The sequence below is a fragment of the Myxococcus sp. AM011 genome, assembly GCF_013372595.1.
GTDB classification, from domain to species: domain Bacteria; phylum Myxococcota; class Myxococcia; order Myxococcales; family Myxococcaceae; genus Myxococcus; species Myxococcus eversor.
The window spans coordinates 1-57,671 of record NZ_JABXEM010000019.1; the positions used below are offsets into that span (position 1 = coordinate 1).

Below are 57,671 nucleotides of genomic sequence, written 5' to 3' on the forward strand. Positions count from 1 at the left end.
GTGACGGCGCCGCCAACCTGGACGAACTGCTGCGAGGCACCCTGCCCGCCGACCCCACCAGCACGCCCGGGACTCCGGTGGGCTGCGGCGGCGCGGGCTCCAATCCGGGCTACGACGTGTGTGGCCACGACGCGCGCTTCACCTACCGCCGCGTGCTGCTGGATTTCTGTGGCCAGTCGCCCACGTACGCGCAGCTCCAGGAGTTCACCGCGCTGAGCTCGGACGCACGGCTCGCGCGGTTGGACTCGGAGCTGGACCGCTGCACGCGGAGCGAGTTCTGGCGCGGCAAGGACGGGCAGCTCTGGAAGCTGGCGCACCCGAAAATCCGGCCCGTGGGCTCCGTGAAGGCGGGCGAGAACGCCGGGCCCATTCCGCTCGCGGACTATGACGACGACTACGCCCTCTATTCCTACGCGCAGTTGGACGAGCACGACGCGCGGGAGGTGATGACGGCCCGCTACTACGTGCGACGCGAGACGAACCCCACGCGCTACACGCAGGTGGCGTCACTGCCTTCCCAGTCCGTCGTCGAGTCGCGCCGCGCGGGCAACCTCACCTCCGCGTGGAGCCTGGTCACCTTCGTGATGTTCACCGCGCTGCCACGCAACGCCGCGGCGCAGAGCTACCGCGCGTACCTGGGGCTGGATATCGCCCTCCAGGAAGGCCTTCACAGCGTGCCGGGCGAGCCCCGGGACTACGACGCCAAGGGCGTGCGCGAGCCCGCGTGCGCGGCCTGCCACGCGACGTTGGACCCGCTGAGCTATCCCTTCCGCAACTACCAGGGCATCGCGGGCGCCACCTCCGCCACCTACGTGCCGAACCGCCTGGAGCGCTTCTTCTCCGACGTCTCGCCCACCATCACCCAGACGCCGGAGGCGGGCTACCTCTTCGGCCAGCCGGTGAAGGACCTCCAGGAATGGGCCCGCGTCGGCGCTGACAGTGACGCCTTCGCGGTGGCCGCCGTCACCGACTACTGGAAGCTCCTGGTGGGGCACCCGCCGACGGCGGAGGAGAACGCGGAGTTCGTCGCGCTCTGGCAACGCTTCAAGGGCGAGCACCGCTACAGCGTGCAGCGCCTGCTCCATGACCTGATTCGCACGGAGGCGTACGGTGCGCCCTGACCTCGCTCGCACGTGGCTGCTGCTGCCCGGACTCCTCGCCCTCGCCGCCTGCTCGGAGCAGCCCATTGCCCGGGTGGTGGACCCGCCCCCCGTCAACGGCCAGGCCGACGCCGGCACTCCCACTCCGGATGGAGGCGTGGCGCGCTCCTCGCGCAACAACCTCCGCCGGAAGGGCCCGGAGCGGCTGAACACCGACTTCGCGGCGGCGCTCTCGCTGCCCCCCGAGCAGGTGTGCAACGAGCTGGGGCAGTACTCCTGCGCGAACAAGATTCACACCGTGACGCTGGGCGGAGTGGAGCCCTATGGCAGCGGGCTGTACGAGCCGCTGCCCGCGTCCGGAGTGACGTCCCCCATCGCCGTGGACCGGCTGGCCCTGGCCGCGTGCGCGCGCCGCGCCTCGATGGATATCGCCACGCCGACCACCGCCGTCATCTTCGCCGGCGTCGCGCTGGACGCGAGTGGCCGGCTGGCGAGCCGCGAGGGCCCGGAGGTCCGGGCCGCCATCACCACGCTCTACCAGCGAGGCCTGCTGCGCGAGCCCACCGGGGCGGAGACGACGGCGCTCGTCCAGCTCGCCACCGACGTCGAGTCCTCGGGCAGTCCCCAGCCGGGTCGCGACTGGATGACCGCGGCCTGCTTCGTCGTCCTCTCCTCCGCCGAGTCCGTCTTCTTCTGAGGAATCCCCATGTCGCTCCGCAAGGATGGCCGGCTCTCGCGCCGGGAGTTGATGAAGGCGTTGTCGATGTACGCGGCGGGCTCCGCCGTGCTCGGCCCCCTGCTGTCGGGTTGTCGGGAGGGACTCGACACACCCGCAGCCCTCGAGGAGCGCCGCGGCGTGCGCCAGTCTCGCCTGGACGGCAAGCCGCGCTTCCTCATCGTCGTGGGCGCCACGGGCGGCGCGTCCATCATCGACAGCATGCTCGCGGTGCGCGCGTCGGAGGCCGGGGCGCAGGCGGACAAGCTCAACACCTTCCCGGATGCGCAGGTGCTCGGCGTGGACGGCTCGCCGTTCCGAGCGGTGAAGGTGAGCAGCCCCCGGCTGGGCAGCATCCCCGTGCCGGTGAACACGGACCAGCTCCCCTTCGTGCGCAAGCACAAGGACTCCATGCTGGTCGCCACCACCGTGGGCACGTCGGTGAACCACGCCATCGCCCAGAAGCGCAGCCTCACGGGCAACGCCGCGTGGCGCGGGCGCACGCTCCAGGAATGCGTCGCCCTCCAGTACGGCGCGGACTTCCCCATCCCCAACGTCAACATGGGTGTGAGCGGTTACGCCGAGCGCGGCACGGATGCCTCCCTCCCCGCGCACTGCTACGGCGAGGTGGTGACGGACCCCTCGTTCTGGCCGCTGGGGCTCGACGGAAGCAAGGGCCTCAAGGACCTGCCGGACCGCGACGTGCTCGCGCGGGCTCGCCAGACGCGTGACACGCTCGACGCCCGCTCCGTCTTCGGACAGACGTTCGAGAACGCGCCCGCGCTGATGCGCTGGAACGAGCAACGCGGCGTGGGCCAGCCCGCGCTGGAGGCTCGGGACCTCATCGGCCGCCTCAACCTGCTGCCGAACCTGCCCCCGCGAATCCCCCTGAACGAGTACGGCCTCTCCAACTCCCCCGACGCCGTGCGCGTGCGCGCCGCCTTCCCGAACTACTTCACGGACCCGGTGGAGGGGCAGGCGGCGCTGGCCTTCCTCCTGCTCAAGTACCGGGTGTCGGTGACGGTGACGCTCGGCCCGTCCTTCAACGTCGTGGTGGGGGGCGAGGACGGCATCGCGAACCCGCCGCTCGCCTTCGACATCAGCCACAACGACCACCGCTCCGGACAGGCCTTCATGTGGGCGCGCGTCCTGGGTGTCGTGGACAAGCTCATCGACCTGCTCAAGTCGGAGCCCTTCGACGAGGCCACGGGTGAGAGCTTGTGGGACCGCTCGCTCGTCTATGTGGCGACGGACTTCGGGCGCACGCGCAACCGGACCGCGGGGGCCACGGCGTTCGGCTCCGGCCATGACCTCAACAACGGCGTCCTGCTGCTGTCGCCCCGCCTCCACGGCAACACGGTGCTGGGCGGTGTCGACCCGCTCACCACGCTCACCTACGGCTTCGATGCACGCACTGGCGCTCCGCAGCCCGGCAAGGTGACGTCCAACGAGCCCGACATCTTCTCCGGCGTCCTGACCGCCATGGGCGTGGACACCTCGGGCAGCGGCCTGCCCGATGCGAGCGCCTTCGTGCGGTCCTGAGCAGGAGCATGCCCCTCCAGGCTCCTGGCATGGATTCTTCTCATCCCTAAATCCAGTCCCCCGGAACGAGCCAGGTGCCTTCCGGTGGGCGGTTTCAGACTGAAGAGGAGTCCGCATGCGTCAGCGTCTGGGGAGTTTCGGAAAGGGGTGTGAAGCCCTCGCCGTGGTGGTGCTCCTCGCCGGATGCGGCTCGCCACCCGAAGACACCCCTCCTGACACCGACACGAGCCAGCGCCCCTCTCCCGGCAGTGTGTCGGCGGTCCTGGTGGCGAATCGGACCACGTTCGTCGCGAGCGAAGACGTGACGGTCTCCGTCACCCTCACCAACACGTCCACCCGGCCGGTGCGTCTGCTCCAGTGGAAGACGCCTGGCACGGGCTACAAGGAAGACCGCCTCCGCGTGACGCGCGACGGGCAGCCCGCCGGGTACATCGGCGCGCACTACAAGCGCCCCGCACCGACGCAAGAGGACCTGGTCACGCTCGCCCCCGGCGAGAGCCTGACGGGGGACGTCACCGTCTCCGAGGACTACGACCTCACCACCACGGGCACCTATACCTTCCGCTATCTGCTGGACCCACGGCGGGATGGCGAGCTGGCGGGCTTCGCGTCCAACTCCGTGAGCCTGTTCATCGAGGGGCGCAAGAGCCGCCGCGAGGAGGAGGCACCACGGCGCAAGACCTTCGCGAGCGCACTCACCTTCGAGGGTTGCTCCCAGGAGCAGCAACACGCGGTCTCCGACGCGGTGAGGAATGGCCAGGACCAGGCGAGCGCCGCCCACGCCTATCTGGGCACGCACAAGACGCCCGCGCTCTCCACGCGCTACCTGACGCTCTTCGGCCTCTATTCGCCGGCGAACTGGAACAAGGCGACGGACCACTTCCTCGCAATCAGGGACGCATTCCAGACACGGGCCATCACGGTGGACTGCGCCTGTGACAGCTCCGCGTACGCCTACGTGTACAAGAACCAGCCGTACACGATTCATGTCTGCAGGGCGTTCTGGCCGGCGCCCGCGACGGGGCAGGATTCCAAGGCCGGCACCCTGCTCCATGAGATGAGCCACTTCACCGCCGTCGCGGACACGCATGACCACGCCTACGGGCGGGTCAACGCACTGGCCATGGCGCTCACCCAGCCGCTGCTCGCGCTCACCAACGCGGACACGCTCGAGTACTTCGCGGAGAACCAGCCCTACCTCCCGTGAGCAGGGCGGGCCTCGGTTGTCGTCTCCGTGAGCAGGCGGGAGAGGAGCGCGAAGCCAGGGGCCTCCAGGGGCACGCGTCCTCGGAGCGCGGCGAACAGGGACCAGCCGTGGTTCGAGAGCAGGACGACGCCCGCGTCCACGGAGGGAGCGAGGCCGAGGAAGCCGACGTAGCCGCCCATCACCGACGAGCACCACGCCACGGTGTGTCCACGAAGCTGGGAGATGGACCAGCCGAGCCCCATGCGCGCGGGGCCGCCCTCGGTGCGAGGACTCCACGTCGACTTCAAGGGACGTGAGAGGGATTCGTCGGCGCGGCCGAGGCTCGCGTCGAGGAAGCGCAGCAGGTCTGGCACCGTGGAGTGGAGGGCGCCCGCTCCAGGAAGCGCGGGGAAGGTCCAGGCGGGAACGGGCCGGCCGCGCGCGGTGTGTCCCGCGAGGAGGCGCGGGGCCAATTCGTCCGTCACGCGTGCCGAGGTGTCGCTGAGCTTCAGGGGCGTGAAGAGTCCATCTCGAAGCGCGTGTCCGTAGTTGAGCCCGGCGCGACGGGAGAGCGCATGGCCCAGGACGCCCATGCCGAGCAGGGACTCGGAGACGGGACGCGGTGGTGGGAGTTGGGGGTGGTACGTGCGGAGGAAGTCACCGAAGAGGTTGGCGGAATAGTGGCCGAACGGGTCTTCGGGATTGCGAGGGCCCGCATCCAGATTGGGCGGCAGGTGGGGCATGCCGGAGGTGTGCGTGGCGAGCTGCTCCAGGGTGATTCGGCCCGCGTCCGCATCGGGGAGGAGCGCGCGGGGAATCACCTCTGAGAGCGGCATGTCGAGCCGTGCCTTGCCTTGCTCCACCAGGAGGCCGAGCAGGGCGCCGGTGAAGACATGGGTGAGTCCACCCAGGGAGAACAAGGCGTTTTCGGGAGGCGGTGCGCCCTTCCCCCTGAAGACCTGGACGTGATGCTCGCCGCGTGAAGTCAGGCCCGCGCAGAGCGAAGCCGAGCGATAGCTCCGCACATAGCGGCGGGTCTCATCCTGGAGCAGCGTGGCGAGGGGCGGAGTGGAGCTCACGGCGTACCCTCTACACCATGGTGGACACGGGCCGCGCGAGGGTTGTCACTTCCGGGTTGCCTGGACGCTCCGACGCCTCCAGGGTCCGCGTCCGAGGAGGAAGCACACATGCCGGCTGGACTTGCAGCGGATGGGACGTATGCGGCGGGAGCCCGTCGCACCTTCGACATGACGGCCGAAGAGGCGTGGCGGAACTGGGCGGACGCGAGGGGCCTGGGGCGATGGCTCTCACCCGCGAAGGCGACGCTCAATGAGGGAGACCTGACCACGCTCAACGACGGCACGGACGTCGTCGTGATTCGCGCGAGGCCCCCGACGCTGCTTCGCATCCGACTGAATCGCCTCGAGTGGACACGCCCGAGGACCGCGCAGCTCCGCGTCCTCCCGGCGGCGCGAGGAGTCACTGTCGCCCTTCACGCGGAGGCACTCCCCGACGCGACGACTCGCGCGGACTACATCCAGCGCTGGACGAAGGCGCTGACCAGCGGAGCCACGGCTCCCGCGAAGAAGGCCACCTCCGCGAAGGCGAAGAACACGTCCCCGCGGAAGGTCGCGGCGAAGAAGACCTCCACGGCGAAGACCGCTGCGAAGAAGGCCACGACGGCGAAGAAGTCCTCCACCCGGAAGCCACCGGTGAAGCGGCCCTCTGCACGAAAGAAGTCCGCCACGCGATAGCGCCGGACCTCCAGTCCGACGCACCCCTGGAGCCGGTGGTGACACCTACTCCTTGACGAAGCGCTCACCCTCCAGCCGGAACAGCGCGCCGACAGGTGCATCCCTTCAGGCCCCGGTCAGACGGCAATCCTCCCACCGCCACGGCCCACAGGCCGTTGTACTTCACCACGCCAAGCCCCCCACCATGCTCGAGCGCCCGACGGGTCCGCTCCGTGTGAGGCACCCGCGTCTTCAACACCTCCGCATGTGCCTCGAAGCCCCGCTCCTTCGCGAACGCCGCGAACTGGGTCATCGCGTCCTGCGGGTCCGTGCGGTCAAAGAGGAAGCGCGAATCGAACTCGCGGTCATACGCCTTGCCCGCCGCCTCCGCGTCACGTCCGACGAGCCGCAGGTCCCACTGCTCCGGGTCCTTCTTGCGCGGCGACGTGGGCGCCTCATCGTGACGCCAGTACCGCCCCAGCCCGGGGTCGAGGATGACGAGGATGCCTTCAGGCAGGTCGACTTCTCCCAGGTCGACAGCAGCGGATGCGGAGGTGCGGGGGGCCATGGACAAACCCTACCGGATTCACGCTCACCGTCGGGCCGCCAGCTCAGCGACTTCCCGCTTGGGCCGGAACGGCGCGAACAGCTCCACCACCGTCCAGTCCACGAACGCGCGGAGCTTGGCGCTCATGTGCCGGTTCCGCGGATAGACGATGTAGAGGGGGAACGGCGCCCCCTGCCACTCCGCCAGGACTTGAACCAGCGCCCCGCTGTCGAGATGCGGCCGGGCCACGAAGGCGGGAAGCTGCGACAAGCCCAGCCCCGCCAGCACCGCCGACAAGTGCGCGGTGCTCTCGTTGACGGCCACGCTGGAGCGTCCCATCACATCGATGCGCTCTCCCTCCCGAGGCAGGAAGGACAGCGGAATGAGCCGCCCCGTCCTCGTGGAGAAATAGCTCACGATATCGTGGCCCTCCTGGAGGTCCGTGGGGTGCATTGGCGTGCCCTTGCGCTTCAGATACCCGGGCGTGGCCCCGGGCTCGCGGCGATTATTACTCGACTGGAAACAGTCCTGTCCCGAGCACAAGGAAGAATCTCGAAGGCAGGGTGGCCCTCATCACCGGCGGCTCACGCGGTCTGGGCGCGGCCATCGCCCGGGCCCTGGCGGATGAAGGCGCCTCCATCGCCATCAGCTACGCCTCCTCCGAAGCGAAGGCCCTGGCCCTCGTCGAGGAGCTGAAGGCGCGCGGAGTCCGCGCCGAGGCCCTGAAGGCCGACCCTCAACAGGTGGAGGCCCTGGTCAACGAGGTCGCCCGGCGCTTCGGCCGCCTGGACGTACTCGTCAACAACGCGGGCATCTTCCACACCGGCGTCGTCGGAGACCCGTCCACGGATATCGAGGCGCTCGACCGCCAGTTCTCCGTCAACGTCCACGGCGTCGTCGCCGCCGTCCGCTCCGCGGTGCCGCTCTTGCGCGAAGGCGGACGCAGCATCTCCATCGGCTCCGGCGTCGCCAGCCACGCGCCCTTCGCGGGACTGGGTGACTACGCCGCCACCAAGGCCGCCATCGCCGCGTACACCCCGGGCTGGGCTCGCGACCTGGGCCCGCGTGGCATCACCGTCAACCTCATCCAGCCCGGCCCCATCGACACCGACATGAACCTGGCCACGGGCGCCAGCGCCCCGGTGCGGATGGAGGGCACCGCGCTCGGACGCTACGGACAGCCCGAGGAGATTGCTGCCGCCGTCGCCTTCCTCGCCAGCCCCGGCGCCTCCTTCGTCACCGGCGCCACCCTGGATGTGGACGGCGGCTTCAACGCCTGAGCCCGCGAGGACTTATGCTCCGTGAGTACATTTGCAACAAAGTGGCACGCCAATCCCTTGCAAAAACAAGGGATTGAAGATTTCCCTTAACACCATGATCAACCCATCCAATCCTGGGAGCCCCTCCTCGAAAGGACTCCCATGCATTGGAACTCCCGCCCCCTCCTCGCCGCGGTGCTGTCCTTGCTGGCCCTGCCTGCCTGGGCGCAGGTGACGAACGTCGCGCTCGGAAAGGCATCCTCGGCGTCCTCGGTGCACGCCAACGGCTATCCCACACAGTATGGACACGCGAAGGCGTTCAACGGCATCCTCACCGGCGATGACCGGTGGGCCTCCGCCGCGGCGCCCGGAGCGACGACTCCCGAGTGGCTGGAGGTGGACCTGCAGGAGGTCCATCGCATCGACAGCCTCACGCTGCACTCCGGTCGCGACACCTCCGTGGGACAGCAGATGCTCGACTTCGACATCCAGCATCGGCTCGCCGCCACGGACAGCTTCCAGACCATTGCCGGCACCTCCATCACCAACAACACCCTTCCCACCTGGACGCTGACGCTCGCCCAGCCCGTGCAGACGCGCTACGTGCGCCTGCAGTGCAAGCGCGCGTCGACCGACGGCCTGTGCCGGGTGCGAGAGCTGGAGGTGCGGGGTGTCAGCCTCGCCAACCAGCCACCCACCGCGTTCGCGGGCCACGACAATGCCGTCGTCCTGCCCACCCACTCAATCCAGCTCACGGGCACGGCGAGTGACCCGGACGGCACCATCACCAGCATCCTCTGGCAGCAGGCCTTCGGCCCCACGCCGGCCACGCTGACGGGAGCGACGACGCGGACCTTGAGCGTCAGCGGCCTGACGGCGGGCACGTACATCTTCCGCCTCACCGTCACCGACAACAACGGCGCCACCGCGTCGGACACCGTGAGCGTCACGGCGCATCCGAGCACCGCGCCAGTGGACCCGCGCGCGGGCAAGATTCACGTCTGGCCTCGCGGCGGCCGCTACGACACCGCCGTCTTCCTCCCGATTGAGTACGGCGCGCTTCCAGGGAAGAAGTATCCCCTGGTCGTCTCGCTGCACGGCCGGGGCGGCAGCACCCTCAGCGCGGACCACACCCAGGTGCTCGGCAACCCGGAGGGCTTCATCCGCCAGCTCATCCCCGGCAAGCCCCTGGTCAACTCCTACCCCGCCGTCGTCATCGCGCCCCACGCCCCCAACATCGGCGCGCCGTATGACAGCTACTGGCACGTGGACCTCACCCACACCCTGGTGCAGCAGGCCATCAGCCTCTACAACATCGACCCGGACCGCGTGACGATGACGGGCCTGTCCTGGGGCGGCGCGGCGGTGAATGACCAGTTCGTGAAGTACCGGAGCACCTACGCGGGCGGCATGCCGCTGGCCTACACCACGCCCAGCCCCAACCCCATCTGCCTCCTGGAGGACTTCCCCCTCTGGGCCGCGGGCAACTCGGGCGACGGGGTGTTCAACGCCTGGCGGTGGACCAACCCCACCAACGGCCTGGTGATGCAGGTCCAGGCGTGCCCCGGCTACACCGGCGAGCTCCAAGTCACGGTGATGCCTGGAAGCGCGCACAGCGGCTGGGATGAGTTCTGGAGCCGGCCCGACGCCCAGACCTGGCTCGTGAGCCAGGTGCGCCAGACGCCCTGATGTCGTCGGCTGTCACACGACGAAGCGGGCCTCCGACGTGTCATCTCTCCGTGTTAGTCTTTGCGTCTCCCATCACGAAAGGCTGGTCATCATGAAGCTGTGGCTCGCAATCTCCCTGAGTGCGGCGGTGAGTCTGGGCGTGGTGATTCCCCCCGTGGCCCTGGCGCGCTCCACGGCGCCGGAGCCGGAGGTCGCGGACTATGACGGCCCCTGCTTCCTGGAGCTCGTCTGCGACAACGGCTCGGTGCTGCGCTGCAACGGGAGCTGGGAGTGCAACTACCAGTCGGACTCCCCCGGCAGCCCGGGCTGGATTCGCTGCGACGGCGCCGGCCAGGGCTGTGGCGGCACGGACTGGTAGGCAATGACACCTCCAGGTGTCCCCGGACGAAGCCCGCTCCGGGGACACCTGGCTTCAACGCCTACTGACGCAGGACGCGCTTGAGCTTGAAGGGCGAGGGGCTCTCGCTCATCGTGTAATAGCTCGCGCCGCTCGGGTCGTACTCAATCGCCTCGCCCTGTCCTTCCACCGTGTCCGTCAGGGTGACGGGCGCCGCGGCGAAGGCCGTCTCGAAGGCCGCCCCTGGCGCCGCGCGGAACTCGTAGACAGCCTTGTACGTGCGCAGGATGAAGCGGTTGGAGCACGGGTGGATGCTCGCGGACGTGGTGTAGGACCAGTTCGGCTGGTCGGGCACCACGGGCAACTGGAGGTTGGACACGAAGATGAGCGTGGACTGGACGCCCGGCGCCGGCAGCGGATTGGGCATCTTGTAGACCTTGCTCAACCCCGTGCCGGACTTGGTGATGACGTAGATGTCGGCGGTGGCCGGGTGCACCATGATGGCCTCGGCGTCCTTGCCGCCATCCGGGTACACGAAGGGGAACTTCTCCGACGTCAAATCCCCGCTCGTCTGGCCCGCGCCGATGTTGGGCTCGGGGATGCGGTAGACGAAGAACGTGTTCGGGGGAATCGGCAGGCTCGCGCTCGAGCGGCCAATGTCTCCCATGTAGATGCAGGAGCCGGTGGGGCACGGCCCGGTGGCCACGTCCTCCCAGTCCTGCGGCGTCACGCCGGCCACCTTGAACGAGCCCAGCGTCGCCGCGTTGGTGGTGCTGATGGCGACGATGTCGTTGACGTCCTCGTTGTGGACGTAGATGGCGCCCGGGGTGACGCGGCTGGCGGCCAGGCCCGAGGGCTCGACGATGAGCGGCGCCGACACGTTGCCCATCAGCGTCCACGCCGGAGCGAAGGTGTCACCCACGGTGCACGTGGGCGCGTCCGCGGCCCGGAGCGCCACCGCCTGCGCGGTGTTGGTGTTGGGCAGCGTCGACACGCCGTTGAACGCGGGCTGCGCGCCCGCCGCCCCCAGCTCCTTCCACGCCATGTCGAAGAGGATGCCCCGGTCCGACGACTGCAAGCACGCCTCGAAGGCCTCGGTGAACCCCGTGGGAGGCGTCAGCGGATTGGTGGGGCACGTGGCTCCCGCCCACAGCTGCGTGCCGAACCACACCGCCAGCCCGTTGGCCGAAGTCGTGGTGATGGCCGGGCTGTCCATGGTGGCCAGGTTGCCGTTCTTCTGGCCGCTGTGCGCGTCGATGGGGTGGGTGGGATTCGCGCCGGAGAACGCGGAGATGCTGCCGGCGAGGTAGTAGGAGGCGTCGAAGGTGAACGCGTAGCTCGCCGGCTCCGAAGCCCCGGCGACCTTGTAGAAGACCCACGTCTTGATTTGGGACGCGCTCTGGTCCGAGCGAAGGAATGTCCAGCCCGCGGGCGGCGTCGCCACCGCCGCCACGTTGTTGCGATTGCTCAGGCGCGCCAGCAGCACGTCACCCGCGACGGTGCCCGCCGGCTTGTTGAGGGTCAGCGACGCGGCACCCTTGACCCACGCCGTCGTGCTCGCCCGGTGGCTCACCGTGGACACCGACTGCCGGGCCTCGCCCACCACCGCCGAGCCGCTCTCCGGGGACTCGGACTCCAGCGGCCCGCAGCCTCCCAGCGCCAGCAATGAGACGGATACAACCCAGCATGAAACACCCTGACTGAATACCTTCAATGTCATCCAAATCTCCTGATGAGCTGCTCGGCGAGGATGCTCGCCTTTGAGCCCGCTATCTCAGGAAATGGGAAAAGAAGGGAGAGACAGGCTGAGAAAAACAGACGGCTCAACACCGCGTGTCAGCCATTGCTGAAAATTCCATGACAACCACCCGAGCGGAGGTGCGTGATTCCGCCCGGGTGGTTCAAGGCACGCTACGGCGCGACGTCGAGGAGGCCCACGCCGCGCTGAGCCCACTCGGTGCCGGGCGCGGTGCGCAGGTCATCCACGGGCAGGGGCAGGTGTTCCCACTGCGCGGTGTTGGCCGGAGGGGGCTTGTTGGTGTTCTGCGCCTTCGCCCGGTAGAGCTGCCCGTCGTGCATCACCAGCGCCCCCGCCGCGTACGTCATGTCCGGTGAGTTGGGCGCCAGGGTCGCCTTGGCCGTCCAGCGCTCCAACTGGCGCGTCGCGGTGCCGGCGGGCAGGCCCGTGTTGACGAACGTGAGCGCGGTGACGGCGCCATTCACGTTGCCGGTGGCCGTCACCGAGCCCACCGTGCCGCCGCCGCCCGTCAGGCCGGAGATGAGCCTGCGGCCGCCCTCCCACCGGTTCTCCTTCAGGGTGATGGGCGAGGTAATCGTCCCCGCCTTGCTGAGCACGACGCCCGGGTCCGTGGCCGTCGGATAGACGCTCTGGTAGCCGAAGTCGAGCCCCCGGAAGGCGTTGCGCTCCCAGTTGAACTTCGCCCCCGCGCCCGAAGTGCCGCCGAACCAGATGCCCAGGGACAACGTGTCGGCGAAGTAGTTGTCGGTGAACTCGACGTTGAGCGGAAGGTCCCCGGCCTCCGCCTGCGCGAAGAAGTTGAGCAGCGCGCCCGCGCCGCCGAGGAAGACGTTGTGGTGGAAGCGGATGGTGCCGCCGCGCACCTGCGCCTGGGAGTTGTTGTCCTGGTACATGGAGAAGGCCGCTCGCCAGTCGATGGCGCCATACGCGAAGACGTTGTGGTGCACCTCCGTGCCGTCGCCCAGGTTCTGAATCTGGAGGGACTCGGTGCCCGTGCGCACCAGCCGGTTGTTGTAGACCTTCAGGTTGGAGCCCAGCGGAGTCGGCGCGCCCTGCGTGGAGCCGAAGTAGATGGCCTCGCTGGCGGTGTCGTGGATGTAGAGGTCGTGCAGCTTGATGTCGTTGATGGGCGACACCGTGCCGTCGCCGTTGGGGGAGCGGGTGATGCGCAGGCCCGCGAAGCCCGCGCGGGTGATTTCCAGGTACTCCAGCTCGAAGCTGTGCGCGCCACCGATGCCCAGCCCCATGTGGCCGCCATTCAGGAAGATGTCGTCACTGAGGATGCCGTAGCGCTCTCGCGACGTCGCATACGCGCCGCAGCGGTGGCCCGGGAAGTCCGCGTGGCCGGTGCCCGAGTCCGCGTCATACCGGCCGGTAAGCACCCAGTTGGAGCCCCCGCCCATGGACCAGATGTAGCCCTGGGTGCTGCCCGGGTTGGGCCGGATGACCACCTGGCCCCCCGTGTTGGTGATGACCAGCGGGCGGCTCGCGGGGCGGTTGGGCAGGTTGCCCAGGTTGATGAGCGTGTATCTCCCCGCGGGGATGTAGAGCCTGTCCAACGTGCTCCAGTTCGTGGACGGGAAGCGCGCCTGCACATCCGGGATGTACATCTCCCCGTTCGCGCTGGGCCCGGGCAGCGTGAGCGTGTTGCCGGGCGCGCCGAAGCGGCCGAAGGGCTCGCACGCGGCCAGGGCGCCACCGTCCGTGGGCCCCGTCCCGCCGTCGCCGCCCGCGTCCGTCTGGCTTTCGTCGGGACCCGCGCCCTCGGGTGAGTCACCCGAGCACGCCGAGGCGAAACAAGCGATGAGGCACAGGACGGAGAGACTCCGAATCATGGTGCGGCTCCCGAAGGGAAGGAGCCTTGAAGCCTAGCGTGATTTTCGCGAGGGCTCCGCGCGACTCGTGCGCGGAGCCTCGGGTCGTCTCTTGTCACACAGTGGCATCTTCAACGAAATAGCGGACTTGGCCTCAGGCCACCTTGCCCACCAGGATGGAGTACGGGCTGTGGGTGGGGATGATGCGGTCCAGCTTGAAGCCGCCCTCGGCGAACAGGGCGTCGTACTGCACTTGCGTGCGCTCGCGTCCGCCGGCGAGGGACAGCATGACCAGGTCCATCACCAGTGCGGGGTGCAGCTCCGGGCCCTCGGGCAGCATCATCTCCAGCACGAGCAACTCCGCGTGGGCCGGGGCCACCTGGCGAATCTGCCGGAGGATGGAGATGGCCTGCGGGTCCGCCCAGTCGTGGACGATGTTGCTGAGGATGTACGCGTCGGCGCGAGGCAGCGGCCCCACGAAGAAGTCTCCTCCCTGCTTCTTCATGCGCGGATGCTGAAGGGAGTTCTCCACGACATGCGGCTGGTCGAACAGCGTGCCCTGGGAGCGAGGCGTGGCGTCGAGCACCGCCGACAGGATGTGGCCCCGACCTCCGGCGATGTCGGCGATGTGCTCGTAGCGGTGGAACTCCATCGCCTGGAGCACCGCGTTGATGGCCATGTGCGACTTGCCTGTCATCGCCGCGTCGAAGACGCGCGCATCCTCCGGATGGGCCTGCAGGTACGGCCAGAGCCCCCCAGGTGTCACGGAATCGCAAGCCGTCTGGCCCGTCCGCGCGGACACGCCCAGCGCCCCGGCCGAACGCCAGTTGATGTCGTCCCCGAACATCATCACCAGCGACTTCAGCGACTGCGGGTGACCACTCTTCAGGTGCTCGGAGTAGTCGTTGTGGGCCCAGCCGCCCCCACGCCGCTCGAACACGCCATGCGCCGCCAAGAGCCGCATCATCCGGTGCAGCGAGTCGGCATGCGCTCCCGTGGCCCGCGCCAGCTCCTCGCTGCTCATGGGTGTATTGCCCAGGACATCCGCCACCCCCAACTGCGCGATGAGGTGCAGACAGCGGGGGGCGAAGTATCCGGTGCTGAGATTGAAGATGAACGCCGGGGCTGGAAGCTGTTGCATGCGCGCTCCTGGTCAGCAGGCTTGAATTGCCTGCAAAGTGAAATTCTACCTGGACCTGGGAACGAACCAGCCAGACCCCGCATACCGTCTTGCTTTCAAATGAACACAACTGCTGTACCCTCCCACCGTGCAAACCCTGACGCAGCTCGCCATGGCCTGACGGCATGGGTCGGCGACTTCGCCCTGGAGGGCATGACCCGGGAGGGCTGGGTAGTAAAGGACGACACCGCCAGCCCTGACGCGTGCGGCGCGACAGGGCTGGCGGCCTGGACGGTAGGGATTAGCGCGCGGCGCGCGTGCGCCCCTGGGTGGGCTGGGGCCTGGCCGGGCTGGACGCGACGGCCGCCGCCACGCCGAAGACGACGTCGTCGTTGTCGTCATAGAGGCCGAAGGTGCAGCTCGACGCGGGGCTGGAGGCTTCCACGAACTGCGCCCGGAGGGCGTGCCGACCCACGGTGCCGCCCACCGTGAAGGTGTGGCTGAACGTCCGTGCGCCGCGGCCCGTGCACGTCAGGCCGGAGGCAAGCGACGTCCACGTGGGGAAGCCGGACACGGTGGGGGCGTAGTACAGGTTCAGCCGGTCCGTGGCGTCGTAGCACCACACCGTCACGTCCACCTTGACCTGCTTGCCCGGGGTGATGGGTCCGCCGTCCACGCTCTTGAGGACGACGCGGTCGATGCTTTCGTCGAAGTGGTAGAAGCCGAAGGGGCCGTCCGGGCACCCTTCGAGCGTATTGGGCGTGTGGGGCTCCGCCGCCAGGAACTGGCTGCCCCGGCTGTTGACCAGCGTGCCGGTGTCACAGCCGCAGCCATTGCCGCAGACGGGGGTGCGCAGCGTCGCGTCATACGTGGCCAGTGCCGGGGACGTACAGGTGCCACCGCCCGTCTGCGTGGTGAAGTCGAAGCCGGTGCTGTAGTTGCCGGCGCCGCAGGCATCCACCGCGCGGGCCCGCCAGGAGTACCGGGTGTTGGCCGTCAGCGCGGAGGACACCGTCCACGCACTGCCGGGGAGCGCGTTGGCCGACCGCACCACGTTGGAGAAGCCCGCGTCCGTGGCCACCTGCACCTCGTACGCGGTGGCGCCCGTGACGTCGCTCCAGTCGAGCGCCGGGGCCAGCGCGACATTCGTCGCCCCATTCGCAGGAGTGGACAGCGTGGGAGCCGCCGCGGGCTGACAGGTGGTGTCCGCCGTGGTGAAGCGGAAGGCGGTGCTGTACGCGCTGGTGCCGCAGCCGCTCACCGCGCGCACGCGCCAGAAGTACGGTGTGCTGGCCGTCAGCGAGGGGGACACCGTCCACGTGCTGCTGGTGAGCGCCGTGGCCGAGCGAACCACGGTGCCGAACCCCGCGTCCGTGGCCACCTGCACCTCATAGGCGGTGGCGCCCGATACGTCCGCCCAGTCGAGCACGGGGGCCAGCGCGACATTCGCCGCGCCATCCGCGGGCGTGGAGAGCGTGGCGGTGCCCGGAGGCGTACAAGGGCCGCCGGCCGTCGCGCAGACACACGCGGCGGCGGGGCCGTAGCAGGCGGTGGAGCTGGCGGGGACGACGGAGTAGCAATACTGGCGCCCGTTGGCGACCTCGGCGTCCGTGTACGTGGTGCCGGAGACGGTGGCGACGCGCACCTTGCCGAAGTCACAGCCGGCATGGCCCTCCGTCTTCATCACCCAGTACTCGCCGGCGGACGGCACCGTGCTCCAGCTCAACGCCACCTGGCCGTCGCTGGGGCTGGCCGTCGCGGTGGGCGCCGTCTTCGGCCCCGCCACGCAGCCGGAGTTGGTGGGCGCGGGCGTGGAGCAGGCGATGCCGTGGCGGTTGAAGGCCGCGTGGATGGCCGTCATGTGAGGCGTGCCGTCATTCAGGTTGCCGTTGTCGTCATCCGCGGCCAGCCACTGCATGTAGCCATGGCTCGCGCCGCAGCCATCGGACGTCCCAGCCGAGCAGTTGCAGGCATGCCACGAGCCCACGTTGCCGCTGCCCTGGTAGAAGACCTTGTTGCCGATGATGAACGCCGTGTTGGAGTCGTAGTCGAACGGCGGCGCTTGCAAGTCGCGGGCGACCAGATCCCAAGCGGCCTGACGCACCGGCGCGGCGGCGCAGTGCACCTGCCGACCGCAGGGGCCGGAGCCGGAGGAGCAGCGCGAGCACACGAAGTTCCGCGGCGTGGCAGGCGTCTGGTTGACGTGCGCCAGGTAGTCCGCGTCGCGCACGCCGGAGCAACGCGCGTTGCACCACGTCCCGCCCGCCTGCGCCTCGTTCTGGTTGAAGCCCGTGCCGTCCGGCGTCCTGCCGCAGCCCAGGTCCGTGGTCGCGAAGAAGCCATAACCCACGCACGAGGCCTGGAGCCGGTAGATGGACGCGATGTCCGCGTAGGCCTCGCTGGAGTTGGAGAGCGCGCCGCCCGAGTCGAAGTCATCCATGCCGTGGCCCCACTCGTGGTCGAACACGGCGGCGATTTCGCCCGTGTTCCGGCACCCGCCGCCGCTGCGGTAGAAGTTGACGGTGGAGCCGTTCCAGAAGGCGTTGCACGTGCTGTTGATGTTGACGTTGGCGGTGAGCTGTCCTTTCAGCCACGTGTTTCCTGGCAGCCAGCCGCGCGCCAGCTCGGCGATGCGATTCAGCTCGTAGAAGGCCGAGCGCGAGGCCGGCGTGTTGCCCGCGCCGCCGCCGCCCGTGGCGCAGTCATGCTGACCGTTGGTGCCGCCCAGTTGGATGTTGCCAGTGGACGAACTGGTGCTCGGCGAGCCGCAGGCGTCACTGACTCGCACGTACTTGCCGGCCAGCGTCGTGGTGACGTTGCCTGAGCCATAATTGAAGACGCCGGCGCCGTCCGTGAAGTTGTCGGGCGCGGCCAGCCCCGTATTCGCCCAGGGCATGGGCGAGTCGACCTGCATCGTCCCGCACGTCGTGTTGGACGGGCAGATCTCCGTGTTGCTCAGCGGGTAGATGCCGCCCTTGATGGTGGCGTCCAGGTAGTGGTTGTCATCCTCCAGGGCAAGCACCTCGCCGGAGTGCGCGTCCACCGTCACCCTCCAGCGCTCCCCTTCCCCGGGGTTCTGGAAGCCATACGTCCACACGAGCTGGTGACGGTAGCCCTCGCCGAAGCCGGCGTCCGCGCGCGCCATCGGGGCGAACTCCAGCGTGGGCGCCTGCCACAACGCGCCCGGCGTCTCCAGGAGGCCGAAGCGCTCTCCACCCGCCGTCAGCGCCTGCTCGGGGCTCAGCGTGGGCCGCGCGGACGCGGTGACGTTGCTCCACGCCTCCGTGCCCAGCAGCACGAGGTTGCCGTGGTTGATGGTCGCCACGAGCTGGCCATGCCGAACGGGGATGCCGTCCACCTCCTGAGGCACCCGCACGTGCCAGAGCACGTCAGACACTCGCGTGACGAGGGGCTCACCCAACTGCGGCAGGTCCACGCCCAGCGCGGCCTGGTTGTCCTGGAGGAACTTGAAGAGGACGTCCGCGACGACGGCGGCGTCCACCTCCTCCGTGGAGCGGCCGAGCTGCTCCCGCAGCGTGGACAGGCTCACCGTGTTGCCCACGCCCGTCCCAGGGATGAGCGGAATGGCGCCCTGGATGGCGGTGGGCGAACCCGTGAGCGGGTCCAGGTACACGTGGAAGTCCCGCCCGTTGCGCGCGAAGAAGTCCTCCCAGACGCCCGGCCCCGCGCCCTTCAGCTTCGAGCGCGCCTCCTCCAGCGAGACATTGGAGACAGGCAGGTACAGCTCGGGCTTGAAGAACGCCTGGCTCGCCAACGAGCCAGGCTGTGAGGGCTGGAGTGCCCATGCCAGCGCGCTGCTACACAGCACGAGACAGGCTAGCCACTTCGACACAAGACGCATGCGGTCCTCCCGCGAGTCACGAATGACAGACACTCCCCCCGGGGAGCACCGCTCAATCGAGCCCGCGAGTCGTGACGAGGGACATCGCTACTTTCGGGAACTGTCGGGCCGGCCGGAACATCCCTTCCCACTCGGCGCAGGACAGCCCACGGATGAACAGTCCTCAGGACTTCCAGTCGGACGCCTCCAGATGGATGAGGAGTCATCCACCGCACTTGGAGTCGACGCTCCGCGACCTCGGGCGCGGTCCTGGCTCAGGCGGCGAAGAGCAGGCGCGAGGACTGCTTCACCCACGCGCGTCGCGTCTCCAGCGTCCTGAAGTCCAGGAGGATGAGCTGGTCGAACACGCGCGGCATCATCGACAGCAGCGACACGGAGGACCAGATTTGCGCGAGGGCCAGCCGGCGTCGGTCCTCCGTCAGGTGCTTTGTATCCGGCGCGAGCTTGCCCGACAGCGCCTCCAGGAACGCGTTGAGCTCCCGGATGGCCGCGCCGTCGTAGCGCTGGTGCACGAGCGCGTCATTCAGGTGCGCATGCGCGATGCGCGGGTAACGCCCCACGTTGCCGATGACGTCCTCCAGCAGCGTCTCGAACGCCTCGCGGATGCCCAGGCCCTCGGCGCGCAGCCGGTCGAAGTCAGCGAGCACGTGCCCGAAGGCCTGCTCCAGCGTGGCCTCGAGCGCCTGGGCAATCAGCCTCTCCTTGCTGCGGAAGTAGTAGCTGATGGCCGCGCTGTTCACCTGCGCCTCGCGGGCAATCTCCCGGATGCCCGTGGCGTCCAGGCCATCCCGTTCGAGGCAGATGATGGTCGCTCGGAGGATGCGCTCCCGGGCGTCCTGCTCCTTGGTTCCCATTCGCGCCCAACCCTTGAAGCAGTGGGACTCCGGGCCCCGGAGGTGACGCCGGAGATTGAGTCCATGACCAACCCTGGCCGCGACAGTAGCGCAGGCGGACTCGACGGCGCTCGCGGAAGAGCGGTTCCACGGCTCGGAGCCACGCGTCTATCTGAACATCGGCGAGGCGTTCTCAGCCGCTGGGTGCCGTGCCTCGTGGCGACGAGTGGAGGCCCAGCTCGACAGGCCCACCTCGTCACGGATTTCCCGGCAGGCGTCGACGACGTGGTCCAGGTCGTCCCGCGACAGCTCGCTGTGGACGGAGAGGCGCACGAGCGAGTGCTTCACCGGCGTCGCGGGGTCGCAGAACACGGAGCCGAAGATGCCTCGCGCCTCCAGCGCGTCCTTGAGGCGCAGGGTTTGAGCCTCCAGACCGGATTGCAGCGCGAGAATCTGGGCCGCGCCGCCATCCAGGTCATAGCCCAGCGCCTCCAGGTGCCCTCGGAGATACGCGGCATTCACATGCAGCCGTTGACGACGTGCGTCCGCGTCGCGGATGAGGTCCAGCGCCGCCAACAGCGCCGCGATGTCGTGGGGCAGCACGGCGGAGCTGAAGATGGCCGGGCCTGACTTCATCTCGAAGTAGCGCTCGAAGCCGCGCATGCAGGCGACGAAGCCGGCCCGTCCGACGAAGGCCTTGGACAGGCTCGCGGTCCGGAAGTGGACGTGCTCCAGCAGCCCCTGCCCCACCACCATCCCCGCGCCGCGGGGCCCGTGCGTGCCCAGCGAGTGGGACTCGTCCACCAGCAGCACGCACCCGCACCGCGAGGAGAGCTCCGCCACGTCCGCGAGCGGGCAGACAGAACCGTTCGTGCTGTAGACCGAGTCCACCGCGACGACACCAGGGCCGGTGCGAGCCAGGCGCCTTCGCAGGTCGTCGACGTCGTTGTGACGGAAGGGAATGGCGGTGGCCCCCGCGCTCTGGATTCCCCTCCAGAGAGACATGTGCGCCATCCGGTCGATGTAGACAGGCACCTGCTCGTCCGCCAGACACTCCAGCAGGCCCACGTTCGCACAGTAACCGGACTGACACAGGATGCCTGACTCCGCGCGAAGCAGCGCGGCGAGCCGCCGCTCCAACGTGTGTCGAGAATGCGCGCCCCGCTGGAACACGCTCGACATCATCACTCCCAGACCTTCCCGCCCGACGGCGTCCACGGCGGCCTGCGCGAGACTGGGGTGCCTTGCCAGGCAGAGGTAGTCATTGCCGTTGAGCAGGATGTCCCCCGGCCCGGGAGCGGGGCCGTCGAGGATGTGTCGCGGAGACTCCCAGCGCTGCATCCGCTTCTCGTGGTCCTGGAGCTTGCGGCGCAAGAAGCCGGGGACTGGAGCGCTGACCTCCTCCGTCACGCGCTGCTCTGGTGCGTGGTCTGTCATGGCACGAGGAAGGAGTGCTCACTCCCACGACGTGACGCCGGGAGAGCCCGTCCCCTCCAAGAGCATCGAGGCGAGGCCCCGCCCACCGGACCGGGCGCACGCCTCATGACCTTGACGAATATATGCACTGATGTGTATATGCACGAACATGCAGACCGACGTCTTCCAGGTGCTCGCCGACCCGACGCGCCGGCTCATCATCCAGACCCTTCGCGAGGGCGAGCAGCAGGTCAGTGATGTCGTCGAGAAGGCCGGAATCCACCAGTCCGGTGTCTCGCGGCATCTGCGCATCCTCTCCGAGTCGGGCTTCGTCTCGATGCGACCGGATGGGCAGCGTCGCCTCTACGCCTTGCGGCCAGAGCCCTTCCGCGAGCTCGACGGGTGGCTGACCCAGTACCGGCAATTGTGGGAGGCGCGACTCGAACGCTTCGAAGCCGCGCTGGAGAAGAAGAAACAACAGACTCGTCGAGTCAAGGAAAGAGGTACGCGGGAATGAGCCACGAGAACACGTCACGCGGTCACGCGAAGGTCGTCATCGAGCGCACGTACCGGGCGAGCATCCAGGACCTCTGGGAGCTCTGGACCACGAAGGAGGGCTTTGAGTCGTGGTGGGGGCCGCAGGGCTTCCGCGCCGAGGTCCAGGAGCTCGACGCTCGTGCTGGAGGGACGCTTCGGTACGAGATGATCGCCGACTCGCCGGAGATGATTGCGGCGATGAAGGCGGCGGGCCAGCCGACTTCGCACGCGACCCGCTCCAGCTTCACCGAGGTGGTGCCCCACTCGCGGCTCGTCATCACGAACGTCATCGACTTCATTCCGGGAGTCGCGACCTACGAGAGCAGGATTGCCGTGGGCTTCTTCCCGAACGGCGACCGCGTCCGGATGGTCGTCACCACGGACGCGATGCACAGCGAGGAGTTCACGAAGATGCAGACGGAAGGCTTCACGAGCCAGCTCACGAAGCTCGACCAGCGCTTCGCCTGAAGCGCCCGTCTCTCGGCTCGGACGAGGCCGTCGACGGAGCCGAGAGCAGCAGCGCCGCGCAGATGGCGCCGATCACCAGTTCGGCGACCATCGCCGCGACCAGCTCGGGCGCGGGCTCGCCGTCCAGGGCCAGGCTCAGGATTCGCGACACGCCATAGGACAGGTAGAGCGTCGTCGACACCACCAGCGAGGTGAAGGTCAGTCGAGTCCAGACCGCGCCGGCCATGATGACCAGTCCGCAGGCCAGCAATGCCCCGCCCGGCGCGCGCACCTCGCTCAACAGGCTGACCTGGCCGCCGAGGTCGATGCCGCTCCAGCCATGGAAGACCTTGGGGATGAACAGCAGGGGCGCGCCAATCAGGCTGCCGATGACGCCCGCGACCAGGAGCACCGTCTTCGTCCATCTGCTTTGCATTGCCGTCCTCGCTTGACACCGTGTCAATTGACTCGGCATTGATTATTCGCGACTTTACATAATGTCAAGTGAATCACCCGAGACGCGAACCCGCATCCTCGCGGCGGCGCTGCACCTGCTGGAGACCGGCCGGGGTCAGACGGTGCGGATGAGCGACATCGCGCGGAGGGCCGGGCTCAGCCGGCAGGCCGTCTATCTGCACTTCGGCACGCGGGCGGCCCTGTTGATTGCCACCACGCTCTATCTGGACGAGTTGAAGGACGTGCGCGCACGCCTTGTCCCCAGTCGCACGGCCCGCAGCGGTGTCGAGCGCCTGGACGCCTATGTCGGAGCCTGGGCGGACTACATCCCGGAGATACGAGGCGTGGCCAAGGCGCTGATGGCCATGAGCGACACCGACGAAGAGGCCGCCGAGGCCTGGCGCAAACGGATGGAGGACATGCGCGAAGGCTGCGCCGCCGCCATCGAGGCGCTCCGCGCCGATGGCACCCTTTCACCCGACTACACACCGGACGAGGCCACTGATTTGCTCTGGACGCTGCTGTCGGTGCGGAACTGGGAGCACCTGACCCTGGAGCGTGGATATGCGCAGCCGCGCTACAAGGACCTGCTGCTGCGCACCGCACGGCGACTCTTCGTCCGCGCTCCGCGTTCCGCCGCACGCTGAGCCGCCGAGTGCGAAGTCCCTGGACTTCCACGAACGACATTTCTGAATCACTGGGAGGGAAAGACCCGTCAAGAGAGGCCGTGAGGTGGGACGCGTCCTGACAGCCAGGCTCCCCGCCCGGTGGACCTCGAAGGGCGCCCTGGGGCCCTGCTTCCCCTGAGAGTGAGCACCCGCCCCTTCGGGGCTCTTCCCTCCCAGGCTCGCGGTGCTATCAAGCACCGCACCATGCCTGAGTCAGCGCCCGCCCCCCTGTTCGACACCGTGCCCGCGGAGATGGACTTCCCGGCCGAGGAGCGCCGCATCCTCGCCTTCTGGAAGGACCGCCGCATCTTCGAGCGCTCGCTCCAGGCACGCGAAGGCGCCAAGAGCTTCGTCTTCTACGAGGGCCCGCCCACCGCCAACGGCCTGCCCCACAACGGACACGTCCTCACCCGCGTCATCAAGGACCTGTTCCCCCGCTACCAGACCATGCGCGGCCACTACGTCCCCCGCAAGGCCGGCTGGGACACCCACGGCCTGCCCGTGGAGGTGGAGGTGGAGAAGGAGCTGCGCATCCACGGCAAGGCGGAAATCGAACGCTACGGCGTCGAGCCCTTCACCGAGCGCTGCATCGAATCCGTCTTTCGCTACACCGGTGAGTGGGAGCGCCTCACCGAGCGCATCGGCTTCTGGGTGGACCTCAACGAGGCCTACGTCACCTACCACCGCGGCTTCGTTGAGAGCGTGTGGTGGGCGCTCGCCGAACTGCACAAGAAGGGCCTGCTCTACCAGGGCCACAAGGTCGTGTGGTGGTGGCCCCAGGGCGGCACCGCGCTCAGCTCCGCCGAAGTGGGCCTGGGCTACAAGACGGTGGACGACCCGAGCGTCTACGTCACCTTCCCCCTGCGCGATGCGCCCGACACCTCGCTGCTCGTGTGGACGACCACCCCGTGGACGCTGCCGTCCAATATGTACGCGGCCGTCAACCCCGGCGTGGACTACGTCACCGTGGACGCCGGTGACCGCAAGCTCATCATCGCCGCCGCGCTGCACGAGGAGCTGGCCAAGAAGCTCAAGAAGGACCTGCCCGTCCTCTCCACCCAGAAGGGCAGCGCCCTGGTGGGCCAGCGCTACCTGCCGCCCTTCGACACGTACTTCGCCCGCGAAGGCGACACGCGGCTGAAGCTGCGCGACGGCGGCGACGACACCCGCGCCTGGCGCGTGCTGAGCGCGGACTTCGTCACGCTCAACACGGGCACCGGCATCGTCCACATCGCCCCCGCTTTCGGCGAGGACGACTACGACGCCTACCGCAAGGACCGCACGCGCTTCGTCCAGCCGGAGGCGATGGAGCTGTTCTGCGCCGTCAAGCCGGACGGCACCTTCTCCGAGGAAGTCCCGCTCGTCGCCGGCCGCTTCGTGAAGGACGCGGACAAGGACATCCAGCGCAACCTCAAGGAGCGCGGGCTCCTGCTCGTCACCGAGCAGTACAAGCACGAGTACCCCTTCTGCTGGCGCGCGGATGACGACCCGCTCATCCAGTACGCGCGCCCCGCCTGGTACATCCGCACCACCGCGGTGAAGGACCGCGCCATCGAAAACAACCGGGCCGTCAACTGGGTGCCCGAGCACATCAAGGAAGGCCGCTTCGGCGACTTCCTGGCCAACAACGTGGACTGGGCCCTGTCGCGCGAGCGCTACTGGGGCACCGCGCTGCCACTGTGGATTCACTCGGAGACGGGCGAGGTGGAGGCCGTGCCTTCACTCCAGGCCCTGCGTGACAAGCCCGGCAGCAACCTGGCGGCCGTGGAGGCCGAGCTCGCGGCGTTCCTCAAGGGCAAGCCCCACGAATCCAACGCGAAGCACCTCATCGTCCACAAGCCGTGGATTGACAAGGTGACGTACGAGAAGCCGGGCTCCCCGGGACGCTTCAACCGCGTGCCCGAAGTCGTCGACGTGTGGTTCGACTCCGGCTGCATGCCCTTCGCGCAGTGGGGCTTCCCACACGCCCCCGGCTCGCACGAGAAGTTCAACCGCGCCTTCCCCGCGGACTTCATCTCCGAGGCCATCGACCAGACGCGTGGCTGGTTCTACTCGCTGCTCATGGTGAGCACGCTCGTCTTCGACGAGGAGACGCAGGCCCGTCTGGGATTGACGCCCCAGCGCGAGTGGCCGCACCCGTACAAGAGCTGCATCGTGCTGGGCCACGTCTCCGACAAGGAGGGCCGCAAGGAGTCCAAGTCCAAGGGCAACTACACGCCGCCCGAAATCATCCTCGACGAAGTGCGCATGGACTTCGCCGTGCTGTCCGCCACGGAGGCGGGCGCGCCGGCCGAGGCGGGCGTGGCGCTCATCGCGCGTGAGGATTTGGAGGGCCTGGACCTGCAGGAAGGCGCCAGGGTGCAGTTGTTCCGTCCGGACCGGCCGGAGGTCTTTGTCACCGCGACGGTGAAGGCGCACAAGAAGCTCAAGCGCCGCGTGGTGTTGCTTTCGCCCGCGGAGCTCCAGACGCTCGGCGTGGCGCCGTCCGCGAAGGGCGCGGGCGTCATGCCGGTGGAGGTGCCTCGGCTGGCGCCGTCCGAGCGCGTGACGGTGAAGGACCCCGCCGCCAAGGCTCCCGGCGCGGATGCGTTCCGCTGGTTCTTCTACGCGGCGAGCCCCACCTGGTCCAACACGCGCCACTCGCTGGCGAACGTGCGGCTGTTGCAGAAGGACTTCCAGGTCAAGCTGCGCAACGTCTACTCGTTCTTCACCATCTACGCGAACATCGACGGCTTCAATCCCGCGCAGGGCAACCCGGACGCGAGCGAGGCCCCCTGGGAGGCCGTGCGCAAGAGCCAGGGCTGGCGCGAGGTGAAGGCCCGGCCGATGCTGGACCGCTGGATTCTGTCCGAGGTGCAGCTCGCGCTGCGCCACGTGGAGAAGGCGCTGGACACCTATCAGGTGTACGACGCGGCCCAGCGCATGGTCGCGCTGGTGGACGCGCTGTCCAACTGGTACCTGCGCCGCAGCCGTGAGCGCTTCTGGAAGCCCGGCTTCGAGCAGGACAAGCGCGACGCGTACTTCACCCTCTACGAGGCGCTCACCACCATCACCGCCCTGGCCGCGCCCTTCGTCCCGTTCTTCTCCGACGAGATGTGGGGCAACCTGGTGCGCAAGGCCTGGCCCCAGACGCAGCCGGAGAGCGTGCACCTGGCCTCCTTCCCGCGCGCGGACGCGAGCCTCATCGACGAGGAGCTGGCGGTGGACATGGCCGCCCTGCGCGAGCTGGTGTCCCCCGGACTCAAGGTGCGCACGGACAACAAGCTCAAGGTGCGCCAGCCCCTGGCCCGCGCGGACATCATCCTCGCACGCAAGGAGATGACGGACCGGCTGGCCGTCTACAAGGACCTGCTCGCCGAGGAGCTGAACGTCCACGAGGTGCGCTTCGTGGAGCCGGGCAGCCCGGACGCGGACGTGGTGCGCTTCCGCGTGCGCCCCAACCTGCGCGCGGTGGGAGGCCGGCTCGGCCCCAAGCTGGCGCCGGTGCGCAAGGCGTTCGACACCGGTGACGGCCGCGCGCTGCACCGGGAGCTGCTCCAGACGGGCCAGGTGGCCCTCCAGCTCGCGGGCGAGACGCTGGTGTTCTCCGGAGATGATTTGGAGACGCTGGTGGAGGCCAACCCGGGCTTCGCGGCGGCGGGCACGGGCGCCGGTGTGGTGGTTCTGCACACCGAGCTGACGGAGGCGCTCGTCGACGAGGGCCTCGTGCGCGAGCTGCTGGCGCGGGTGCAGGGTGCTCGCAAGGACATGGAGCTGGGCTACACGGACCGCATCCGCCTCTGGGTGGATGGTGACGCGCGGGTGAAGCGCGTCACGGAAGAGGGCCGGGAGCTGATTGCCCGGGAGACGCTGGCCACCTCCATCCACGTGGGTCCGGAGGGCCTCACGGGGCAGGAGGAAGAGGTCCAGCTCAATGGCCTGCCCGCGCGCCTGAGGGTGGAGCGCGCCTGAGGTCCCCAACTCCTGCTCATCCGCCCACCGGGTGAGCAGGCATTCTTTTCGAAACCTCGCGCGGCCCCTGTAGTGTGGACGTCTGGATTCAGCGCGAGGTTGAATGGATACCGCCCAGCAGCTCTTGCCTTGCGTGCCGGCCCTGCTGGCACGTCGCGGAGCGCGCCGTCCCGAGGCCCCCGAGTCGGAGTGCTTCGCCTCGGTGGTGCTGCTCGCGGATGTGTCTGGCTTTACCCCCCTGACGGAGCGGCTGGTCCAGCAGGGCTCCGCGGGCGCGGAGGAGCTGTCACGGCTGCTGGAGCGGCTCTTCACGCCCCTGGTGGAGGTCGTCACCGCGCATGGCGGGGACATCCTCCACTTCCCGGGGGACGCGCTGCTCGCGCTGTGGCCACTGAGGGAAGCGGAGACCTCGCTCACCCAGGCGGCACGTCGCGCGGTGGCGTGTGGCCTGGCGCTACAGCAGGCCATGCGCACGCCCTTCTTCCGGGAACACGCGCTGGCCCTCCGGGTGGCGCTGGGCGCTGGCGAGGTGCAGGCCGTCATGGCCGGCGGCATCCAGGGGCGCTGGCAGGCCCTGGTGCGCGGGGCGCCCTTCACGCAGCTCCGGGAGGTGGAGCACGTCACTTCGCCGGGGGAGGTGCGCGTGTCGGCGCCGCTCTGGCAGTTGCTGGGCGAGGAGGCGCAGGGGGACGTCTCACACTCGGGCATCGCCCGCATCCTGTCGCTGCGAGCCCCCGAACCCTGGCCCCTGCCCCCGGCCGCGCTCGGCGAGGACTCGGTGGCGGCGCTGCGGCCCTTCGTGTCGCGGGGGCTGCTGGCGGCGCTGGAGGTCCATGACCGGAAGTGGCTCGCCGAGCCGCGCCGGGTGACAGTCCTCTTCCTCCGTCTGGACGGACTTCCGGAGGGGGCCTCGGAGGCGCTGCTGCCCCGCCTGTCGGACGCGGTGCGCGCGCTCCAGGAGGCCGTCTACTCACAAGGAGGCAGCGTCAATCAGCTCCTGGTGGACGACAAGGGCCTGGTCCTCGTCGCGGGCTTCGGGCTGCCCACGTGCGCGCACGAGGACGACGCGGCGCGCGCGGTGAAGGCGGCCATCCAGGCGCGGGGCTCGCTCCAGGCGCAGGGGCTGAAGGCGTCCGTCGGCATCGCGACGGGACGGGTGTGCTGTGGCCTGCGAGGCGGTGTGGTCCGCTACGAATACGCGCTGATGGGCAGGACGGTGAACCTGGCCGCGCGGCTGATGCAGGAGGCTCGCGACGACATCCTCCTCGACGAGCCCACCGCCCAGGCCGTGGGCGAGCGGCTGTGGACGGAGCGGCTGCCTCCCGTGAAGGTGAAGGGAGTGGCGGAGCCCGTGCGTCGGTTCCGGCCGGGGAGCCTGGACGAAACGCGCGGCCACCGCGGGGTCCATCCCGTGGTGGGACGGCTGCGGGAGCGAGCCACCCTCGACTCCTTCCTGGAGAGCCCCACCCGAGGCACGGGCGGGGCCCTGCTCCTCGAAGGCGAGGCCGGCCAGGGCAAGTCGCGCCTGCTCACCTACGCGGTGGAGGGAGCGAAGGCGCGCGGGCTGCGCGTGTTGTCGGGGAGCGCGGACGCGGCGGAGAGCAACACCGTCTACTTCGCCTGGCGCACCCTCTTCTCCGCGTTGCTCGGACTGCCCGCGGGCGCCTCGCTCGAAGCGCGACGCACGGCGGTGAGGGCCCGCCTGCCCGGCAATGCCGCCCTGGCTCCGCTCCTCAACCCCGTCCTCCTGCTGGAGCTGCCGGAGACGGACCGCACGGAGCAGCTCCGCGACGAGGCGCGCGCGGACACCACCCAGGCCCTCATGCTGATGCTGCTCGGAGAGGCCGGGCCCTGCGTGCTGCTGATGGAGGACGGCCACTGGCTGGACTCCGCGTCATGGGAGCTCTTGCGGCGCCTCTGCCGGGACCTCCCCGACTGGTTGCTCGTGGTGGGCCTGCGCCCGATGCCGGTGGAGCCGCCCGCGCTCGAGGCGCTGCGCAGGCAAGGGACGACGCAGGGCCTTCGACTGGGCCCCTTGTCGGGAGAGGAGGTCGAAGCCCTGGTCTGCGCCCGGCTCGGGGTGACCCGGCTCCAGCCCGCGGTGGCCGACTTCATCCAGCGCAAGGCGGAGGGACATCCGTTCTACAGCGAGGAGCTGGCCCATGCCCTGAGGGACCATGGGCTGCTCTTCGTCGAGCGCGGCGTGTGCCACCTCACCCCGGAGGCCGGAGACCTGGAGTCAATGGGACTGCCTTCCACGCTGGAGGGACTCATCACCACCCGCATCGACCGGCTGACGCCCGTGCAGCAGCTCACGCTGAAGGCCGCGAGCGTCATCGGTCGCACGTTCAGCGGCGCGCTGCTGCGCGACGTCCATCCCCTGCCGGACGAGCGTCCCCAGTTGGGCTCGCATCTGCTCAGCCTGCGGGAGAAGGACCTGGCACTGCCGCTGGAGAACACCCCGGAGCTGAGCTACCTCTTCAAGCACGTCATCACCCAGGAGGTGGCCTACAACCTGCTCCTGCTCTCCCAGCGGCGGCAGCTCCATGAGGCGGTCGCCCGCTGGTACGAGCAGCGTCACGCGACGGAGTTGACGCCCCACCACCCGCGACTGGCGTACCACTGGCTGCGCGCGGGAGTGCCCACCAAGGCCCTGGACGCGCTGGAGCGGTCCGGAGAGCAGGCGATGAGCACGCATGCGCCCAGCGAGGCGGTGGCCTTCTTCACCCGGGCGCTGGAGCTGGATGAGGCGGGCGCCGAGCGCGTGCCTTCCTCGCGGCGCGCGCGCTGGGAGCGAAAGCTGGGACGGGCCTTGAGGTGGCTGGGCCGCCAGGAGGAGGCCCGGCGACACCTCCTCGCGGCCATGACGCTGATGGGACACCCGGTGCCCACGCGTCCCGCCGCGCGCGGCCTGGAAACGGCGATGGCGGCCCTGCGGCAACTGCTGAGCTGGGTGCCGGGCCTGCGACGGGTGATGCGCATCGGAACGCGCTTCGAGGAGATGGTGGACCTGACGGAGACCTGCGCGGACCTCTCGCTGCTCGCCGTCCATGCCGCGGATTGGCGCGGCGTTGGCTACTACTCCTTCCAGATGGCCCGCTTCGCCGACAAGTCTGGCTCCGCGAGCCTGCGTGCGCGCGCCTACGCCTCGCTGACGGTGGTGCTGGGTTCGATTCCCCTCCACCGGGCGGCCGCCGCCTACGGACGCGCCAGCCTGAGGCTCGCGAATCAGGCGAACAACCGGCAGGCCGCCGCCTTCTCGCGGCTGTCGCTGTCCATGTACCTGCTGAACGCGGCGCGCTTCCCCGAGTGCGAGGAGTCGCTCACGGAGAGCATCGCGGGCTTCACGCGGCTGGGGAATCAACGGCTGGCGGACGAGGCCACCCTCCTGCTGTTCCACGTGTACCTGCTCCAGGGACGACCCGGCGAGGCCATGGAGCGCTCACTGGAACTGGAGGCGTCGGGCCGCAGGCGGGAGGACCCCCAGACGCTCAAATGGGTCCGAGAGGACAGGGCCATCCTCCTGATGCTCGCGGGGTACCACGAGGCGGCGCTGGAGGGACTCCAGGCGAGGTCCCTGGACCCGGAGACGTACCACGACGACCCCTCCATCACCGGCCTCATCGCCCTGGCCTTGCTGCGCGCTGGAGATGCCACGCGCGCGCGGGTGCTGGCGGAGCAGCAGATGTCAGCCATCCTGAACAGCGCGCTGAGCATCGCGACGGTGTATTCCTACACCGGACTGGCGGAGACCTTCCTGGAGCTCTGGCGCGAGGCGCGGGCTCGCGGCGACAAGGACGCGGAGCACTTGAGGCAGCACGCCCATCGACTCCGCCGCGCGCTGGAGAAAGGTGCCCGGAGCTGCGCGCTCGGCCTGCCAGCCGCACACCTCTTCCGAGCCAGACTGGCCCTGGCCGAGGGAAGGCCCGGGTCGGCGCGGCGCGGCTTCGAGGCCGCCCTGCGCACCGCGAAGCTCCAGGGCATGCCGTGGGAGGCCGCCGACGCGCACACCCAGCTCGCGGACCTGGACGAGTCCCGCCGCGACTGGCACCTCGCCGAGGCCGCCCGGCTGCGCCCCGTCCTGTCCATCGCCGAGCCGCGCATGGAGCGCAGGAGCGCGTAACGCCTCCCCCTACCGGACCAACAACAGGATGAAGACTCCCAGGAACAACAGCAGCGCGAGGCCCACGTGGCTCAGCCGGCTCAGCCTCGCCTCGGCGTTCTCGACCTCGTCGAGCGAGGCTTTCCGGAACCTCGCGAACCCGCCCTGAAGCCGCGCGGCCGTCTTCGCCTGCTCTTCCTCTTCACGGTCCGCCCCTGTCGTCAGCAGGCGCCAGCCCGGCCACAGCACCCGCATCAGCGGCCAGAGCACGTCTCCTGCTGGAAGCACCGGCACGCGCCACGTGCGCCACCGCCGCGAGCGCCACACGACCGCCGCCACCAGTCCACCGACGAGGACGGGCCACGCCGCCGAGACCATGTATTTCGGCGCGAGCAGGTGCGGCAGCTCGTCACGTCCCACCGGTGGCCAGAAGAGCAGCACCGTGTCCACGGCGAGCAGCAGCCCCCACGAAAGCAGCATCCCTCCCGCGCCGGCCTTCCCCTGCTCGGGAGCCTTGGGCACGGTGCACTCCAGGAAGCGCGCCATGATGAGCGTGCTACCCACCGCCGCCAGGGACAGCAGCGTCGGCAGCGCCTCCGAGGCGTGCGCGGCGGCTTCCGCCGACTTCAATGAGAGCTTCGCCAGCGCCCCGCTCGTCAGCGGCGCGCCCGCGATTTCCAGCGCGCACCACGTCAGCCCCACCAGCACCAGCACGCCCCGCCAGCCCCGTCGTCCCGTCGCGGGCAGGAGGCCCGTGCCCAGGAACAACAACCCCTTCGCCAGCGCGTGGTGCACCGCATAGACGAGCACCGCGCCGATGAGCACGGGAGCCGCCTCCGGGGCGCCCAGGGCCAGCCCCACCGCGAGCGTGAGGAAGCCCATCTGGCTGATGCTGGAGTAGGCCAGCACCGTCTTCGCCTCCCGCTGCGTGAGCCCCACCGCGACGCCATAGAACGCGGCCGTGAGCCCCGCCGCCACGCACACGGTGCCCAGCGTGGGCAGGCTCGCGTGCCCCAGCGGCAGGAAGCGCAACCAGCCCAGCACACCCACCTTGATGATGGTGCCACTGAGCACGGCGCTTCCCGGTGCGGGCGCGACAGGGTGCGCCAGCGGCAGCCACATGTGCAGGAGGATGGCGCCCACCTTGACGCCGAAGCCGACGAGGATGAGCACGCAGATGACGTCGCGATGGGACGACTCCGCCACCACGCGCGGCACGTCGTCGAACGACAGGTTGACGCGCGTCCCCACCAGGAGGAAGAACGCCGCCAGCAGCAGCACCTCCCCCAACAAGGCCATGACGATGTAGACGCGGCCCGCCCGAGCCGCCGCTTCGGTGCGCTCATGGACGACGAGCCCGTAAGCGCAGAACGTCATCATCGCGAAGAACAGATAGAAGCTCGCCACGTCCCGCGCGAGCACCGCGCCCACGTTCCCCGTCAGCGTCGCCAGGAAGAATCCCCAGAACGAGGCGAGGTGCGCGTCCTCGCGCAGATACCCTCGCGCGAACAGGCCGGAGAAGAGCCACAGAATCCCGGTGAAGAGCAGGTACGTCCGCGTCACCTCGTCCGGCGCATACAACTGCATCCCCAGGAGCACCGACTTCCAGTGGACGGTCGCCCCCGTGCCCAGACCCAACCCGAGCGCCGGAAGCGCGGCCCACGGCGCCAGCGCCATGCCCACGCGCCGGGTGAGGGGCAGCATCACCATCCCCGTCAGGACACACGGCACGAGCAGCGTCCCGATGACCGCGAGCGAGGCCCATTCGTCGGCCCTCATGGACGGAACTCCCGCTCGGTGAGGAGCCGCGTCCAGCCCAGCGGGCTCAGCTCCGCCCCGGCGAAGAGCCCCGCGGCGAGCGACAGCACGGCCGTGGCCACCGTGGGCAACAGCAACAACAGGCCAATCTCCCACCGCCCGGGGCTCGGCTTCCACGCCTCGCGCGGGGCCTGGAACCACGCGGAATAGACGATGGGCAGGAAGTAGCCCGCGTTGAGCAGGCTGCTCGTCAGCAGCACCACCACCAGCCAGGGCTGGTGCGCCTCCAGCGCGCCGATGCCCAGGTACCACTTGGAGATGAAGCCGGCGACGGGGGGAATGCCAATCATCCCCAGCGCGCCCACGGTGAAGGCCGCCGTCGTCAGGGGCATCCGGCGCCCCACGCCCCGCAGCTCACTCACGCGGTGCACGTGCAGCTCTTCCGCGTAGTTCCCCGCGCAGAAGAACAGGGTGATTTTCATCACCCCCTGATGCACCAGGTGCACCAGCCCACCGATGGTGGACGCCGTCCCGAAGATGGAGACGCCCAGCACGATGTACGCGACCTGGCTCACCGTGGAGTAGGCCAGCCGCTTCTTCAAGTCGCCCTGCTGGAGCGCGCGCACCGAGCCAAAGAGGATGGTGACGGCGGCGACGATGGCCAGGGGCTGCATCACCCCCAGGTCATGCACCAGATAGACGCCGTACACGTCGTAGATGACGCGGGTGATGCCGAAGGCGCCCGCCTTCACCACCGCGACGGCATGCAAGAGCGCGCTGACGGGAGCGGGCGCCACCATCGCCACCGGCAGCCAGCCATGCAGCGGCACCAGCGCCGTCTTCACCCCGAGCCCTCCCATCAACAGCACGAAGGCGGCAATCAGCTCGGTGCGGTGCGCCGCCACGGCGCCCAGCGCGCCTCGCTCGGTGAACTCCACCGCGCCCGCCAGCGAGTAGAGCAGGACCACCCCCGCCAGCAGCAGCGTGGCCCCGCTCAGCGTGTAGCGCAGGTAGACGTTGCCCGCGCGCAGCGCCTCCGGCGTCCCCCGGTGGATGACCAGCGGGTACGTGGACAGCGTGAGCATCTCGTAGAAGAGGAAGAAGGTGAGCAGGTTGCCGGCGAGGGCGATGCCCATCGTCGACGCGACACACAGCGAGAAGAAGCCGAAGAAGCGACTGCGATGGTCCGTGCCCTCCAGGTAGCCCACCGCGTAGATGGTCGTCACGAACCACAGCACGGCGGACAGGGTGATGAAGAGCAGGCTGAAGGAGTCCGCCCTCAGCACCAGGTCCGCCTTGGGCAAGAAGGGCAGCCGCGTCTCGTACTGACGCCCCTGGAACACGCCCCACGCCATGACGCCCGTGAGCACCAGCTTGGTGACGGCCGCGAGCAGGTTGAGCAACGTGCGCGTGCGCCGCTGCTCCTCGGCGAGCAGGAAGATGATGAGCCCCGGCAAGAGCGAGCTGAGCAGCACGGACAGCGGCAACCAGGTGTTCGTCATCGCGACGCCCCGATGGCCAGCAGCTCCAACGGGAACCAGGGCACCAGCCCCAGCACCAACGCGATGAGCGCCAGCGCGAGCGGCGCCAGCTCGTTGCTCAGGGGAATCGAGCGCACCGTCACCCCGGGCGGCAGCGGCAGGAACGAGCCCCGGAGGATGCGGAAGACATACGCCGCCGCCATCAAACTGCCGGCCAGCAGCACCAACCCCCACCACCACTGCCGCGTGCCGATGGACTCATTCAAGAGGAGCCACTTCGCGATGAACCCTCCGCTGGGCGGAATGCCAATCAGGCTGATGCCGCCCAACGCCATGGCGAGGAACGTGAAGGGCATCCGGTAGGCCAGTCCCTGCACGCCGCCGAGCGCTGTGATTCCCACCGCCTGGTGGATGTTCCCCACCGCCACGAACATGGAGGCCTTCGCGGCGGCATGGGAGACGACCAGGTAGATGACGCCCGCACGGGCCCCGCTCGTCGCCATGGGGAAGACGAGGAACAGGTAGCCAATCTGCGCGACGCTCGAATAGGCGACGACGCGCTTGAGCTGCGTCTGGCTCAGCGCCAGGAACGAGCCCCACAGCACCGCCACCGCGCCGAGCACGCCCAGCATCTGCCCCACCCGCGCGTCCAGGACGGGCGCGAAGACCTCCAGCCACAGCCGCAGCAGCACGTAGAAGGAGCCCTTCGAGATGAGCGCCGACAGGAGCGCCGTGACGGGCGTGGGCGCGCCCGTGTACGTCGGCGGCAGCCAGACATGGAGCGGGAACAGCGGCGTCTTGAGGCACAGCCCCACCGTCACCAGGCCCGCGGCCACCCACGTCACCGGGCCCGGCTGCACGCGCTGGGCGAGCGTCCCCACATCCAGCGTGGCGTGGGCGCCGTACAGGAGCGCGATGCCCAGCAGGTAGCAGAGCGAGCCCGGCAGCGCGAAGAGCAGGTAGCGCAGGCCCGCGTCGAGCCCCGGCAAATCCCGGCGCACCGCGATGAGCGCGACGGCCGCCAGCGTCGTCAACTCCAGCGTGACGTAGAGGTTGAAGGCATCGTCCGACAGCACCAGCGCGTTGAGCGCGCACCAGACGAACAGCCACAGCGGGAGGAACTCCCGGTCCTCGCGGTCCCCCAAGTGGTCCAGCGCATGGACGCTGATGAGCGGTCCCACCAGCGCGATGGTCAGCAGCATCAGCGCCGCGAGGCCGTCCGCGCGCCACTCGATGCCCAGGGGAGCGCCCCACCCGCCAATGGACTGGCGCAGCACTCCCTGATGGGCCACCTCCCACGCGAGCCTCGACGAGGCCATGAGCGTGGCCACCGACGCCACGCCCGCGACCAGTCGCACACCCGGGCGCCCCACCAGCAGCGCCAGCACCGCGCCCAGCAGGGGGAGGATGACCGGCCACGCCATCAAGGCCGCCACGCTCGTCATGGACCTTCCCCGTCGGAGCGGGGCTCATGCTCGGGGGAATGCGTCGCCTCGGCCTGGAGCCGGGCCATGCGGCGCGCCAGGGCCACGCCCAACGCCGTGGAGCTCACCGACACGACGATGCCCGTGAGCACCAGCGCGTGGGGCACCGGGTCCGGCGGACCCGAGGGCACGCGCCGCGCCAGGGCGACGAGGACGAGCAGCACTCCGGAGCCGGTGATGTTCGAGGCGAGGATGCGCTTCACCACGTGCTGGTGCGAGAAGAGGCCCACCAGCCCCACGCTGAACAACGCCACTCCCGACAGGGCATAGACGAGCCACGGATTCATCGCGCGCTCCCTCGCCCCGTCCTCGGAGGACGCGTCCCCGGGAAGAACATCAGCAGCACCATGGCGATGGTGACCGTCAGCGCCATCTCCACGATGAAGATGAGTGTCCCGGCGTACTTCTCGGGAAACTCCAGCAGCCGCCCTCCGGAGAACAGCGGCGCCACCGCCACGCCGATGAACAGCAACGGGCCGGTGAGCAGCGCCCAGCGCACCCGAAGCGAGGACATGCGCGGCGTTCCCATCCTGCTCGTGAGAATCGCCACCACCCCGCCTCCCGCGAGGATGGCGCCCGCCTGGAAGGCCCCGCCCGGGCCATGGTCACCCACCCACACCAGGTAGCCCGCCACCAGCAGCAGCGCGGGCGTCATCATCCGGAACAGCTCGCCCGTCAGCGGGTCCTTCGCGGCCTCGGAAGAGGCCCGCTCGCTGCGCGGATTCACCGCGCGTGCCCCCAGCGCGGCCACCAGCAGCACCGCGATTTCCAGCAGCGTGTCGTAGCCCCGGAAGTTCAGCAGCACGGCCGTGACGGGGTGCTTCACCCCGCTGTCCTCCCGTCGGGCATCCACCTCCAAGCCCAGGCCCGGACTGTCGGCCGGCAGCGCGAGCACCGCCCACCCGAGCAGGAGCGTCAACGCGGCCATGGCCAGGAGCGCCCAGGGCCTGCGCCGGGCTCGCGCGCGGACATCGGGCGGCGTCTCCTCCGTCCAGCTCAGCGTGTGCATCAACAGCGCGCCGGTGAGGCCCGTGCCCACGGCCGCCTCCACCAGCGCGATGTCCGGGGCCTCCAGGCGTGCCCAGCCCAGCGCGGACAAGAGGCCGAAGGCGACGAAGAGCACCACCGCCTGGGACAGCGACTCGGTCCTCAGCACCAGGTACGCCAGCAAGGGCAGACACAGCGCGAGGCATCCATCCAGCAGCCCGTCCATCATGGCTCCCGCCGCCCTCCCCAGGGCACGGCCCCCCTGCGAAGCGCCGCGCGCGCGATGAGCTGACAGGTGAAGGCGCTGGAGATGAGGACGAAGAGCCAGACGAGCAACAGCTTGAGCGCCGTGGCCCACGAGGAGGACCGCAGCGCCAGCCCCACCACCACCAGCCCCAGACCCAGGTTGTCGACCTTGGTGAGCGCATGCAGCCGGCAGTACACGTCCGGGAAGCGCAGCACGCCCACCGTGCCCGCCAGACAGAAGGCGGCTCCGGCGAAGAGGAACGCCGCGGAGAGCAGCTCCAGGGGACTCACGGCCTCGGCTCCTGGTCCGGACCGGAGCTTGCGCCTTTCGCGTCCGCGTCACTTCCCACCGCGAAGCGCACGAAGGCCACCACCGTGACGGGCGCCAGCAGCGCGAACACGAGCGCCACGTCCCGCAGCGCGTCCCTGCCCGCGTCCGCCGCGAGCAGCACGAGCACGCCCACCCCCGTCGTCCCGAAGAGCTGCGCGACGATGAAGCGGTCCGTGAGCGTGGGCCCGCGCGCGACTCGCACCAGGCCCGCGAGGATGTTCAGGAGCAGGAAGAAGGCCAGGCCCGTGCGCAGCTCATGCATGGACGGGCTCCGGCTCCGGCGGAGGAATCCCCAGTCCGAAGAGTCGCGACACGCGCCACTCCAGCTTCTCCAGTTCGTGGTGGATGCCCGCGCCCTTGTCCACGAGCGAATGCACCACCAGCTCCTCTCCGAGCACGTCCGCGTTCAACGTGCCCGGCATCAGGCTGAGGGTGATTCGGAACACGGTCTGGGGCGCGCCCTCGGGCAGGCGCATCCGATAGCGGACGAACACCGGAGAGATGGGCAGGCTCGGCGCCAGCGCGCGGCGTGCCACGTCGAAGCCTCCATGGACGGAGCCCGCGAGGAAGAAACCAGCGAAGCGTATGACCTCCGTGAGTCGCCACCCGTAGCCCTGGGGCGGACTCAAGAGGAAGCTCACCACCGATACCGTCAGGACGACGGGCAGTCCAAAGGTGAAGCTCTTCGGGTCCCCGTCACACAGGGCCCACCACGCCACGCTCACGAAGACGACGCGTGCCACCGCGCTCTTCCACGCGCCCGCACGGAACCAGGACCCCACCTTCCGGAGCCCTCCCGTGTGTCTCTGTTCTTGACCCGCATCCCCTGTCTCCACGGCCGAGGACCCTAGTGCCAGGTCCAAGGCCGTGTCGGCCCGAGTCGGCCCCGCGTTCGTCATCGGACGCTTCCCGCACACGGGGACACCGGGACATCTGTCGACAGTTCGACGCCCAGGGCGCGAGTGAATCCCTCTCAAATCCAGACACGAACGATTTCCATCCCGGACCCGCCCGCCTTCGCGAAGTCCTGACGGCTCCACGGTGTCTCAGGGCGCGCCCTCCACTGGCACGCCCACGCGGATGACCTGGGTGGTGGACGCGCTCACCCCCTTGGCATCCGTCGCGGTGAGGGTGACGGTGTAGCGGCCCACGCCCGTGTACCGGTGCTCCAGGTACGCCGCGTCGGACGTGGTGCCGTCGCCGAAGTCCCACCGGAAGCGCTGAATCCAGCTCCCCGGCTCCGTCGTCGTGCTCGTCGTCGCATCGAGGAACACGTCCAGCGGCGCGGCAGTCCCGGAGAAAGGTCCGCCGGTGATTCGCGGCACGGGGCGCGGTCCTCCGCCGCTCGACGGCGCGAGCAGCCTGCGCACCGTCGACGCGCCCTGGTCCACCACGAGCACGTCTCCTCCCGACAGCGCGGCGATTCCAGTGGGCAGGCTGAACGTCGCCTCCGCCGCCGCGCCGTCGCGCGCGCCATGCGCCCCCGTCCCCGCGTAGGTGCGCACCTGTCCGCCGACGAGCGCGCGAATGCGCTCATTTCCGGTGTCCGTCAGCAGCAGCCTCCCGTCGACATATGCCGCGCCCAGCATGGGCAGGAACAGCGCCGCCCCGCCCGCGCCGTCGGAGAAGCCCCCCGTGACGGCACCCGCCACGGTGGCGGTGGTGAAGCTGGCATCCATCGCCACCCGGCGGATGAGCCGGTTGCCCGTGTCCACCACCCACAGCGCGCCCCCGCCGAAGGCCACCGCCGTCGGCCGGTGGAAGCGCGCCTGGCTGGCGGGGCCGTTGGTGCTGCCAGAGCCCCGGGTGCCAATCACCGTGCTCACCCTCCCTTCCGGAGAGATGCGCGCGAGCCGGTGGTTGAAGGTGTCCGTCACGTACAGGTCCGCGCCGGCGAACGTCACGCTGCCAGGCGTCTGGAAGCGCGCGGCCGTGCCCACGCCATCCGCCCTGCCCTGCCGGCCATCCTTCGAACCCGCGAAGGTGCTCACCGTCCAGCGTCCATCCCGGGCAATGCGGACGATGCGGTGGTTGCCCGTGTCCGCCACGTAGAGCGTGCCGTCCGGGGCGATGGCGATGGCTTGCGGCGAGCGGAGCGCCGTCATCGCGCCGGCCCCCTCCCCCACGCCCGCCGAGCCCGTGCCGGCGATGGTGGTGACGGTGCGGGCCTCGTCGTTGGCGATGCGCCTCACCGCGTGGTTGCCCGTGTCCGCGATGAACACCGTGCCCGTTCCGTCCACCGCCACGCCCACGGGCCTGCGGAAGCGCGCCTGCGTCGCGGGACCATTCACGAAGCCCTCCTGGAACGCGGCTCCGGCGAACGTGGAGACGCCCGCGGACTGTCCCGTGCGGTCCACCGGCCGGGGGTTCTGCGCGCCGAAGGTGTCCCCGTCGAGCGTGGGCACCAGCCCCGCCTTGCGCATCACATTGTCGGTGATGCGCTGCACCCGGAGGTCCGCGAAGTGGGGATGGGACAGCCCTTGGGACCAGGAGATGCCACCACTGGAGAAGACGAACGCGCCGGAGGGCGCGGTGTACAGGCCGGAGGTGTGCCAGTTGGGCTCGCCCTTGTTGCTGATGGCCGGAGACGTCGCCAGCGAGACGAAGCCCGGCGGCCCCGCGCCGTTCGTCCACGCGCGGTCGATTTCATAGCCGACGACGGAGGGGATGGAGTCGCCCTGCGCGAGCCCCGTGCCGGCGAAGGGCCACGCGCCCGGCGTGTGCACGACGTACGGCTGGGGAATGATTCCCCACGCGTCGGACATCACCCCCACCAGTCCGTTCTCCGGCTCACCGAGCAGCGCGTTGCGCCAGCGCACGGTGACGAGCGGAGTGCCGGCCAGCGGGTCCTCCGCGCGGGCCTCGTCCTTGTAACAAACCTGCTTGCGCCGCGACGCGCCCTCGCTCGACGACTCCAGGCGGATGAGCCAGCAGCTCGTGTCACTGCCGAGGAACGCCAGATTCACCCCCGACGCCAGCGCCGCGTCCACCGCCGTCCGGGCCGGGCGGGACCAGTACTCGTCATGTCCCACGGACAGGAACAGCCGCTGTCCCAGCAGCAGCGAAGGATTCCTGTCCACGTCGACGTTGGTGACGTAGGACAGCTCGTAGCCCTTCGACTCCGCCCACAGCACGAAGTTGTGCGTGGCGTAGAAGTACTCGCCCGCGCCGTTGCCATCCATGTAGGGCCGGTCGAACGAGACCGCCTTGGCGTGGCCTCCGGACAGCCCCAGGGAGGTGGAGTAGAGGCTCTCGCCGCCCCACGCGTTGTAGGCCTGGAAGGTGGTGAACGGAATCTGGAGGACGCCCGTGTTCTTCCGCTCGTCCGCGCGGACGACGAAGATGACGTAGGACTGGGGCCCGTCGTCACGCCACAGCTTGAGCAGATAGACGCCGCTGGGCCAGCTCGCCTGCGTGGGAACGGTGAAGCTGGTGGGCCAGCGGCACTCGACGAGGCCCGTCGTCCGGTCCGCCACGGGCGTGGGTTGGGGGCCGATGGTGACGGGGCCTCCCGACGCCATCTTCCGGGAGCCCGTGCCCCCGTAGTAGCCCATGCGGTACAGCTCCCAGCTCACCGGGCGCGCGCCGTCCGTCCGGACATGGATGTCGATGGACTCGCCGCGCTGCACACTGGTCGCTCCGGCGTACCCCTCCAACTGGGTCCCGGTGGCGGGCTGACTCAGGTTCCACTCCGTGGTGCCAGGGCGACGTGCCTCGGGGACCGCTGGGGTGACCGACACCATCATGCCCACCATCGTCAGGACGATTGCCAACCCCATGGAGCGCGCTCCTCCCGCGCCGGTTGTCATCACCCGCTGAATCCCTCTCAACCCGACCGGCTGCTCACTGGGCGACCGCGGACAATGGCACCTCCAATCGTGGAGGGGCCGACGCGGCGAATGTCTGATGTGGCCCGCGCGAGCACCGCCTCGCGGCGTCACCCCACGTTTCCCGACCTGGAGCCACCCAGGGGTTTCCACGACACGGGGTGGGTCCGCGCGGCGCTTTCGTTGAGTGGTCGACCGGAGGGCATGCGGGCGCGGTCCGCGTGAATGGGGCGCCTGGCCTACAATGGACAGACCATGTCCAAGACGGTCCTCACTCGAAACAATGTGCAGGTCGTCGGTCGGGGTGACGACGTGCTCGTGCTCGCCCACGGCTTCGGCACCAACCAGACCGCCTGGCGCAATCAGGTACGTGCCTTCGAGGACACGCACCGCATCGTCCTGTTCGACCATGTGGGCGCCCAGGGCTCCGATTTGGAGGCCTACAGTCCGCACCGCTACGCCGGCCTGGAGAGCTACGCGCTGGACCTGATGGAAGTGCTGGAGGCCGTCCAGGCGCGCAACGTGTTCTACGTGGGCCACTCCATGAGCGGGATGATTGGCCTGCTCGCGGGGCTGCTGCGTCCGGAGCTCTTCCGCGGCATGGTCTTCATCAGCGCGTCCCCGCGCTACCTCAATGCCCCCGACTACCTGGGCGGCTTCGACCGGCCGGGCATCGACGCGCTCTATGAGACCATCGAGAAGCACTTCGACGCCTGGGCCAGCGGCTTCGCGCAGGCCGCCGTCGGGCCCTCCGCCACGCCCGAGGTGGTCAAGGACTTCTCCGAGTCCCTCATCGCCCTGCGGCCCGACATCGCCATCGGCGTGATTCGCATCATCTTCGAGTCCGACTTCCGCGAGCAGGTCACCCGACTGAACGTCCCATCCTGGGTCGTCCAGCCGCTCCACGACTTCGCCGTCCCCAACCACGTGGGCGAGTACCTGGCGAAGAGCCTGCCCAAGGGACAGATTCACTACGTCCCCAACCAGGGCCACCTGCCGCACATGACGGCGCCGAACGAGGTCAACGCGCTCATCGCCCAGGCACTCGCCGCTTCGTGAGCCTGTCGGAGAAGGATGCGTCCACTCCGGGGGGGACTTTCGTACCGTCCCCCGTGGATTCTTCGGTGATGGAGCTGATGGTGGCCGCGGTGCAGGCCCTATCGGTTCGGGATGGTGGACAGCTCGCGCGGGTGCTGGAAGTCGTGCGTCAGGCGTGTCGCGCGGACGTGGCCGTCAGCCTGCGCCGCATCGACGCAGTCACGGTGTTCGAGCTGGCGGGCACTCCCGCCGCGCGCCCCCGGCTGGCCCACCTGGGAGAGGACCTCTTCCGGGGCGTGCTGGGCGAGACGCAGTGGTGCTTCTTCGACCCGAGTCCCCAGGACCTCGGCCTCCCGGAGCCGCTGCGCGGGGCGATGGCCGTGCTGCCATGGCAGTCCGTCGATGACCGCAAGGGCGCCCTCCTCCTCCTGCGCCGCGGCACAGGCCCTTTCACGCCCGCCGAGCAAGCCGCGCTGCGAGCGCTGCCCGGCCTGCTGCTCACCGCCGCGCGCGAGTGTGACTTGGAAGGCGCGACGGAGAACCTGCGCGCGCGCGTGGACTCCATCACCGACGCGGTGCCCTGCGGGCTCGTCTTCCTGGAGCAGAACCGCGTGGAGACGTGGGTGAACAAGCCGGGCGCCCTCCTCTTGGGGCTGCCGGATGGCCAGGTGCCCGCCCACCTCATGTCCCGCGCCATGGCCACCCTGCGCGAGCGCGCGAAGAACCGCGCTCAAATCGAAGAGCGGATGGCGCGCATGTTCGACGGCAGCCAGCCCGAGCTGCGCAACATGCTCTGGCGCTTCGAGTCTCCGCACCAGACGCTGTCCGTCTCCTGCGTGCCCGCGCGCCGGGGCTCCGCGCGCGGCCGGCTGTGGGCCTTCCTGGACGTCACCGAGGCCCAGGACGCGCTCTCCGCCATGGGCGAGAAGAACGTGGCCCTGGACGCCGCGCGCGCGGAGGCCGACGCCGCCAATGCCGCCAAGTCCAGCTTCCTGGCCAACATGAGCCACGAGATTCGCACGCCCATGAATGGCGTGCTCGGCATGGCCCAGCTCCTGCGCGAGACGTCCCTCACCGAGGAGCAGCAGGAGTGCGTGGACGTCATCCACACCAGCGGCGACTCGCTCCTGCGCCTCATCAATGACCTGCTCGACTTCTCCAAGATTGAAGCCGGCGCCTTCGAGCTGGACAGCCAGTCCTTCTCCCTGCGCCAGAGCCTCAAGGAGTGCCTGGGACTGCTGGGCCCGCAGGCCGCGAAGCGGGGGCTCACCCTGCGCCACTCGGTGGACGAGGACGTGCGCGACGCGCTGTTCGGCGACAAGACGCGGCTGCGTCAGGTGCTCGTCAACCTGGTGGGCAACGCGCTCAAGTTCACCCACGAGGGCGGTGTCACCGTCCACGTCTCACGCGGCGACGCGCGCCCGGACGCCGAGGCCCCAAGCTGGCCCTTGCGCTTCACCATCCAGGACACGGGCATCGGCATCCCCGCCGAGCGGATGGACCGCCTCTTCCGCTCCTTCAGCCAGGTGGACGCCTCGACGAGCCGTCACTACGGCGGCACGGGGCTGGGGCTCGCCATCAGCCTGCGGCTGTCGGAGATGATGGGCGGCACCATCCGCGTCCAGAGCACCGTGGGAGTCGGCTCCACCTTCACGCTCGAGGTCATCCTCCGGGAAGGCCAGGTGGTGCCCATCCGGCCCGCGGCCGAGCTGGACGTCACCCTGAGCCAGCGCCTGCCGCTGCGAATCCTCCTGGTGGAGGACAATCCCATCAACCAGAAGGTCGGCCTGCGCCTGTTCAAGAAGCTGGGCTACGACGCGGACGTCGCGGGCAACGGCGAGGAGTCCCTGAGCGCGCTGGAGCGCGAGCCCTATGACGTCGTCTTCATGGACGTCCACATGCCCCAGATGGACGGCCTGGAGGCCACGCGGCGCATTCGCGCGGACATCCGGCGCTATGGAAACCCTCGCATCATCGCGATGACGGCCAGTGTCATCCAGGGAGACCAGGAGCTGTGTCTCCAGGCGGGGATGAACGACTTCGTGACCAAGCCCGTGGAAGTGGGGCTGCTCGTGGCCGCGCTGGAGAACGCGGCGGAGGCGCCTCGCTTCGGACCGCCTCCCGCGCCACCGACCGTCATCTTCGACACGACGGCCTTCCAGCGGCTGGAGCTGCTCACCGGCTCCGACAGGAGCGAGCTGACCACCCTGGTGCGCGACTTCCTGCGCAACGCCGACAAACACCTGGCCTCGTTCCGCGTGGCCCTGGAGGAGCAGGACGCGGCGGCGCTGACGCGACACGCGCACAGCCTGCGCTCGAGCGCGGCCCTGTTCGGCGCGGCCCGCCTCTCCCGCACCTGTGAGGAATTGGAGATGCGCTCGCAGCGCGAGCCCCCCGAGCGATGGGGCGCGCTCGTGGACTCGGCCCTCCGGGACTTCGACGAGGCCCGGATGGCCCTGGAAGAGGCGGTGCCGGAGGTCCAGTCCGCGGGGACTCCGCCTTCGGACGCCAGCGCCTGAGTCACCCCGTCATCGTGGCGAGGGCTGGAGGCGTCAACTCATCCAGCCTGGCATCGGGCGCCTCCACCACGCGCCCCAGCAGTCGCCGGAAGTCCTCCGCGAGCCGTTCGACCTCGGCCGGCAGGAACACGTCGGAGGCGTACTCGAAGGCGCCTCGCAGGCTCCCCTGGTCCTCGCATAGGAGCAGCGTCAGCTCATGGCGGGCCGTGCCCGGCACCGACGCATCCGGCGTGTCCGACAGCAGCGTGCAGCACAGGCCGGGGATGGCCACCTCGAAGGCGGCCGCGTTCTCGAACACGCAAGCGACCTGCACCGTCGGGGGCGCGCCCCGCGCGTCGCGGACCTGGCGCACCACCTCGTCGAACGGCAGCTCCTGATGACTCAGGTCCTCCGTGGTGCGCACGTGGTGCCTGGCGAGCAGCTCCCGGAACGAGGGGTTGCCCGTCAAGTCACACCGGAGCGCCACGGTGTTGGCCAGACAGCCCACCACGTCGCGCAGCTCTCGCCGCCCCCGGTTGGCCACCACGGTGCCCAACAGCAGGTCCTCCTGGCCCGCATGCCGACGCAGCAGCACGGAGAAGGCGGCCGAGAGCGCGGTGAACAGCGTGGCGCCCTCCCCGCTCGCCAGCGCCTTCCACGCCGACGTCAGCGCCACGGGCACGTCGAAGCAGACCAGTCCTCCCAACCGGGTGTCCTCGGCCCCGGCCCTTCGCGACGTCAGCGTCAGGGCCGGCACGCCCTCCAGCCGCGCGCTCCAGTACTCGCGCTGCCGCGCCGCCGCTTCACTGTCCAGCCAGGCCCGCTGCCACCGCGCCACGTCGACCCACTGACGCGAGGGCGACGCCAGCGGCGACGGCACCCCCGCCTGGAAGACGCGATACAGCGACGCCAGCTCCCGACTGAACACTCCGAGCGACGGCCCATCCGTGATGAGCCGATGCTGCGTCACCAGCAGGACATGCGTCTGGTCCGCCAGCACCACCAGGGTCGTGCGAAGCAGCGGACCTGACTGGAGGTCGAACGGCGTGCGGCCCTGCGCATCGAAGAGTGTCCGGAAGGACGCGGAGCGCAGCGCCTGCTCCTCGTCACCGGCCTGCTCCGCGCGCAGGTCCACGACGGGCAGCTCCAGCCGCGGCGGAGACGCCACCACTTGCGTCAGCCGCCCGTCCTGCTCGCGGAACGTCGTCCGGAACGACTCGTGGCGTCGCACGATTTCTTGGAGGCTGAGTCTCAGCGATTCGACATCCAGGGGACCGTCGAATCGCAGACCGAAATGGACGTGGAAGCGAGCACTGCCCCGCTGGAGGGTGTCGAGGCGCCAGACCCGCTGCTGGCCCAGGGACGCGGGCGGCGTCTCCCCGGAGGAGGACACCAGCGCCTCGCCGGATTCGCTCGGAGGCGACAGGGCGAACAGCGCGTCGGGGGAGGCCAGCGCGCGCGCCAGGGCCTCGATGGTGCGCTGCTCCCAGAGGAAGGACAGGGTGAGCGGCAAACCCAGCCATTGCTCCAGGTCATGCGCCAGGGAGATGGCGCCCACGGAGTCCAACCCCTGCTCGACGAGGGGACGCCGGGTGTCGATGGAGGCCGCGGGCATCTGCCAGTGCAGCGCGAGCCACTCCACCACCCAGCCCTCGATGGTCACATTGTGAGCAGGCAGCCGGGACTCGAATTTCACGCAAGCACTTCCACTCTGATGGAGGTGCGTGCGTGGCGGGGCGACGTCAAGGACTGCTTCCAATAGTCTGACATTCAGGCGTGCACGAGCAGACGCGGCCCGTCACCCGACGTCACCTGCCAATCCCTTCCGTTTCGATACACGCGCGCCCGGGTGCTCCGCGGTCCAGGGTCGCTGTCCAATGCCTCGCGGAAGCCCGGCTTGGGCTCACCGTGCTTTCGGCGCGCGACGGCTCTTCAGTCCCGAGAGGAACACCTCCAGTCCGAAGGTGAAGCGCGCATCGAAGTCAGGGTCGACCAGCGCGTCCACCGCCCGGGCCACGTGGGGAAAGCGCGACAGGGCGAGCGTCCGCATCCGCTCGGCCGCCGGAGGCCCCTCGCCCTGTTGGGCACCGAAGGCCTGTTCCTCGATGGTGAACCCGAGCACGTAGTCGAGCAACGCGAAGGTGGCCCAGCCCGCCTCCTTCGGCGGCAGGCCCAGCAGCCCCAGCGCCTCCATGAGCAGCTCGCTGACCCGGAGCGTGTTCTCCGACACCACGAACGTCCCGGCGAACACCCGGGCTCCATCCCGGTGGCGCAGGAGCGCGCGCCGCAGCTCCTCCGCCACGCCCTTCACCACCGGCTCCCAGCCGTCCCCCGGGGGACGCGTACGCGCCACGTCCTCCAGGAGCGCGTCCGCCATCGTCTCCAGCAACGCCTGCTTGCTCGGGAAGTGCCAGTAGAGCGACGGCGCCTGGACGGCGAGCGCCTGCGCCAACAAACGCATCGTCAGCCCCTCCACGCCCAGCTCATCCACCCACGTCCACGCCGCCCGCACCACCTGCTCTCGCTGGATACGCATGCGCCCGGGGACCTCGCCTGAAGGAGCCGCTCACCCTGGACGAGCTGCGCGCGAGCCTCGCCCACGTGGCGGGCTCCGACTTCGGGATGCGAGAGCCCCGGTGGCTGTCACGCTTCGGCAACGAGACGCGGCTGGCGGACACCTACCGGCGGGGGCGCGTGCTGCTCGCCGGTGACGCCGCGCACATGCACTACCCGGCCGGCGGCCAGGGCCTCAACGTGGGGCTCCAGGACGCGCTGAACCTGGGCTGGAAGCTCGCCGCCGTGCCGCGCGAGGGCGCGCCGGACACGCGGCTGGACAGCTACCACCACGAGCGTCACCGCGTGGGCCAGGCCCTGCTGCGCAACACGGAGGCCCAGTCCGCGCTCATGGGCTTCACCCCGGAAACGCTCGCGCTGCGCGAGCTGATGAACGGCCTGCTGCGCAACCCCACCGTGAATCGCCCGCTCGCCGAGCACCTCGGCGGACTCGACGTCGCCTACCCGGACGCGCCCGTGCCTTCGCCCCTCCAGGCCCTGCCCCCTCTGCCGGGTTGGACAGGCCGGAGACTTCCCAACTGGGACCTGCGGCTCTCCGACGGAAGCCCGCGCCCGCTCTACTCCGCCCTGCACCGAGGCCATTGGCCGTGGCTGCACGCGAAGGCAGGCCCCCAGGCACCCACCCGGTGGGAGCCCGCGCCGGGCTGGACACCCCGGCTGGAAGTGCTGGAGCTCGACATTTCCGACGACGCCACACCGCTCCATGGCCTCGGGGGGCTGCTGATTCGTCCGGATGGACACGCCGCATGGGCCTGGGCAGCCGGGCGGTGAAGTCGTTGTGGAACGTTTCACTTTTCCGTGAGACTTCACGCATACCGAGACGCGTCATACGACTCTGCTAGGGTCGTGAGCCTTCAGAGGTTCCCCCTGCGGACACGCATCACGACAGGTGCCTTCCGGGCACTGGGTACGGCCGCCCTGCTCTTCCTGCTGCCCTGGGTCGTCTATGGCAGCGCCATCTCGTCGCACTATGGCCTGCGCGACGACTACGCGATTCAGCGGGAGGCCCGCGAGGAGCCCGGGAAGATTCTGCGGGTGTGCGGCGCCATGGGCCGTCCGTTGTATGGCTGGCTCCTGGAGCGCTCCACGCGTGAGACGGACGGCGTGGAGGGACTGAGCGGCCTGCGGGCGCTGGGCGTGCTGGGGCTGGCCCTGCTGTCGCTCGCGCTCTACCTGCTGTTGCGGTCCGAGGGGTGGCGACGGGCTCCCGCCGCGCTGCTCGCCGCGTTCCTCACGGTGATTCCCTCCGCGCAGGTGGTGGCGAGCTGGAGCATCTGCTGGCCTCAGGGAGTGGCGCTGCTCGCGAGCGCCGCGGCCTTCGCCCTGGCGCGACGGGGGCTGCGCCCTTCCGCGAGCGGGACGCTGCGCTGGGCCTGGTGCGTGGGCGCGGTGGTGGCCCTGGCCGCGTCGACGCTCATCTATCAAGCGAGTGGTCCGTTCTACGCGGTGCTGCTCGCGGCGGCGCTGGTGACGCGGCGGTTCGACGACGCGCGGACGCCGGCGCGCTGGCTCGCCAGCCACCTGTTCGTCGTGGGTGGAGGCCTGGGGCTCGCCTATGTCATCACCCGGCTGACCTTCTGGCTGGGGCTCTTCACGCCGTCGCCGCGCATGGTGCTGGAGCGGCACTTCGTGGACAAGGCGGGCTGGTTCGTCACCCAGGTGCTGCCCAACGCGCTGGCGCTGAACGCGCTCAACGACACGGACGCCGCGCCCTCCGGTGGCTACTGGCCCATGGTGGGTGTGACGCTGACGGTGCTCGTGCTGGCGCTCGTCGTCGAGGGACGGCGCGCGGGACGCGTGGGCGTGGGGACGTGGGTGATGGCGCTGGTGGGCCTGTCGGGCGTCGCGTACTGCGCCAGCCTGCTCGCCAGCGAGCGGTGGCCCACGTACCGCACGCTCTATGCCCTCACCGGCGTGTGGAGCGTGTTCTTCTTCGCCGCCGTGTTGAAGCTGGGAGAGCTGTGGCCCACGCGGGGGCCTCGCGTGGCGGTGGCGGTGCTGGGCGGCTTCGTCGCGGTGAGCGCCCTGCTCGCCCACCAGCAATCCGTGGAGCTGTTCGCGCGGCCCCAGGGCCGGGAGCTGGAGCTGATGCGGCAGGGGGCCGCCGCCATCGTCCCCGCGCGCAAGCCGCGCGTCTTCGTCCTCACCGCGCGGCAGCGGGACTCGTCCGCGTCCCAGCGCTACCTGGACGAGTTCGGCTCCGTGTCCGTGGACACCGAGTGGGTGGCCAAGGAGCTGCTCGCCACCGCCGTCCGGGAGCGCTTCCCGCTCGAGCGCGACCCGCAGGCCCTCTACCGCTTCGCCGCGGGCCCCCTCCTTCCCGAGGCGCGCGCCTACGACATCCTCGTCGACATGCGCCAGGTGCGGCTGGCGTCCGCCAGGCCCATCCAGCTCGCTCGCTGAAGCGGGGCCGCCGGCACCTGAACCGACATTCTCCCGTTGACGCGGGGGCACCGGGCCGGGCATGCCCCCGGTCCGTGCCCTCCTACGAACAGATTTTCGAGAACAACCGTCGCTGGTCCGCGGCCAAGACGAAGGACGACCCGAAGTACTTCGAGCGGCTGTCCGCCGAGCACAACCCCGAGTACCTCTACATCGGCTGCTCCGACAGCCGGGTGCCCGCCAACGAAATCATGGGCGTGGAGCCCGGGGACGTCTTCGTCCACCGCAACGTCGCGAACCTGGTCAACAACGTCGACCTGAACGTGATGTCGGTCATCAACTACGCGGTCCGCCACCTGTCGGTGAAGCGCATCGTCGTCTGCGGCCACTACGGCTGTCAGGGCGTGAAGGCCGCCATGCAGCCCCGGGATTTGGGCATCCTCAACCCGTGGCTGCGCAACGTGCGGGACGTCTACCGGCTCCACAAGGCGGAGCTGGACGCGCTCACCGACCCCGAGGCCCGCTACGCCCGGCTGGTGGAGCTGAACGTCACCGAGCAGTGCTTCAGCATCGTCAAGACGGCCGCCGTGCAGCGCACCTATCTGGAGAAGGGCTTCCCCACCGTGCACGGCTGGGTGTTCGACATGCGCACCGGCCTGCTGAGGGACTTGGAGCTGGACTTCCCCAAGCTGCTGCGCGACGTGCAGGAGGTCTACAACCTCATGGACAAGGACTCGACTCCCTAGCGGGCGACCTCAGTCGTGTCGCAGCGCGATGTGGGATTGCGAAGGCCCCGGGACATTCTCGGGACGCACCAGCGGCTCGCTTGTTATCAATGACTTGGAAGTCTTCCTGTTTTTACACACCCCCTGGAAGACAACACCAACATGCTCTCCACACCCCCTCGTCGAGCAGTCTGGCTTGCCTTGTTCATTCCCCTCCTTGGAGCCTGCGGCCCCGCCTCGCGGCCCGAGGAGACCCCACCCGCTTCCACGACAACGGAGGAGCAGCACCTGGCGAGCACACTCGTCGCGCCAGGCAGCGCGTGGCGCTACCGCGACACAGGCGTGGACCCGGGCGTGGGGTGGACGGCCGTGGGCTACGAGGACACGGCGTGGAAGCAGGGCCCCGCGCAGCTCGGCTACGGCGATGGCGACGAGGCCACGGTGGTCTCCTACGGCCCCAGCACGTCCTCGCGCTACGTGACGACGTGGCTGCGCAAGACGTTCACCGTCGCGGACCCGACACGGGTGAGCAACATGGTGCTGCGACTGCTGCGCGATGACGGCGCCATCGTCTACCTGAACGGGCAGGAGGTCCTTCGCAGCAACCTGCCCGCGGGAGCGGTGACGGCGTCGACGCTGGCGAGCACCGTCATCGCCGACAGCGCCGAGCTGACCTGGCACAGCGTCTCCGTGCCCGCCACCGCGCTCACCTCGGGCACCAACGTGCTCGCGGTGGAGGTGCACCAGTCCACGCTCAACTCGTCGGACCTGAGCTTTGACTTGGAGCTGACGGCGGACGTCGCCGCCGCGCCCGCCACGCCGTGCTGGCCGCTGAATCTGCCGGCCCTGGGCACGCTGCGCGCGGCACCGAAGAAGGTCTTCGCGCACTACTTCTCGCCCTACCCGCTCTCGCTCGACAACCGGGAGCCGTCGGTCGACTACTACGCGCGGCACTACCTGGTGCCCACCGGGGAAAACTCCAAGTTCGCGTACTGCGGCGGCCTCCTCAAGCAGCGGCCACTGCCCCAGGCGCCTCGCGCGGCCGGCGTGGACTACGAGCTGGCCAACTTCGAGCTGGAGGTGCGCCGCGCCTCGGCGCTGGGCCTGGACGGCTTCACCTACGACATCCTCAACCACACCGGCACGCACTGGAACCGGCTGCTGAAGCTGCTGCAGGCCGCGAGCAACGTCGACAGCGGGTTCCGCATCGTCCTCATGCCGGACATGACCTCCACCTACTCGGGCACCGACGCGGAGGCGCTGACGGCGTTCGTGAACACCATCGCCTCGGTGGCCTCGCACCCGGCGGTGTATCACCTGGAGGACGGGCGGCTGCTGCTCGCGCCGTACTACGCGGACAAGCGCACGCCGCAGTGGTGGGCCTCCGCCATCCAGGCCCTCCAGACGCGTGGAATCTCCTCGGCGCTGTGGCCCGTGTACGTCAACCCGTGGGTGGCGCAGACGAACGCGCTCAAGGCGGTGGTCCCGCTGCATGGCACGTCCACCTGGGGCAGCCGGACGCTCTCCGGGGCCTCGGGACAGTTGGCCAACCCCGGCACGGCGCACGGCATGGGACTCCACTGGATGGCGCCGGTGGCCTTGCAGGACTCGCGGCCCAAGGACCTCGTCTACACGGAGGCGAACAACTCGCAGGCGCTGCGGGCCCTCTGGGGCGCGGCCATCCAGGGTGGCGCGGACTGGGTGCAGCTCATCACCTGGAATGACTATTCGGAGGCGACGGAGTTCTCCCCGTCCTCCGGCACGCAGTGGGCCGCCTTCGACCTGACGGCGTATTACACCGCCTGGTTCAAGACAGGCGTGCAGCCGCCCATCGTCCGGGATGCGCTGTATTACTTCCACCGGCTGCACTCGACGAGCGCGGCGCCGGACCTGACGAAGCAGAGCGCCGTGTACCGGCTGGTGAATGGCGCGGCCGCGGTGAACGAAATCGAGCTGCTCGCGTTCCTGACGGCGCCCGCGACGCTGGAAATCGAGCTGGCGGGCAGCGTGCAGCGCACGAACGTGGCGGCCGGAATCCAGTCGTTCCGTGTCCCGCTCCAGCAGGGCACGCCGAGCTTCCGGTTGGTGCGCGGCGGCGCCACCGTGGCATCCGCGACGAGTGCCTTCCCCATCAACAACACCATCGTCTACCAGGACATGCTGTACCGCGCGGGAGGAAGCCTCTCGTGTGACCGCTCGCCCTTCTTTCCCTGACGTGGCTCGGGGGTGAGCAGTGCCGCCCAGGGTCGGCCGTTGAACATCGACGGCCGGCCCTGCCTGATGCCCCAGAAGTGCGTGTCCAGCTTTGAGCCACCCGACGTTCATGGGAGTGGCCAGATGCAAGACAAGGGTTTCGTTTCGGGCAGGTGGTCCTGGAGCTGGGTGGTTGCAGCGCTGTGCGGGGGCCTGCTCGTGGGCTGCGTCGGTGGTGGGGAGGCACCGGTGCCGGGAGACGGCGCACCACCCCCATCCACCTCGAAGGCCCTGACCGCGCTGCCGCCGCGCGTCGGGCTGACGTTGCAGGACATCCAGGACGCGGGTTCGAATATTCCCTACTGCCGACTGCTCAGGACCTATGTGACGCCGCAGGTCCTCCAGGCGTATTACTCGGACCAGGGCTTCGACGGCTGCGTCGTCGCGTGGCTCAAGCGGACCACCGTGCACTTCCCCAACGTCATGCTGCGCGCGGCCCGCTGGGATGGACAGCGGTGGTTGCCCATGGGCGACGAGTTGAACGAGGTCAACTCGCCCGAATCGGTGGCGCTCAATCCTCGGCTGAGCTGGAGCGCGGAGGACCGCCCCGTGCTGACGTGGGATGAGCAGGTGAACGGCGGCACCCTGCACGTCCAGCGGACGTGGGATGGGAGTGTTTGGAGGTAAGCTCGCGAGTTCGAAAGGACACAGCCCTGCGACTCCATACCTGCGCGGCACTTCTGCTCTTCCTCTCGGCGTGCGCGACGTCTGCACCGAGTCCAACGGAGCACATGTCCCGGAACCCACGGCTCGCCAACCTCCAGCGAGCGGCCAGTCTGCCCTGGCGAGACGGGGGACGGTGCGCCGTCCGGGAGGCTTCCCAGCCATGGCCCGTGTTGGCGGAGCGGTGCTTTCAAGCCATCAACCATGACCGGGTCCGGTTCAATGACCCGACCGGAAGGTGCTCTGTCGCCTCGGCGGGCGCGGCTGCCCTGGGAGTCGGCCTCTGCATCTTGGCTGCCCCCGAATTCGCAGTGGGCGCGGTGATCATCATTGGCGCGGTGGTGGTGGGAATCGTCATCAAGGAAGCGCTGGCTGCATACGAACTGAGCCGAGGCAGTCCGGAAGAAGTAGAGCCCGTGGCTCAAACGGAAGCCACTCCGAGTGGCCTCTCCGCAAATCGGAATCCCAAACTGGAACCATCAGGGCAGGACTGGTTCCCCCCGGCGCCGACCGAGCCCCTAGAGCGCGAGCGTCACCCCAGGTGCAAGGCCACTCCGGTCAAGCATCGAGGTGGAGACGACGCGCATGACCAGTGCGCCGACAGGTTTCCACCCAACCGCTACCCTGGGATGGACGTGCTCGTTGACACCAAATACTTCGACGCCCTGCAAGTCGGCGCGCGCGCGTTGTGGGAGATCAAGACCGACCGATTCGACACCTACAGTGGCTTCCTCAAGAAGCAGGTGGTCGATGATCAAGTGGAGGAACTGCGGGAGGAGCACGCCATCGCGGTATCCTGTGGGTATGATTTCGTCGTAGGAGTAAGCACCGAAGAGCACAAGGATGCGCTGCAGTTCCAGGCGCCCGAACTCACCTTCGTCGTCACGGGGTGTAAGCGATGACTCGGCGCAACACCCTCGGCATCATCGTCTACGCACCCGCGCTGGTGGACAGCGATGCTCGCTCGCTCACCGTCGTCCAGGGGATGGAACGGGCGTTTCCCGGTTTACGTCTGGAGTGGAAGCTCTCTAAGGAAGGGCAGCCTCTCCCATTGCCTCAGCGCGACACCTGGCTCACGGAAGAGACGAGGAAGGGGAGATTCCCGCTGGTATGCAATGGCGACGAAAGCTTCCCCGTGACGATCTCTGGGTTGCAGATCCTCGCGAGCCAGGCGGCTGGAGGCCAACACATGATGGACGTCCATGCCGAATTGCCACTCGACGAGACCGTGATGGGGGTCTCGGTGGATGTGCTTGAGGGTGTCGCGGAGGGTGCGCAGGCGTTCTGGGGACATGCGACGCCCTTCCGTGCGGGAGTAGAGATCTCACGGCAGACAATCGACCCCGTGCACAAGCCGGGGGTTCCTCCTCGGGGCCTGCCAGCGCTCAAGCTTCCCGTGAAGATTCGCTCACCGGAGATTCCGCAGCGCCTGGGGTGGATCAACTACTGGTCGCCCGCCGCCGCGCACGCCATCGGGTTTCCAGACCCCACTCGCGACGCCGAGCTGCTCTCACGAGCGCGGCGCACAGCGACGGGGGGCTGGCTCGTGCAACTCACGGAGGCGCCGCTCGACCTCGACAATCCCGCCCACCTCGATGCGCTCCTCCGTGCCTATGAGCGCTTCCCCGCGATAGGCGGGCGGGCGGTGCCTTGATCCACCCACTGCGTCACGCCTCGCAGGCCTGCAATGGTGGAGCCGCGCTACTTCCCAGTGGGGCGGAGCTTCGCCAGTCGCGACTTGTCCAGCTTCGCGACGACTCCCACACTCCGCCCCGCGAGGTTGGCGACGACGTACCGCACGCTCGTCCCCATGACCTGCGCGCTCTCCGAGAGCGACAGCCCATAGTCCTGCTCCAACCACTGTGTCAGGCCACTGGTCGCCTGGCGCAGCGCATCGTCCAGTGAGCCCGCCTGCCCGAGCACCATGAGGTGCGTGGGCGACTCCACCCGGGGCATCGACGGCGCCTTGCCGCGCACGACGTCCACCGTCAGCTCCACCTCCATCGAGGTCTCCAGCGCGTACTGCGACGTCTCTCCGTCGCCCTGCGCGGCGTGGGCATCTCCCACGTAGAGCAGGGCCCCGGGCTGCGAGACAGGCAGATAGACGGTGTTGCCCTCCACCACCTCGTTGAAGTCCATGTTCCCGCCGAAGCGCCCCGTGTCCCCGGTGGAGATGGCGGGCATCCCGAAGCCCGGCGCCACCGCCAGCCCTCCCAACATGGGCCGCAGCGGCACGGTGAAGTCTTTAAGCCGCTCCGTCGGTGTCTCCGGATGCGCGACGCCCTTCTCCCAGTCCAGCGTCCAGCGCACGGGCTTGCCCAGCCCCGTCGCCTTCGCCGCCAAGACAGGCGTCATCGCCCTGCCGACGATGCTGTCGAGACTGTCCGCGGAGCGCCGGTTCAATCGCAGACGCTTCAGGTGGATGACCAGCATGTCCCCGGGCCGCGCATCCCCGATGAAGAACGGCCCCGTCTGCGGATTGCCGAACAGCGCCCGCGTGACACCCTGCTCATCCACGCCCCCCGAGTCGAGCGTCGTCGTCTTCAACGTGTCGCCCGACCAGAGCGTCAGCACGGGCTCGCGCGTGGCGGAGAACTCGTTGGACCAGGTGGTGGGCTTGAACTCGTGGCGACGCGGAGGGCCCACGGGCCGCTCTGCGATCCGCCGGGCGGTGAAGGCGTGCTTCACCCGCGCCTGCGCGTTGTTCGTGTCGGGCATGTCCGCGGTGCCCCGCATCGAGTCCCCGCTCACCTTGCCCGTGAAGATGGAGAGCACCTTGTTGGAGTCCGTGACGGTGAAGCGGACGTCCTGCCCCGTCCGCTCGCCCTCCAGCGCGTCGCCGTCGAACTCGCCCCCCAGCCGCTTGCCCGTCCGCTCCAGCGTCATGCCCTGGTAGAGCGGATTGCCCCAGAGGTCCGTCGTGACGACCCACTGCTCCTTCACGGGAGCTTGAGCAAACACCACCCAGGGGACACAGCAGAGGAGCATCGTCACGGCGAATCGGGTCATGGCGGCCGCCACCATGTCACCCATGCGCGGACCGACCAAGCGCGCTTGATGCACCCCTGAGACTACTTCTTCTTCAGCTGCTCCCCCACCGCCCCCAGCAGCGCGTCGAACGACTCCTCGAAGAGCTTCACGCCGTCCACCGCCAGTCGCTCGGTGATGGACTTCATCGAGACGCCGCTCGCCTCGAGCAGGCGCATCGTCTCCTTGGCGCCAGCGAGGTCCTCCACCAGGCTGGTGCGCACCTTGCCGTGCTCACGGAAGGCGTCGATGGTCGCCGGGGGCATGGTGTTGACGGTGTCGGGCCCGATGAGCTCCTCCACGTAGAGCACGTCCCGCAGCTTCGGGTTCTTCGTGCTGGTGCTCGCCCACAGCACGCGCTGCACTCGAGCGCCCTTCGCCGCGAGCGCCTTCCAGCGCGCGCCGCTGAAGACCTCCTGGTAGATGCGGTAGGCGAGCTTCGCGTTGGCGATGGCCACCTTGCCGCTGCCACGCAGGGCCTCCAGCGTCTTTCGCTGCTCGGCGGAGACACCCGCCCCCTTGAGCCGCTGCTCGATTTCCTTGTCCGCCGCCACGTCGATGCGGCTGACGAAGAACGAGGCCACGCTGGCCACCGTGCTCAAATCGCCCCCCGCCTTGGCGAACTTCTCCAGCCCGCTCAGATACGCGTCGGCGATCTGCCGGTAGCGCTCCTGGCTGAAGAGCAGCGTCACGTTGATGTTGATGCCCTCCGAGATGAGCTGCTGGAAGGCGGGCACTCCGGCCTCCGTGCCGGGGACCTTGATCATCACGTTCGGCCGCGCGAGCGTCTTCCACAGCCGCCGGGCCTCCTCGAGCGTGGCCTGCGTCTGGTTCGCGAGCCGGGGGGACACCTCCAGCGACGCGAGACCGTCCTTCCCCTTCAGCGAGTCATAGACGGGCCGGAGGATGTCGGCGGCCCCCTGGACGTCGCGCACGGCGAGGTGCTCGTAGACGTCATTGGCGGAGAGCCCCTTGGCGCGCGCCTCCGCGAACAGGTCCGCGTAGTCCTCACTGCCCGACACCGCCTTCTGGAAGATGGTCGGGTTGGAGGTGAGGCCCTTGAGCCCATCCTCGTCGATGAGCTTCTTGAGCGTGCCCTGGGTGATGTAGCTCCGCTGGAGGTTGTCCACCCAGACGGCCTGGCCGAACTCCGCGAGCTGACGCAGTGGATTCATGGGACGTCCTCCCCTGGTCTTCAATGTGCCCATGCCCTCCAGTGCGCGAGCAGGCCCGCGCACCGGGGCCTCCCTGCCCGGTTGCTCCTCGAAGAGAGGACCCTCGCTTCACCGGGGACTCCACCGTCAACACCCTACGGAGGTCCCCT

At 69.3% G+C, this 57,671-nt stretch carries 46 protein-coding genes (1 of these 46 running past the window's edge); 23 read left to right on the forward strand and 23 right to left on the reverse strand.

Annotated features, from left to right (window positions below; genetic code table 11):
• From HUW62_RS06190 to HUW62_RS06205, 4 genes are all read left to right on the forward strand, one after another.
• The coding region (locus HUW62_RS06190; RefSeq protein WP_176433862.1) for a hypothetical protein at nt 1-1,121 on the forward strand (1,121 nt) is incomplete at its 5' end.
• Nucleotides 1,111-1,797, forward strand: coding sequence for a hypothetical protein (locus HUW62_RS06195; RefSeq protein WP_240356938.1), 687 nt, complete (start codon nt 1,111-1,113; stop codon nt 1,795-1,797). The genes HUW62_RS06190 and HUW62_RS06195, both read left to right, overlap by 11 nt.
• Before the next feature lie 9 nt (nt 1,798-1,806).
• Nucleotides 1,807-3,357: a hypothetical protein gene (locus tag HUW62_RS06200; RefSeq protein WP_176433863.1), complete on the forward strand. Its 1,551-nt coding sequence runs from the start codon at nt 1,807-1,809 to the stop codon at nt 3,355-3,357.
• Nucleotides 3,358-3,472: 115 nt separating this feature from the next.
• Nucleotides 3,473-4,564 (forward strand): M35 family metallo-endopeptidase, encoded by a 1,092-nt coding sequence (locus tag HUW62_RS06205; RefSeq protein ID WP_163869116.1) that lies wholly within the window; start codon nt 3,473-3,475, stop codon nt 4,562-4,564.
• Here the strand turns inward: HUW62_RS06205 and HUW62_RS06210 are convergent.
• Nucleotides 4,552-5,622: a serine hydrolase domain-containing protein gene (locus HUW62_RS06210; RefSeq protein ID WP_176433864.1), complete on the reverse strand. Its 1,071-nt coding sequence runs from the start codon at nt 5,620-5,622 to the stop codon at nt 4,552-4,554. The genes HUW62_RS06205 and HUW62_RS06210 overlap by 13 nt on opposite strands.
• Nucleotides 5,623-5,730: 108 nt before the next feature.
• Here HUW62_RS06210 and HUW62_RS06215 point away from each other — a divergent pair, with 108 nt between their 5' ends.
• On the forward strand, nt 5,731-6,297 hold the full coding sequence (locus HUW62_RS06215; RefSeq protein ID WP_163869118.1) for a hypothetical protein: 567 nt from the start codon (nt 5,731-5,733) through the stop codon (nt 6,295-6,297).
• 64 nt (nt 6,298-6,361) lie between these two features.
• Here the strand turns inward: HUW62_RS06215 and HUW62_RS06220 are convergent, their stop codons facing one another.
• Both HUW62_RS06220 and HUW62_RS06225 read right to left on the reverse strand, forming a co-directional pair.
• A complete protein-coding gene (locus tag HUW62_RS06220; RefSeq protein WP_255203270.1) occupies nt 6,362-6,844 on the reverse strand; it encodes a hypothetical protein in 483 nt (160 codons plus the stop codon).
• A gap of 24 nt (nt 6,845-6,868) precedes the next feature.
• Nucleotides 6,869-7,366 (reverse strand): LysR substrate-binding domain-containing protein, encoded by a 498-nt coding sequence (locus tag HUW62_RS06225; RefSeq protein WP_255203271.1) that lies wholly within the window; start codon nt 7,364-7,366, stop codon nt 6,869-6,871.
• A 20-nt stretch (nt 7,367-7,386) separates the two neighbouring features.
• On the opposite strand from HUW62_RS06225, the gene HUW62_RS06230 reads away from it, so the two are divergent.
• The 3 genes from HUW62_RS06230 to HUW62_RS06240 all read left to right on the forward strand — a co-directional run bounded on the left by HUW62_RS06230 (nt 7,387) and on the right by HUW62_RS06240 (nt 10,129).
• Entirely contained in the window at nt 7,387-8,103 is a 717-nt protein-coding gene (locus HUW62_RS06230; protein WP_368670354.1) for an SDR family NAD(P)-dependent oxidoreductase, read from the forward strand.
• 141 nt (nt 8,104-8,244) lie between these two features.
• A complete protein-coding gene (locus tag HUW62_RS06235; protein WP_163869121.1) occupies nt 8,245-9,771 on the forward strand; it encodes a discoidin domain-containing protein in 1,527 nt (508 codons plus the stop codon).
• A 91-nt stretch (nt 9,772-9,862) separates the two neighbouring features.
• Entirely contained in the window at nt 9,863-10,129 is a 267-nt protein-coding gene (locus HUW62_RS06240; RefSeq protein ID WP_163869122.1) for a hypothetical protein, read from the forward strand.
• Between the two features lie 61 nt (nt 10,130-10,190).
• Here HUW62_RS06240 and HUW62_RS06245 read toward each other — a convergent pair whose 3' ends face one another.
• The 6 genes from HUW62_RS06245 to cqsA all read right to left on the reverse strand — a co-directional run bounded on the left by HUW62_RS06245 (nt 10,191) and on the right by cqsA (nt 20,906).
• The gene (locus tag HUW62_RS06245) at nt 10,191-11,828 is read right to left on the reverse strand and encodes a cell wall anchor protein (protein WP_255203272.1); all 1,638 of its coding nucleotides are present in this window, start codon (nt 11,826-11,828) and stop codon (nt 10,191-10,193) included.
• 191 nt (nt 11,829-12,019) lie between these two features.
• Entirely contained in the window at nt 12,020-13,702 is a 1,683-nt protein-coding gene (locus tag HUW62_RS06250; protein WP_163869123.1) for a carbohydrate-binding protein, read from the reverse strand.
• 133 nt (nt 13,703-13,835) lie between these two features.
• Nucleotides 13,836-14,822: a methyltransferase gene (locus HUW62_RS06255; protein WP_163869124.1), complete on the reverse strand. Its 987-nt coding sequence runs from the start codon at nt 14,820-14,822 to the stop codon at nt 13,836-13,838.
• Nucleotides 14,823-15,102: 280 nt separating this feature from the next.
• Nucleotides 15,103-18,663, reverse strand: a complete 3,561-nt coding sequence (locus tag HUW62_RS06260) for a PepSY domain-containing protein (RefSeq protein WP_176433867.1) — start codon at nt 18,661-18,663, stop codon at nt 15,103-15,105.
• 254 nt (nt 18,664-18,917) lie between these two features.
• Nucleotides 18,918-19,517, reverse strand: a complete 600-nt coding sequence (locus HUW62_RS06265) for a TetR/AcrR family transcriptional regulator (RefSeq protein ID WP_163869126.1) — start codon at nt 19,515-19,517, stop codon at nt 18,918-18,920.
• 147 nt (nt 19,518-19,664) lie between these two features.
• On the reverse strand, nt 19,665-20,906 hold the full coding sequence (gene cqsA, locus HUW62_RS06270) for an alpha-hydroxyketone-type quorum-sensing autoinducer synthase (RefSeq protein WP_205522790.1): 1,242 nt from the start codon (nt 20,904-20,906) through the stop codon (nt 19,665-19,667).
• A gap of 157 nt (nt 20,907-21,063) precedes the next feature.
• On the opposite strand from cqsA, the gene HUW62_RS06275 reads away from it, so the two are divergent.
• The gene (locus HUW62_RS06275) at nt 21,064-21,429 is read left to right on the forward strand and encodes a helix-turn-helix transcriptional regulator (RefSeq protein WP_163869128.1); all 366 of its coding nucleotides are present in this window, start codon (nt 21,064-21,066) and stop codon (nt 21,427-21,429) included.
• Nucleotides 21,426-21,917: an SRPBCC domain-containing protein gene (locus HUW62_RS06280; protein WP_163869129.1), complete on the forward strand. Its 492-nt coding sequence runs from the start codon at nt 21,426-21,428 to the stop codon at nt 21,915-21,917. Before HUW62_RS06275 ends, HUW62_RS06280 begins: the two co-directional genes overlap by 4 nt.
• On the opposite strand, the gene HUW62_RS06285 is transcribed toward HUW62_RS06280, so the two are convergent.
• On the reverse strand, nt 21,889-22,332 hold the full coding sequence (locus HUW62_RS06285) for a DUF4345 domain-containing protein (protein WP_176433868.1): 444 nt from the start codon (nt 22,330-22,332) through the stop codon (nt 21,889-21,891). The genes HUW62_RS06280 and HUW62_RS06285 overlap by 29 nt on opposite strands.
• A gap of 61 nt (nt 22,333-22,393) precedes the next feature.
• On the opposite strand from HUW62_RS06285, the gene HUW62_RS06290 reads away from it, so the two are divergent.
• From HUW62_RS06290 to HUW62_RS06300, 3 genes are all read left to right on the forward strand, one after another.
• Nucleotides 22,394-22,999, forward strand: a complete 606-nt coding sequence (locus HUW62_RS06290) for a TetR/AcrR family transcriptional regulator (RefSeq protein WP_163869131.1) — start codon at nt 22,394-22,396, stop codon at nt 22,997-22,999.
• Between the two features lie 225 nt (nt 23,000-23,224).
• Entirely contained in the window at nt 23,225-26,971 is a 3,747-nt protein-coding gene (gene ileS, locus HUW62_RS06295; protein WP_176433869.1) for an isoleucine--tRNA ligase, read from the forward strand.
• Between the two features lie 103 nt (nt 26,972-27,074).
• Nucleotides 27,075-31,094: an AAA family ATPase gene (locus HUW62_RS06300; protein WP_176433870.1), complete on the forward strand. Its 4,020-nt coding sequence runs from the start codon at nt 27,075-27,077 to the stop codon at nt 31,092-31,094.
• A gap of 9 nt (nt 31,095-31,103) precedes the next feature.
• On the opposite strand, the gene HUW62_RS06305 is transcribed toward HUW62_RS06300, so the two are convergent.
• The 9 genes from HUW62_RS06305 to HUW62_RS06345 all read right to left on the reverse strand — a co-directional run bounded on the left by HUW62_RS06305 (nt 31,104) and on the right by HUW62_RS06345 (nt 41,139).
• Nucleotides 31,104-32,852: a complex I subunit 5 family protein gene (locus HUW62_RS06305; protein ID WP_176433871.1), complete on the reverse strand. Its 1,749-nt coding sequence runs from the start codon at nt 32,850-32,852 to the stop codon at nt 31,104-31,106.
• The gene (locus HUW62_RS06310) at nt 32,849-34,333 is read right to left on the reverse strand and encodes a monovalent cation/H+ antiporter subunit D family protein (protein ID WP_163869135.1); all 1,485 of its coding nucleotides are present in this window, start codon (nt 34,331-34,333) and stop codon (nt 32,849-32,851) included. The genes HUW62_RS06305 and HUW62_RS06310 overlap by 4 nt, the downstream gene beginning before the upstream one ends.
• Entirely contained in the window at nt 34,330-35,757 is a 1,428-nt protein-coding gene (locus HUW62_RS06315; protein ID WP_176433872.1) for a complex I subunit 5 family protein, read from the reverse strand. Before HUW62_RS06315 ends, HUW62_RS06310 begins: the two co-directional genes overlap by 4 nt.
• On the reverse strand, nt 35,754-36,083 hold the full coding sequence (locus tag HUW62_RS06320) for a sodium:proton antiporter (protein WP_163869137.1): 330 nt from the start codon (nt 36,081-36,083) through the stop codon (nt 35,754-35,756). Before HUW62_RS06320 ends, HUW62_RS06315 begins: the two co-directional genes overlap by 4 nt.
• Complete coding sequence (locus HUW62_RS06325) at nt 36,080-37,012, reverse strand: hydrogenase subunit MbhD domain-containing protein (RefSeq protein WP_163869138.1); 933 nt, start codon at nt 37,010-37,012, stop codon at nt 36,080-36,082. The genes HUW62_RS06320 and HUW62_RS06325 overlap by 4 nt, the downstream gene beginning before the upstream one ends.
• Entirely contained in the window at nt 37,009-37,320 is a 312-nt protein-coding gene (mnhG, locus tag HUW62_RS06330) for a monovalent cation/H(+) antiporter subunit G (RefSeq protein WP_163869139.1), read from the reverse strand. Before mnhG ends, HUW62_RS06325 begins: the two co-directional genes overlap by 4 nt.
• Entirely contained in the window at nt 37,317-37,622 is a 306-nt protein-coding gene (locus tag HUW62_RS06335) for a monovalent cation/H+ antiporter complex subunit F (protein ID WP_163869140.1), read from the reverse strand. Before HUW62_RS06335 ends, mnhG begins: the two co-directional genes overlap by 4 nt.
• Nucleotides 37,615-38,142: a Na+/H+ antiporter subunit E gene (locus HUW62_RS06340; RefSeq protein ID WP_176433873.1), complete on the reverse strand. Its 528-nt coding sequence runs from the start codon at nt 38,140-38,142 to the stop codon at nt 37,615-37,617. The genes HUW62_RS06335 and HUW62_RS06340 overlap by 8 nt, the downstream gene beginning before the upstream one ends.
• A 264-nt stretch (nt 38,143-38,406) precedes the next feature.
• The gene (locus HUW62_RS06345) at nt 38,407-41,139 is read right to left on the reverse strand and encodes a N,N-dimethylformamidase beta subunit family domain-containing protein (protein ID WP_176433874.1); all 2,733 of its coding nucleotides are present in this window, start codon (nt 41,137-41,139) and stop codon (nt 38,407-38,409) included.
• Nucleotides 41,140-41,442: 303 nt separating this feature from the next.
• Between HUW62_RS06345 and HUW62_RS06350 the strand changes: the two genes are divergently transcribed.
• Nucleotides 41,443-42,246, forward strand: coding sequence for an alpha/beta fold hydrolase (locus HUW62_RS06350; protein WP_163869143.1), 804 nt, complete (start codon nt 41,443-41,445; stop codon nt 42,244-42,246).
• Between the two features lie 68 nt (nt 42,247-42,314).
• The gene (locus HUW62_RS06355; RefSeq protein ID WP_255203275.1) at nt 42,315-44,744 is read left to right on the forward strand and encodes an ATP-binding protein; all 2,430 of its coding nucleotides are present in this window, start codon (nt 42,315-42,317) and stop codon (nt 44,742-44,744) included.
• Between the two features lies 1 nt (nt 44,745).
• Here the strand turns inward: HUW62_RS06355 and HUW62_RS06360 are convergent, their stop codons facing one another.
• Entirely contained in the window at nt 44,746-46,419 is a 1,674-nt protein-coding gene (locus HUW62_RS06360; RefSeq protein ID WP_163869145.1) for a condensation domain-containing protein, read from the reverse strand.
• A gap of 207 nt (nt 46,420-46,626) precedes the next feature.
• Nucleotides 46,627-47,259, reverse strand: a complete 633-nt coding sequence (locus HUW62_RS06365; protein WP_176433876.1) for a TetR/AcrR family transcriptional regulator C-terminal domain-containing protein — start codon at nt 47,257-47,259, stop codon at nt 46,627-46,629.
• A gap of 17 nt (nt 47,260-47,276) precedes the next feature.
• Here HUW62_RS06365 and HUW62_RS06370 point away from each other — a divergent pair, with 17 nt between their 5' ends.
• The 7 genes from HUW62_RS06370 to HUW62_RS06400 all read left to right on the forward strand — a co-directional run bounded on the left by HUW62_RS06370 (nt 47,277) and on the right by HUW62_RS06400 (nt 54,974).
• Nucleotides 47,277-48,068: an FAD-dependent monooxygenase gene (locus HUW62_RS06370; protein ID WP_176433882.1), complete on the forward strand. Its 792-nt coding sequence runs from the start codon at nt 47,277-47,279 to the stop codon at nt 48,066-48,068.
• A 75-nt stretch (nt 48,069-48,143) separates the two neighbouring features.
• Nucleotides 48,144-49,700, forward strand: coding sequence for a glucosyltransferase domain-containing protein (locus HUW62_RS06375; RefSeq protein ID WP_176433877.1), 1,557 nt, complete (start codon nt 48,144-48,146; stop codon nt 49,698-49,700).
• A gap of 74 nt (nt 49,701-49,774) precedes the next feature.
• The gene (locus HUW62_RS06380) at nt 49,775-50,425 is read left to right on the forward strand and encodes a carbonic anhydrase (RefSeq protein WP_163869148.1); all 651 of its coding nucleotides are present in this window, start codon (nt 49,775-49,777) and stop codon (nt 50,423-50,425) included.
• A 180-nt stretch (nt 50,426-50,605) separates the two neighbouring features.
• Nucleotides 50,606-52,618, forward strand: a complete 2,013-nt coding sequence (locus HUW62_RS06385) for a glycoside hydrolase family 71 protein (RefSeq protein WP_163869149.1) — start codon at nt 50,606-50,608, stop codon at nt 52,616-52,618.
• A 123-nt stretch (nt 52,619-52,741) separates the two neighbouring features.
• On the forward strand, nt 52,742-53,284 hold the full coding sequence (locus tag HUW62_RS06390; protein ID WP_163869150.1) for a hypothetical protein: 543 nt from the start codon (nt 52,742-52,744) through the stop codon (nt 53,282-53,284).
• 326 nt (nt 53,285-53,610) lie between these two features.
• Nucleotides 53,611-54,222, forward strand: a complete 612-nt coding sequence (locus HUW62_RS06395) for a DUF6310 domain-containing protein (RefSeq protein ID WP_338041958.1) — start codon at nt 53,611-53,613, stop codon at nt 54,220-54,222.
• The gene (locus tag HUW62_RS06400; protein WP_163869151.1) at nt 54,219-54,974 is read left to right on the forward strand and encodes a DUF5953 family protein; all 756 of its coding nucleotides are present in this window, start codon (nt 54,219-54,221) and stop codon (nt 54,972-54,974) included. The genes HUW62_RS06395 and HUW62_RS06400 overlap by 4 nt, the downstream gene beginning before the upstream one ends.
• Before the next feature lie 47 nt (nt 54,975-55,021).
• Here HUW62_RS06400 and HUW62_RS06405 read toward each other — a convergent pair whose 3' ends face one another.
• Together HUW62_RS06405 and tal are read right to left on the reverse strand one after the other, a co-directional pair.
• Complete coding sequence (locus tag HUW62_RS06405; RefSeq protein ID WP_217911157.1) at nt 55,022-56,329, reverse strand: acetamidase/formamidase family protein; 1,308 nt, start codon at nt 56,327-56,329, stop codon at nt 55,022-55,024.
• A 62-nt stretch (nt 56,330-56,391) separates the two neighbouring features.
• Nucleotides 56,392-57,522 carry a transaldolase gene (gene tal / locus HUW62_RS06410; RefSeq protein ID WP_176433878.1) on the reverse strand — a complete coding sequence of 377 codons (1,131 nt, stop codon included), beginning with the start codon at nt 57,520-57,522 and terminating at the stop codon, nt 56,392-56,394.
• A 23-nt stretch (nt 57,523-57,545) separates the two neighbouring features.
• Here tal and HUW62_RS06415 point away from each other — a divergent pair, with 23 nt between their 5' ends.
• A protein-coding gene (locus HUW62_RS06415; RefSeq protein ID WP_176433879.1) for a transketolase crosses the window boundary here: on the forward strand, nt 57,546-57,671 show its 5' portion. Its footprint extends 1,923 nt past the window's final position; only the first 126 of its 2,049 coding nucleotides appear in the window; its start codon is at nt 57,546-57,548; its stop codon lies off the right edge, out of view.

Coding starts and splice junctions, on each gene's coding strand:
- HUW62_RS06200 (WP_176433863.1), top strand. CDS start 1,807: ATGTCGCTCCGCAAGGATGGCCGGCTCTCGCGCCGGGAGTTGATGAAG.
- HUW62_RS06205 (WP_163869116.1), top strand. CDS start 3,473: ATGCGTCAGCGTCTGGGGAGTTTCGGAAAGGGGTGTGAAGCCCTCGCC.
- HUW62_RS06215 (WP_163869118.1), top strand. CDS start 5,731: ATGCCGGCTGGACTTGCAGCGGATGGGACGTATGCGGCGGGAGCCCGT.
- HUW62_RS06220 (WP_255203270.1), bottom strand. CDS start 6,844: ATGGCCCCCCGCACCTCCGCATCCGCTGCTGTCGACCTGGGAGAAGTC.
- HUW62_RS06235 (WP_163869121.1), top strand. CDS start 8,245: ATGCATTGGAACTCCCGCCCCCTCCTCGCCGCGGTGCTGTCCTTGCTG.
- HUW62_RS06240 (WP_163869122.1), top strand. CDS start 9,863: ATGAAGCTGTGGCTCGCAATCTCCCTGAGTGCGGCGGTGAGTCTGGGC.
- HUW62_RS06245 (WP_255203272.1), bottom strand. CDS start 11,828: ATGACATTGAAGGTATTCAGTCAGGGTGTTTCATGCTGGGTTGTATCC.
- HUW62_RS06250 (WP_163869123.1), bottom strand. CDS start 13,702: ATGATTCGGAGTCTCTCCGTCCTGTGCCTCATCGCTTGTTTCGCCTCG.
- HUW62_RS06255 (WP_163869124.1), bottom strand. CDS start 14,822: ATGCAACAGCTTCCAGCCCCGGCGTTCATCTTCAATCTCAGCACCGGA.
- HUW62_RS06260 (WP_176433867.1), bottom strand. CDS start 18,663: ATGCGTCTTGTGTCGAAGTGGCTAGCCTGTCTCGTGCTGTGTAGCAGC.
- HUW62_RS06265 (WP_163869126.1), bottom strand. CDS start 19,517: ATGGGAACCAAGGAGCAGGACGCCCGGGAGCGCATCCTCCGAGCGACC.
- HUW62_RS06275 (WP_163869128.1), top strand. CDS start 21,064: ATGTGTATATGCACGAACATGCAGACCGACGTCTTCCAGGTGCTCGCC.
- HUW62_RS06280 (WP_163869129.1), top strand. CDS start 21,426: ATGAGCCACGAGAACACGTCACGCGGTCACGCGAAGGTCGTCATCGAG.
- HUW62_RS06285 (WP_176433868.1), bottom strand. CDS start 22,332: ATGCAAAGCAGATGGACGAAGACGGTGCTCCTGGTCGCGGGCGTCATC.
- HUW62_RS06290 (WP_163869131.1), top strand. CDS start 22,394: ATGTCAAGTGAATCACCCGAGACGCGAACCCGCATCCTCGCGGCGGCG.
- ileS (WP_176433869.1), top strand. CDS start 23,225: ATGCCTGAGTCAGCGCCCGCCCCCCTGTTCGACACCGTGCCCGCGGAG.
- HUW62_RS06300 (WP_176433870.1), top strand. CDS start 27,075: ATGGATACCGCCCAGCAGCTCTTGCCTTGCGTGCCGGCCCTGCTGGCA.
- HUW62_RS06305 (WP_176433871.1), bottom strand. CDS start 32,852: ATGAGGGCCGACGAATGGGCCTCGCTCGCGGTCATCGGGACGCTGCTC.
- HUW62_RS06310 (WP_163869135.1), bottom strand. CDS start 34,333: ATGACGAACACCTGGTTGCCGCTGTCCGTGCTGCTCAGCTCGCTCTTG.
- HUW62_RS06315 (WP_176433872.1), bottom strand. CDS start 35,757: ATGACGAGCGTGGCGGCCTTGATGGCGTGGCCGGTCATCCTCCCCCTG.
- HUW62_RS06320 (WP_163869137.1), bottom strand. CDS start 36,083: ATGAATCCGTGGCTCGTCTATGCCCTGTCGGGAGTGGCGTTGTTCAGC.
- HUW62_RS06325 (WP_163869138.1), bottom strand. CDS start 37,012: ATGATGGACGGGCTGCTGGATGGATGCCTCGCGCTGTGTCTGCCCTTG.
- HUW62_RS06335 (WP_163869140.1), bottom strand. CDS start 37,622: ATGCATGAGCTGCGCACGGGCCTGGCCTTCTTCCTGCTCCTGAACATC.
- HUW62_RS06345 (WP_176433874.1), bottom strand. CDS start 41,139: ATGGGGTTGGCAATCGTCCTGACGATGGTGGGCATGATGGTGTCGGTC.
- HUW62_RS06350 (WP_163869143.1), top strand. CDS start 41,443: ATGTCCAAGACGGTCCTCACTCGAAACAATGTGCAGGTCGTCGGTCGG.
- HUW62_RS06355 (WP_255203275.1), top strand. CDS start 42,315: ATGGAGCTGATGGTGGCCGCGGTGCAGGCCCTATCGGTTCGGGATGGT.
- HUW62_RS06365 (WP_176433876.1), bottom strand. CDS start 47,259: ATGCGTATCCAGCGAGAGCAGGTGGTGCGGGCGGCGTGGACGTGGGTG.
- HUW62_RS06390 (WP_163869150.1), top strand. CDS start 52,742: ATGCAAGACAAGGGTTTCGTTTCGGGCAGGTGGTCCTGGAGCTGGGTG.
- HUW62_RS06400 (WP_163869151.1), top strand. CDS start 54,219: ATGACTCGGCGCAACACCCTCGGCATCATCGTCTACGCACCCGCGCTG.
- HUW62_RS06405 (WP_217911157.1), bottom strand. CDS start 56,329: ATGACCCGATTCGCCGTGACGATGCTCCTCTGCTGTGTCCCCTGGGTG.
- tal (WP_176433878.1), bottom strand. CDS start 57,522: ATGAATCCACTGCGTCAGCTCGCGGAGTTCGGCCAGGCCGTCTGGGTG.